37 protein-coding genes and 1 pseudogene (1 of these 38 running past the window's edge) are annotated in these 51089 nt (G+C 43.6%); 25 read left to right on the top strand and 13 right to left on the bottom strand.

The features are described from left to right. Positions 1 to 138: 138 nt before the first annotated feature. Positions 139 to 2121, bottom strand: a complete 1983-nt coding sequence (locus AB5217_RS17050) for an alpha-L-arabinofuranosidase C-terminal domain-containing protein (RefSeq protein WP_032845300.1) — start codon at positions 2119 to 2121, stop codon at positions 139 to 141. Positions 2122 to 2497: 376 nt separating this feature from the next. On the opposite strand from AB5217_RS17050, the gene AB5217_RS17045 reads away from it, so the two are divergent. The 12 genes from AB5217_RS17045 to AB5217_RS16990 all read left to right on the top strand — a co-directional run bounded on the left by AB5217_RS17045 (position 2498) and on the right by AB5217_RS16990 (position 18611). Beyond that, positions 2498 to 3637 (top strand): aldose epimerase family protein, encoded by a 1140-nt coding sequence (locus AB5217_RS17045; RefSeq protein ID WP_032845301.1) that lies wholly within the window; start codon positions 2498 to 2500, stop codon positions 3635 to 3637. Between the two features lie 25 nt (positions 3638 to 3662). Next, positions 3663 to 5357, top strand: a complete 1695-nt coding sequence (locus AB5217_RS17040; protein ID WP_032845302.1) for a sodium:solute symporter — start codon at positions 3663 to 3665, stop codon at positions 5355 to 5357. Positions 5358 to 5490: 133 nt separating this feature from the next. Beyond that, positions 5491 to 6207: an NUDIX hydrolase gene (locus AB5217_RS17035; protein ID WP_008770909.1), complete on the top strand. Its 717-nt coding sequence runs from the start codon at positions 5491 to 5493 to the stop codon at positions 6205 to 6207. A gap of 5 nt (positions 6208 to 6212) precedes the next feature. Next, a complete protein-coding gene (locus AB5217_RS17030) occupies positions 6213 to 6896 on the top strand; it encodes an L-ribulose-5-phosphate 4-epimerase (RefSeq protein ID WP_004309172.1) in 684 nt (227 codons plus the stop codon). Positions 6897 to 6937: 41 nt separating this feature from the next. Next, positions 6938 to 8467, top strand: coding sequence for an L-arabinose isomerase (gene araA, locus AB5217_RS17025; protein ID WP_032845304.1), 1530 nt, complete (start codon positions 6938 to 6940; stop codon positions 8465 to 8467). A 22-nt stretch (positions 8468 to 8489) separates the two neighbouring features. Beyond that, positions 8490 to 10085: a xylulokinase gene (locus tag AB5217_RS17020; protein ID WP_032845305.1), complete on the top strand. Its 1596-nt coding sequence runs from the start codon at positions 8490 to 8492 to the stop codon at positions 10083 to 10085. Positions 10086 to 10226: 141 nt separating this feature from the next. Beyond that, on the top strand, positions 10227 to 12629 hold the full coding sequence (locus AB5217_RS17015; protein ID WP_032845306.1) for a glycoside hydrolase family 127 protein: 2403 nt from the start codon (positions 10227 to 10229) through the stop codon (positions 12627 to 12629). Between the two features lie 20 nt (positions 12630 to 12649). Continuing rightward, complete coding sequence (locus tag AB5217_RS17010) at positions 12650 to 14194, top strand: alpha-N-arabinofuranosidase (RefSeq protein WP_032845307.1); 1545 nt, start codon at positions 12650 to 12652, stop codon at positions 14192 to 14194. 142 nt (positions 14195 to 14336) lie between these two features. Next, positions 14337 to 16346, top strand: coding sequence for a transketolase family protein (locus tag AB5217_RS17005; protein ID WP_032845308.1), 2010 nt, complete (start codon positions 14337 to 14339; stop codon positions 16344 to 16346). Then, a complete protein-coding gene (rpiB, locus tag AB5217_RS17000; protein ID WP_004297448.1) occupies positions 16346 to 16780 on the top strand; it encodes a ribose 5-phosphate isomerase B in 435 nt (144 codons plus the stop codon). Before AB5217_RS17005 ends, rpiB begins: the two co-directional genes overlap by 1 nt. Before the next feature lie 150 nt (positions 16781 to 16930). Continuing rightward, positions 16931 to 17941, top strand: a complete 1011-nt coding sequence (locus AB5217_RS16995; RefSeq protein ID WP_032845309.1) for a methylcobamide--CoM methyltransferase — start codon at positions 16931 to 16933, stop codon at positions 17939 to 17941. Beyond that, a complete protein-coding gene (locus AB5217_RS16990; RefSeq protein WP_032845311.1) occupies positions 17934 to 18611 on the top strand; it encodes a vitamin B12 dependent-methionine synthase activation domain-containing protein in 678 nt (225 codons plus the stop codon). Before AB5217_RS16995 ends, AB5217_RS16990 begins: the two co-directional genes overlap by 8 nt. 80 nt (positions 18612 to 18691) lie before the next feature. Here AB5217_RS16990 and AB5217_RS16985 read toward each other — a convergent pair whose 3' ends face one another. The 5 genes from AB5217_RS16985 to AB5217_RS16965 form a co-directional block, all read right to left on the bottom strand. Further along, positions 18692 to 20263 (bottom strand): sodium:solute symporter, encoded by a 1572-nt coding sequence (locus AB5217_RS16985; protein WP_032845312.1) that lies wholly within the window; start codon positions 20261 to 20263, stop codon positions 18692 to 18694. 133 nt (positions 20264 to 20396) lie between these two features. Continuing rightward, positions 20397 to 22202, bottom strand: coding sequence for a corrinoid protein (locus AB5217_RS16980; RefSeq protein ID WP_032854673.1), 1806 nt, complete (start codon positions 22200 to 22202; stop codon positions 20397 to 20399). Between the two features lies 1 nt (position 22203). Next, positions 22204 to 24483 carry an alpha-xylosidase gene (locus AB5217_RS16975; RefSeq protein ID WP_032845314.1) on the bottom strand — a complete coding sequence of 760 codons (2280 nt, stop codon included), beginning with the start codon at positions 24481 to 24483 and terminating at the stop codon, positions 22204 to 22206. Positions 24484 to 24635: 152 nt separating this feature from the next. After that, positions 24636 to 26513: a right-handed parallel beta-helix repeat-containing protein gene (locus tag AB5217_RS16970; RefSeq protein ID WP_032845315.1), complete on the bottom strand. Its 1878-nt coding sequence runs from the start codon at positions 26511 to 26513 to the stop codon at positions 24636 to 24638. A gap of 111 nt (positions 26514 to 26624) precedes the next feature. After that, positions 26625 to 27104, bottom strand: a complete 480-nt coding sequence (locus tag AB5217_RS16965) for a DUF456 domain-containing protein (RefSeq protein WP_032845316.1) — start codon at positions 27102 to 27104, stop codon at positions 26625 to 26627. Between the two features lie 250 nt (positions 27105 to 27354). Here AB5217_RS16965 and AB5217_RS16960 point away from each other — a divergent pair, with 250 nt between their 5' ends. Together AB5217_RS16960 and AB5217_RS16955 are read left to right on the top strand one after the other, a co-directional pair. Then, complete coding sequence (locus AB5217_RS16960) at positions 27355 to 29112, top strand: AAA family ATPase (protein ID WP_032845317.1); 1758 nt, start codon at positions 27355 to 27357, stop codon at positions 29110 to 29112. A gap of 171 nt (positions 29113 to 29283) precedes the next feature. Further along, positions 29284 to 29721 carry a DUF6078 family protein gene (locus AB5217_RS16955; RefSeq protein ID WP_008644027.1) on the top strand — a complete coding sequence of 146 codons (438 nt, stop codon included), beginning with the start codon at positions 29284 to 29286 and terminating at the stop codon, positions 29719 to 29721. 405 nt (positions 29722 to 30126) lie between these two features. Here the strand turns inward: AB5217_RS16955 and AB5217_RS16950 are convergent. Further along, positions 30127 to 30285 (bottom strand): annotated as a pseudogene (locus tag AB5217_RS16950) (DapH/DapD/GlmU-related protein); the annotation flags it as partial. Between the two features lie 170 nt (positions 30286 to 30455). Between AB5217_RS16950 and AB5217_RS16945 the strand changes: the two are divergent. The 3 genes from AB5217_RS16945 (at position 30456) to AB5217_RS16935 (ending at position 31377) form a co-directional block, all read left to right on the top strand. Next, entirely contained in the window at positions 30456 to 30683 is a 228-nt protein-coding gene (locus tag AB5217_RS16945) for a DUF3791 domain-containing protein (protein ID WP_004297431.1), read from the top strand. After that, positions 30680 to 31093: a DUF3990 domain-containing protein gene (locus AB5217_RS16940; protein WP_032843316.1), complete on the top strand. Its 414-nt coding sequence runs from the start codon at positions 30680 to 30682 to the stop codon at positions 31091 to 31093. The genes AB5217_RS16945 and AB5217_RS16940 overlap by 4 nt, the downstream gene beginning before the upstream one ends. A gap of 62 nt (positions 31094 to 31155) precedes the next feature. After that, on the top strand, positions 31156 to 31377 hold the full coding sequence (locus AB5217_RS16935) for a hypothetical protein (RefSeq protein WP_004297428.1): 222 nt from the start codon (positions 31156 to 31158) through the stop codon (positions 31375 to 31377). A 63-nt stretch (positions 31378 to 31440) separates the two neighbouring features. On the opposite strand, the gene AB5217_RS16930 is transcribed toward AB5217_RS16935, so the two are convergent. The 6 genes from AB5217_RS16930 to AB5217_RS16905 all read right to left on the bottom strand — a co-directional run bounded on the left by AB5217_RS16930 (position 31441) and on the right by AB5217_RS16905 (position 44640). Next, positions 31441 to 35811, bottom strand: coding sequence for a GH92 family glycosyl hydrolase (locus AB5217_RS16930; protein ID WP_070782587.1), 4371 nt, complete (start codon positions 35809 to 35811; stop codon positions 31441 to 31443). A gap of 122 nt (positions 35812 to 35933) precedes the next feature. Further along, entirely contained in the window at positions 35934 to 37640 is a 1707-nt protein-coding gene (locus AB5217_RS16925; RefSeq protein ID WP_032843314.1) for a DUF4979 domain-containing protein, read from the bottom strand. A gap of 31 nt (positions 37641 to 37671) precedes the next feature. Further along, entirely contained in the window at positions 37672 to 39489 is a 1818-nt protein-coding gene (locus tag AB5217_RS16920) for a RagB/SusD family nutrient uptake outer membrane protein (RefSeq protein ID WP_368112773.1), read from the bottom strand. 12 nt (positions 39490 to 39501) lie between these two features. Further along, positions 39502 to 42828: a TonB-dependent receptor gene (locus AB5217_RS16915; protein WP_032843312.1), complete on the bottom strand. Its 3327-nt coding sequence runs from the start codon at positions 42826 to 42828 to the stop codon at positions 39502 to 39504. A gap of 158 nt (positions 42829 to 42986) precedes the next feature. Next, positions 42987 to 43964 carry a FecR family protein gene (locus tag AB5217_RS16910; RefSeq protein ID WP_032843311.1) on the bottom strand — a complete coding sequence of 326 codons (978 nt, stop codon included), beginning with the start codon at positions 43962 to 43964 and terminating at the stop codon, positions 42987 to 42989. A 127-nt stretch (positions 43965 to 44091) separates the two neighbouring features. Beyond that, the gene (locus AB5217_RS16905; RefSeq protein WP_004297421.1) at positions 44092 to 44640 is read right to left on the bottom strand and encodes an RNA polymerase sigma-70 factor; all 549 of its coding nucleotides are present in this window, start codon (positions 44638 to 44640) and stop codon (positions 44092 to 44094) included. Between the two features lie 256 nt (positions 44641 to 44896). Between AB5217_RS16905 and AB5217_RS16900 the strand changes: the two genes are divergently transcribed. The 8 genes from AB5217_RS16900 to AB5217_RS16865 all read left to right on the top strand — a co-directional run. Then, positions 44897 to 45178, top strand: a complete 282-nt coding sequence (locus AB5217_RS16900; protein ID WP_004307591.1) for a tetratricopeptide repeat protein — start codon at positions 44897 to 44899, stop codon at positions 45176 to 45178. A gap of 54 nt (positions 45179 to 45232) precedes the next feature. After that, positions 45233 to 45460, top strand: coding sequence for a ferredoxin family protein (locus AB5217_RS16895; protein ID WP_004297419.1), 228 nt, complete (start codon positions 45233 to 45235; stop codon positions 45458 to 45460). A gap of 11 nt (positions 45461 to 45471) precedes the next feature. Beyond that, positions 45472 to 46554, top strand: coding sequence for a 3-methyl-2-oxobutanoate dehydrogenase subunit VorB (locus tag AB5217_RS16890; RefSeq protein WP_004297418.1), 1083 nt, complete (start codon positions 45472 to 45474; stop codon positions 46552 to 46554). 7 nt (positions 46555 to 46561) lie between these two features. Further along, positions 46562 to 46735, top strand: a complete 174-nt coding sequence (locus tag AB5217_RS16885; protein ID WP_004297417.1) for a hypothetical protein — start codon at positions 46562 to 46564, stop codon at positions 46733 to 46735. 12 nt (positions 46736 to 46747) lie between these two features. Beyond that, the gene (locus AB5217_RS16880; RefSeq protein WP_004297416.1) at positions 46748 to 47512 is read left to right on the top strand and encodes a thiamine pyrophosphate-dependent enzyme; all 765 of its coding nucleotides are present in this window, start codon (positions 46748 to 46750) and stop codon (positions 47510 to 47512) included. 20 nt (positions 47513 to 47532) lie between these two features. Beyond that, the gene (locus AB5217_RS16875) at positions 47533 to 48075 is read left to right on the top strand and encodes a 2-oxoacid:acceptor oxidoreductase family protein (protein ID WP_004297415.1); all 543 of its coding nucleotides are present in this window, start codon (positions 47533 to 47535) and stop codon (positions 48073 to 48075) included. Positions 48076 to 48195: 120 nt separating this feature from the next. Further along, positions 48196 to 50247 carry a putative porin gene (locus AB5217_RS16870; protein WP_032843310.1) on the top strand — a complete coding sequence of 684 codons (2052 nt, stop codon included), beginning with the start codon at positions 48196 to 48198 and terminating at the stop codon, positions 50245 to 50247. 17 nt (positions 50248 to 50264) lie between these two features. Then, a protein-coding gene (locus tag AB5217_RS16865; RefSeq protein ID WP_032843309.1) for a transporter substrate-binding domain-containing protein crosses the window boundary here: on the top strand, positions 50265 to 51089 show its 5' portion. The gene runs 15 nt beyond the window's last position; 825 of the gene's 840 nt are visible here — the first part of the coding sequence; the start codon lies at positions 50265 to 50267; the stop codon falls past the right edge of the window.

The raw sequence follows: 51089 nt of genomic DNA, 5'->3' as shown, positions 1-51089 counted from the left end.
GCAGCATAGCCAAAAGAAAATATAGCAGAACTGTAAAATATAAAAGAGGTTGTGCCAACGTTTTGACACAACCTCTTACTTTTTACAATTAACAAAAATCTAAAACCTATTGATCTAATAACATCTAATTAGTTCTACTTATTTCTTCGTGAATTTATATACCGCGAACGTAGTGGGTTCCAGTTCGGTAGTAAACACGTTGCCTTCAATAGATACCGGAGTTTCCTGCGGAACGATGGCAAAAGGTTGTTCAAGTGTATTATCCTTATCCAAATCAAGCGAACGAAGTTTGATACAACGGCCATTAAACAATACATCTTGTTTCTTCAATCCTTCAAAATTCAAGGTAATTGGCTGTATTGTGGCGGAAGTATTGGCAACCTTTACAATCAGTTCATTCTTATCCTTATCGTAAACAGCACTGGCAAAGAGTCCGTTCTGCCCTTCGGCTCCCGTTACATTTTTCTTATTCATGGTAAGGGGAAGCACATTTGTTCCTTTATTCTGCGCATACAGTTGTTGTACATAATAGCTAGTGGTACGCACAGAGTTCAGGTTATCGAACCAAATCATATCAGGACGCCATTGCCATCCTTCCACATGAGCGAAAAGCGGAGCATAGGTAGCCATGTGGACGATGTCAGCATTACGTTCCAATCCGGTCATGAAAGCAGCTTCGAGCAAAGCAGCATGGTAATGGTTCCATTTCTTTCCTTTTCCATGGCAGGCATATTCGCCGGCAAAGACTTTCGGACCTTTACGATCGTAGTTGTCATAGCGGGCACCTTGTGCCAGGAACCAACTTTCGGGACGATAGAAATGCTCGTCCACCAAATCGGCTTTCAGACGTTTCATTTCAGGCCACAGATAATCAAACTCTTTTCCTTCGGAATTCGGACCGGAGCTACCTACTATTTTAATTTCCGGGTGAGCTTTACGAATGGCTTTGATAAACGGTTCGAGACGTTCGGGATATTCTTTTCCCCATTGTTCGTTACCGATACCGATAAACTTCAGGTTAAACGGAGCAGGATGTCCCATATCGGCACGTACCTTTCCCCATTTGGTATTCACGTCTCCATTAGCAAACTCAATCAGGTCGAGTGCATCCTGAATATAGTTATCCAAATCACAAACGGCTACGTGAGCTTTCGGATCATTATTCTGATATTGGCAGGAAAGTCCGCAATTCAGAATCGGCAGAGGTGCCGCACCCATTTCTTCAGACAGCAGGAAATATTCGTAGAATCCCAATCCATAGCTTTGATAATAATCAGGGAAGAATCGGTGAGTAAAAGTATACTGCCAACGATTTTCATTTAAGGGACGGTTCTCTACCGGGCCAACTGATTTTTTCCAGTCGTAACGAGTCTCCAGGTCGGTACCTTCTACAATGCAACCACCGGGAAAGCGGAAGACTCCAGGATGAATATCCGCCAATGCTTGTGCCAAATCTTTACGAAGACCATTTTCGTGTCCCTTCCAAGTATCAACCGGGAAAAGAGAGACGTGCTCCAAATCTACTGTTCCTTTGGAAGTAAGAAAAATACGAAGTACGGATTTCGGATGAGTACTGCCGGGCTTCAATATTATCTGGTATTTTTTCCAGTCCTTAGAATCAATCGTAAGATTCCCTGCGACAAGCGCCTGACGTTCGCCCATTGATTGGGTATCTACAAGTTCGATTCTCAATGTTTCTTTCGTGCTTCCTTGCGGCAAACGCGCCCAAACGGAAAAGCGATATTCCTCCCCTTTCTTGACACCGATACCGAAGAAACCTTCGTTATCCAATCCGGTATGCTTATGTGCATGTCCGGGGTTAGAAAGGCGCACGTAATGCGGATTGCGTTCAAAAGGGCCATCATTCATTAAGGATACTTTTCCGTACGTTTTCCATCCCATCAGGTGTTGTGGAAATTCAAAGGAACGATTCTTCACCAGTTCGGCATAAAGTCCGCCGTCGGCAGCATAGTTGATGTCCTCAAAAAAGAGTCCGTACATAGTAGGTTGGATTTCTGCACCCAGCTTCTTCGTCTGTATCACCAACTCATTAGTTTGCGCATGAAGCGCAAGGTTAGTAGACAAGGCTAATACTGCCAATAAATTTGCGTATCTTCTCATGGTTCTCAATAAAAATTATATATAGTTAAAATGCAAAGATAATCAGATTCTCTATTTTCCCCGTACCCGATTTTATCATTAACAGGTGTATATCGGTCAAAAAGGATCAAATTCCATTCATTTGCACAATTTTCCATTCGTATCTGATATTTATAATACGAAACCAGATCAAAAAACACCTATTCACCCGCTCTATTATATGAAAAATAAACGGATGGAAAGCGTACATTTATATATATAATAAGGTGTATGGGAAATCATAAAATATACCGTTTATGCTGCATAACATACAAGAGTGTATTTGATACACCAAACAAAAGTGTTACTTTTACACCCAAAATAAGATAAATATCTCATTTACATTAAAAATAAAACCATGAAAAAACATTTTCTACTTGCAGGATTTGCCGCGCTGATGCTGGTTGCGTGCAATAACAAGCCGGCTTCCGAGCTGACCTTGTCCGGCCTTGATCCGGTAAAATTTCAAACAGAAGTGAACAATGCCAAAACAGCTCTTTACACCTTAAAGAACAAGGCAGGCATGGAAGTATGCATCACTAACTTCGGAGGACGTATCGTGTCTGTCATGGTACCCGACAAGAACGGTAAGATGCAAGATGTAGTTTTAGGTTTTGACAGCATTGCTGACTATATTAATGTACCCAGCGACTTCGGCGCTTCTATCGGACGCTATGCAAACCGTATCAACCAAGGACGTTTCGCATTGGACGGTGACACGATCCAACTGCCGCAAAACAATTTCGGCCACTGCCTGCACGGAGGTCCGAAAGGTTGGCAATACAAAGTTTATGAAGCTAATCTGATTGATCCGACAACGCTGGAACTGACACTTGTCTCACCGGACGGAGACGAAAACTTCCCGGGTAATGTAACAGCTAAAGTGACTTACAAACTGACTGAAGACAACGCTATCGACATCAAATATAGCGCAACTACCGATAAAAAGACGATCATCAATATGACCAACCACTCTTACTTCAACCTGGCCGGCGATCCGTCAAAAGCTTCAACCGACAATATATTGTATGTGAACGCAGACTACTATACCCCGGTAGACAGCACCTTTATGACTACAGGCGAAATCGCTCCGGTGAAAGACACTCCAATGGACTTCACCACTCCGAAAGCTGTAGGCAAAGAGATCGACAACTACGATTTCGTTCAACTGAAGAACGGAAAAGGATATGACCACAACTGGATACTCAACACAAAGGGAGATCTTTCGCAAGTTGCCGCAAAACTCACCTCACCTGAAAGCGGTATTACTCTGGAAGTATATACCAACGAACCGGGTGTACAGGTTTACACAGGAAACTTCCTCGACGGAACCGTAACCGGAAAGAAAGGTATCGTTTACAACCAACGTGCTTCTGTGTGTCTGGAGACACAACATTATCCTGACAGTCCTAACAAGGCAGACTGGCCTTCTGTTGTATTGGAACCGGGACAAACTTATAATAGTGAATGTATTTTCAAATTCTCTGTAGAGAAATAATATTAACTCATAAATCATATTTATTGTGGAAGCATTAGATTGGCTAGTAATCGGAGTCTTTTTTCTGGCTCTGATCGGTATTATTGTTTGGGTAGTCAGACAAAAACAAAATGACTCGGCAGATTATTTCTTGGGCGGACGCGACGCAACATGGCTTGCGATCGGTGCCTCTATTTTCGCATCCAACATCGGTTCGGAACACTTGATCGGACTGGCAGGAGCCGGTGCATCCAGTGGTATGGCTATGGCACACTGGGAAATTCAGGGATGGATGATCTTGATTCTGGGATGGGTGTTTGTACCCTTCTACACACGAAGCATGGTATATACAATGCCGGAATTTCTGGAACGCCGCTATAATCCTCAATCACGTACCATCCTGTCGGTCATCTCTTTGGTGAGTTATGTGTTAACCAAAGTAGCTGTGACTGTATATGCCGGTGGTCTTGTATTCCAACAAGTATTCGGTATCAAAGAGCTTTGGGGAATTGATTTCTTCTGGATTGCAGCTATCGGTCTGGTAGTGTTAACTGCACTTTATACGATCTTCGGTGGTATGAAATCAGTTCTTTACACTTCTGTTCTTCAAACCCCTATCCTACTGCTAGGATCATTAATAATTCTGGTACTCGGCTTCAAAGAATTAGGTGGATGGGATGAAATGATGAGAGTCTGCGGGGCTGTTACCGTCAATGATTATGGTGATACGATGACTAACCTGATTCGTAGCAATGATGATGCAAACTTCCCTTGGTTGGGCGCTTTGATCGGTTCGGCTATTATCGGTTTCTGGTACTGGTGTACCGACCAGTTCATCGTTCAACGTGTACTTTCAGGTAAAAATGAAATGGAAGCTCGTCGTGGTACCATTTTCGGTGCTTATCTGAAATTGTTACCTGTATTCCTTTTCTTGATTCCTGGTATGATCGCATTTGCATTACATCAAAAATATATCGGTGCCGGTAGCGAAGGTTTCTTGCCGATGCTGGCTAACGGAACAGCAAATGCTGATGCCGCTTTCCCGACATTAGTAGCCAAATTATTGCCTGCCGGTGTGAAAGGTTTGGTAGTATGTGGTATTCTTGCTGCTTTGATGAGTTCTCTTGCATCTCTGTTTAACTCATCAGCCATGTTGTTTACTATCGACTTCTACAAACGTTTCAGACCTGAAACTCCGGAGAAGAAACTGGTAGGTATCGGTCAGGTTGCAACGGTTGTAATCGTTATTTTAGGTATTCTCTGGATTCCTATCATGCGTAGTGTAGGCGATGTACTTTATACTTATTTGCAGGACGTTCAATCCGTACTAGCTCCTGGTATCGCTGCGGCTTTCTTACTGGGTATCTGTTGGAAACGTACTTCCGCCCAGGGTGGTATGTGGGGATTGATTGCTGGTATGGTAATCGGTTTAACTCGCCTCGGTGCAAAAGTATATTATAGCAATGCAGGTGAAGTAGCAGATTCTACATTCAAATATTTGTTCTATGATATGAACTGGTTATTCTTCTGTGGATGGATGTTCTTGTTCTGCATTATTGTAGTAATCGTAGTCAGCCTGGCAACCAAAGCTCCGACTGCAGAAAAGATTCAGGGATTAGTATTCGGTACAGCTACCAAAGAACAAAAAGCAGCTACACGTGCAAGCTGGAATCACTGGGATATTATTCATACTGTAATTATTCTGGCTATTACAGGTGCTTTCTACTGGTATTTCTGGTAAAAAATAAGCCCTTCCTTCAACCTTCTCTTTGGGAAAGGTTGAAGGAATCTAAAAATAGTCTTGCCAACGGAAAGACTGGTTTATTATAACTAAAATCACAATCTAAATGGATAAAGATAATTCACAAGAGTCAATGATAAGCTCAAACTCCCTCTCTTTTGGAAAGAACCGGGGGGAGGCTTATTATAGCTCGAATCCCACCTTTTATGTCGGCATCGACTGTATCATCTTTGGTTTCAACGAAGGGGAAATCAGCTTGCTATTGTTAAAGAGAAACTTCGAGCCGGCAATGGGTGAATGGTCACTGATGGGAGGATTTGTGCAAAACAATGAAAGTGTGGATGATGCCGCCAAACGTGTATTGCATGAGCTTACCGGATTGGAAAACGTCTACATGGAACAGGTAGGAACTTTCGGAGCAATCGACCGCGATCCGGGTGAACGGGTTATCTCCGTGGCTTACTATGCATTGATTAACATCAATGAGTATGACCGGAAACTGGTTCAGAAGCACAATGCTTACTGGGTGAATATGAACGAACTTCCCCCGCTTATCTTCGACCATCCTGAAATGGTAGAAAAAGCACGGGAACTGATGAAACAGAAAGCATCCGTAGAACCTATCGGATTCAATCTGCTTCCGAAACTCTTTACATTATCCCAATTACAAAGTTTATATGAGGCCATTTACGGTGAAACAATGGATAAACGAAACTTCCGTAAAAGAGTGGCTGAAATGGATTATATAGAAAAGACTGATAAAATTGATAAACTGGGTTCCAAACGGGGCGCTGCCTTGTATAAGTTCAACGGCAAGGCTTACCGCAAAGACCCGAAATTTAAAATATAATCATTATGCTGGAAGAACTAAAAGAAAAAGTATTTCATGCCAATCTTGAATTGGTAAAGCATGGATTAGTCATCTTTACCTGGGGCAATGTCTCTGCTATCGACCGTGAAAGCGGATTGGTAGTAATCAAACCCAGTGGTGTAAGTTATGATGATATGAAGGCCGAAGATATGGTAGTAGTGGATTTGGATGGCAAGGTCGTTGAAGGACGACTGAAGCCATCCTCGGATACTCCTACTCACGTAGTACTTTACAAAGCATTTCCGGAGATTGGCGGAGTAGTACACACTCACTCTACTTATGCGACTGCCTGGGCACAGGCGGGATGCGACATTCCGAACATCGGAACGACTCACGCGGATTATTTCCATGACGCTATTCCCTGCACGGCAGATATGACGGAAGCGGAAGTGAAAGGCGCTTACGAGCTGGAAACCGGTAATGTGATAGTGAAACGTTTTGAAGGATTGAATCCTGTACATACACCGGGAGTGTTAGTAAAAAATCACGGTCCTTTCTCTTGGGGAAAAGATGCGCATGATGCTGTACACAACGCCGTGGTAATGGAACAGGTAGCCAAAATGGCAAGTATCGCTTATGCGGTAAACCCGAATTTAACAATGAACCCGCTGCTGGTAGAAAAACATTTCAGCCGCAAGCATGGTCCGAATGCTTATTATGGACAGTAACAATTAAAAAAACAGATATTAAAAATTAAAGCAATAACATTATGAATAACGTATTTGATCAATATGAAGTATGGTTCGTAACAGGAGCACAGCTTCTGTACGGAGGTGACGCAGTAATCGCAGTAGACGCACACTCTAATGAAATGGTAAACGGACTGAATGAATCCGGTAAACTTCCTGTTAAGGTGGTATACAAAGGTACTGCCAACTCTTCTAAAGAAGTGGAAACTGTATTCAAAGCTGCCAATAACGATGAAAAATGTGTCGGCGTTATCACTTGGATGCATACTTTCTCTCCTGCTAAGATGTGGATTCATGGTCTGCAACAGTTGAAGAAACCATTGTTGCACCTGCACACACAGTTCAACAAGGAAATTCCTTGGGATACAATGGACATGGACTTCATGAACCTGAACCAGTCAGCTCACGGTGACCGCGAATTCGGACATATCTGTACCCGTATGCGCATCCGTCGTAAAGTAGTGGTAGGTTACTGGAAAGAGGAAGACACTTTGCACAAGATCGCTGTCTGGATGCGTGTTTGTGCCGGTTGGGCAGACTCACAGGATATGCTGATTATCCGTTTCGGCGACCAGATGAACAATGTAGCTGTAACCGACGGTGATAAAGTGGAAGCTGAACAACGTATGGGTTACCATGTAGATTATTGTCCGGTAAGCGAATTGATGGAATACCATAAAGAAATCAAGAATGAAGATGTAGATGCATTGGTAGCTACCTACTTCAAAGAATACGACCACGATGCTTCTTTGGAAGACAAATCGACTGAAGCTTATCAGAAAGTTTGGAATGCCGCTAAAGCAGAACTTGCCATGCGTGCTATCCTGAAAGCTAAAGGTGCTAAAGGATTTACGACCAACTTTGACGATTTGGGCGACATTGAATACAATGGTTTCGATCAGATCCCGGGTCTTGCTTCACAACGTCTGATGGCGGAAGGTTACGGATTCGGTGCTGAAGGTGACTGGAAATCGGCTGCTCTTTACCGTACGGTATGGGTGATGAATCAGGGACTTCCCAGAGGTTGTTCATTCCTGGAAGACTATACACTGAACTTCGACGGTGCCAACAGCTCTATCCTACAGTCACACATGTTGGAAATTTGCCCGCTTATCGCAGCCAACAAACCTCGCCTGGAAGTACACTTCCTCGGTATAGGTATCCGCAAAAGCCAGACAGCAAGATTGGTATTTACTTCAAAGACTGGTGCAGGATGCACGGCTACAATAGTAGATATGGGTAACCGTTTCCGTCTGATTGTGAACGATGTGGAATGTATCGAACCGAAACCGCTGCCCAAGTTGCCGGTTGCTTCTGCTCTCTGGATTCCGATGCCTAACCTCGAAGTAGGTGCAGGTGCATGGATCTTGGCTGGTGGAACTCACCACTCTTGCTTCTCTTACGACCTGACAGCAGAATATTGGGAAGATTATGCTGAAATCGCAGGTATCGAAATGGTACATATCAACAAGGATACTACGATCAGCTGCTTCAAGAAAGAACTGCGCATGAACGAAGTTTATTACATGTTGAATAAAGCGCTTTGCTAAACCTTAAAATATTGATTTCAACATGAAATTAGATGCAAAATCAACCATCGAAGCAGGCAAAGCCATTCTTGGTATTGAACTGGGGTCAACACGAATTAAAGCAGTTTTGATTGACCAGGAAAACAAGCCTATTGCTCAAGGCAGCCACACTTGGGAAAACCAGCTAGTTGACGGACTTTGGACTTATAATATTGAAGCTATCTGGTCGGGACTGCAAGATTGCTATGCTGATCTTCGCGCTAACGTAAAGAACTTATATGGCATAGAGATTGAGACGCTGGCTGCTATCGGCGTCAGCGCCATGATGCATGGTTATATGCCGTTCAACAAAAAAGAAGAAATCCTCGTGCCTTTCCGCACCTGGAGAAATACGAATACAGGTCGGGCAGCAGCAGCCTTATCAGAACTGTTTGTCTACAACATTCCGCTGCGATGGAGCATTTCTCATTTGTACCAGGCTATCCTGGACAATGAAGCGCATGTGAATGACATTGATTTCCTGACTACTCTGGCAGGTTATGTGCATTGGCAGATAACTGGCGAAAAGGTATTGGGTATCGGTGACGCATCGGGTATGCTCCCTATCGATCCGACAACCCACAACTATTCGGCTGAAATGGTGACTAAGTTCGATAAACTGATTGCTCCGAAAGAATATAGCTGGAAACTGGAAGATATTCTGCCTAAAGTATTATCGGCAGGTGAAAATGCAGGTGTCCTCACTCCGGAAGGAAGTAAAAAGCTCGATGCATCGGGTCATTTGAAAGCAGGAATACCGGTTTGTCCGCCGGAAGGAGACGCAGGTACCGGAATGGTGGCAACCAATGCTGTTAAACAACGCACAGGAAATGTATCGGCAGGTACTTCTTCATTCTCTATGATTGTATTGGAGAAAGATTTGTCGAAGCCATACGAAATGATTGACATGGTGACCACTCCTGACGGAAGTCTGGTAGCTATGGTGCATTGCAACAACTGTACTTCTGATCTCAACGCATGGGTCAACCTGTTCAAGGAATATCAGGAACTTCTGGGCATACCTGTAGATATGGATGAAATCTATAGCAAACTTTACAATATTGCGCTCACCGGTGATACCGATTGCGGAGGTTTGCTTTCATACAATTATATTTCAGGCGAGCCCGTAACAGGATTTGCTGATGGAAGACCGTTGTTTGTACGCTCGGCAAATGACAAGTTCAACCTGGCAAACTTTATGCGTACCCACTTGTATGCTTCAGTAGGAGTGCTCAAGATTGGTAACGATATCCTGTTCAACGAAGAAAAAATCAAAGTGGACAGAATTACTGGTCACGGAGGATTATTCAGAACCAAAGGAGTAGGTCAAAGAATACTTGCTGCAGCTATCAACTCGCCTATTTCTGTGATGGAAACAGCCGGCGAAGGTGGTGCCTGGGGTATTGCCCTGTTAGGTTCTTACCTCGTGAACAATGAAAAGAAACAATCTCTTGCCGATTTTCTGGATGAAAGCGTATTTGTCGGTGACGCGGGTATCGAGGTATCACCTACACCCGAAGATGTAGCCGGCTTCAATACATACATCGAAAACTATAAGGCAGGATTGCCTATCGAAGAGGCAGCAGTCAAATTTAAATAATTGACAGTCGGCAATCCATTGTTATTCATCAAAGATTGCCGATAAATCGCTGTTTATCAAGAGTCAATTCTAACTAAGTATTAACATTAATTATCTCCACCCCTCTCCTCTTTTGGAGAGAGAGATGGGGAGACTATTATCATGAAAACCACCTCGTTCATACTTGCACTTGTCCTGTCCACTTCACTGGGCAAAGCTCAAAACGCCCCACAAGTGTCTTACTTCCCTTTACAGAATGTGAAACTATTAGATAGTCCGTTTCTGCAAGCTCAACAGACTGATTTACATTACATACTTGCATTAGACCCTGATCGTCTGCTCGCTCCTTTTCTCCGCGAAGCAGGGTTACAGCCTAAAGCCCCCAGCTACACCAATTGGGAAAATACCGGATTGGACGGACATATCGGCGGACATTATTTATCCGCACTTTCCATGATGTATGCCGCCACCGGAGATACCGCAGTCTATAATCGCCTCAACTACATGCTGAATGAGTTGAACCGGGCACAACAAACTGTCGGCACAGGATTCATCGGAGGAACTCCGGGAAGCCTTCAACTTTGGAAAGATATAAAAGCAGGGAAGATCCGTGCTGGAGGTTTCGACCTTAACGGCAAATGGGTACCTCTATACAATATACATAAGACTTACGCCGGATTGCGGGATGCATATATCTATGCAGGAAGCGACCTTGCACGCCAAATGCTTATCGCTTTTACAGACTGGATGATCGATATCACTTCCGGCTTGAGTGACGAACAAATGCAGGATATGCTTCGCAGCGAACATGGCGGATTAAACGAAACGTTCGCTGACGTAGCCGAAATCACAGGCGACAAGAAGTATCTGGAACTGGCACGCCGTTTCTCTCACAACCTTATCCTCGACCCGCTTATCAAAGAGGAAGACAAATTGACGGGGATGCACGCCAACACACAGATTCCGAAAGTGATCGGCTACAAGCGAATAGCCGAACTTTCACAAGACGACAAGACTTGGAATCATGCTGCAGAATGGGATCATGCCGCCCGTTTTTTCTGGAACACGGTAGTCAATCACCGTTCTGTCTGCATCGGAGGAAATAGCGTCCGCGAACATTTCCATCCATCGGATAACTTCACGTCCATGCTGAACGACGTTCAAGGACCGGAGACCTGTAATACTTACAACATGCTCCGTCTTACCAAAATGCTTTATCAGAATTCTCACAATCCGAATCAAACAAACGAACCTGATCCCAACTACGTAAACTATTACGAACGTGCGCTTTACAATCATATCTTAGCGTCACAAGAGCCGGATAAAGGTGGATTTGTCTACTTCACTCCTATGCGTCCGGGACACTATCGTGTGTACTCACAACCGGAAACATCCATGTGGTGCTGTGTAGGTTCAGGCTTGGAGAATCATACCAAATACGGCGAATTTATCTATGCGTATCGGAAAGACACTCTTTATGTCAATCTCTTCATTCCTTCACAACTGACCTGGAAAGAGCAAGGCATTATTTTGACACAGGAAACCCGTTTCCCCGATGACGGCAAGGTAACTTTGCGAATAGATGAAGCGCCTAAGAAAAAACGTACTTTAATGATACGTATTCCGGAATGGGCGAACCAATCCAAAGGATATAGCGTCAGCATCAATGGAAAAAGAAAAATGTTCGTTATGGCAAAAGGTAACCAGTATCTTCCTCTCTCCCGCAAATGGGAAAAAGGGGATGTCATTACTTTCCACTTGCCTATGAAAGTCAGCGTGGAACAAATTCCCGACAAGAAAGATTATTATGCTTTCTTATATGGTCCGATCGTTCTTGCAGCTTCCACAGGCACTGAACATCTTGATGGTTTATATGCCGATGACAGCCGTGGCGGACATATCGCTCATGGCAAACAAATTCCTTTGCAAGAAATCCCGATATTGATAGGAAATCCTGATTCAATCTGCAAATCTCTTCAGAAAGAACAGAATAGCCGGATTACTTTCAGCTATAACGGAGAGGTGTATCCTGCACAAGGCAAAGCATTGAAACTCGTCCCGTTCTTCCGCCTGCACAATTCCCGTTATGCCGTTTATTTCCGGCAGGCAAGCGAAGAGCAGTTTAAAGCGATTCAGGAAGAGATGGCAACGGCTGAACGAAAAGCAACGGAATTAGCTAATCAAACCATTGACCTGATCTTCCCCGGCGAACAGCAGCCGGAGTCTGACCATGGCATCCAGTATGAGCAGGCAGAAACAGGGACGAATAAAGACCGGCATTTCCGACGTGCCAAAGGTTGGTTCGGCTATCAGTTGAAAGTGAAAGAAGAAGCAAGCCGCCTCCTGATTACGGTACGGAAAGATGACCGCAATAAAGTGGCTATTCTTCTGAATAACGAAAAGTTGGCTGTTCATCCGACTATCAGTGAAGCGGATAAAGACGGTTTCATAACCCTTTCATACGTTCTGCCTCAAAAATTGAATACGGGTAGTTGTCCGATACGTTTTATCCCTGACGGGACGGAATGGACCTCTGCCGTTTATGAAGTGCGTTTACTCAAATAATCATTAAACAAATACCATTTATGAAAGCAAAACTATTAGTCAGCACGGCTTTTCTAGCAGCATCCGTATCTCTTTCTGCACAAAAGAGTGCTACCATAACCGTACATGCCGACCAAGGCAAAGAAATCATACCGAAGGAAATTTACGGCCAGTTTGCCGAACACCTGGGTTCATGTATCTACGGCGGTCTTTGGGTAGGCGAAAACTCGGATATTCCCAATATCAAGGGATACCGCACAGATGTATTCAATGCACTGAAAGACTTGTCCGTTCCCGTCCTTCGCTGGCCGGGCGGATGCTTTGCCGATGAATACCACTGGATGGACGGCATTGGTCCGAAAGAGAACCGTCCGAAGATGGTGAACAACAACTGGGGCGGAACCATTGAAGATAATAGTTTCGGAACCCACGAGTTTTTGAATCTTTGCGAGATGCTGGGTTGCGAACCATACGTGAGTGGAAATGTAGGTAGCGGCACAGTGGAAGAGCTTGCTAAATGGGTGGAATATATGACTTCTGACGGAGACTCGCCTATGGCTAACCTTCGCCGTAAGAATGGTCGCGACAAAGCATGGAAATTGAAATATCTCGGCGTAGGAAATGAAAGCTGGGGGTGCGGTGGCAGCATGCGTCCGGAATATTACGCAGACTTATACCGTCGTTATTCTACTTATTGCCGCAATTATGACGGCAACCGTCTGTTCAAGATTGCCAGTGGCGCAAGTGACTATGATTACAAATGGACAGATGTATTGATGAATCGTGTAGGACACCGGATGGACGGTCTTTCTCTGCACTATTATACCGTAACCGGATGGAGTGGCAGCAAAGGATCAGCCACTCAATTCAACAAGGATGATTATTACTGGACGATGGGCAAATGTCTGGAAGTGGAAGATGTACTCAAGAAACATTGTACCATCATGGACAAATATGACAAGGACAAGAAAATCGCTCTCTTACTGGACGAATGGGGAACCTGGTGGGATGAGGAACCCGGAACCATCAAAGGACATCTGTATCAGCAAAACACGTTGCGTGATGCTTTCGTGGCTTCTTTAAGTCTTGATGTATTCCACAAATATACAGACCGCCTGAAGATGGCAAATATCGCACAGATTGTCAATGTACTTCAATCGATGATTCTGACGAAAGACAAAGAAATGGTGTTGACGCCTACTTATTATGTCTTCAAGATGTATAAAGTACACCAAGATGCCACTTATCTTCCTATCGACCTGACTTGCGAAAAGATAAGTGTACGTGATAACCGCACTGTACCGATGGTGAGCGCCACAGCTTCCAAAAATAAAGATGGGGTGATCCATATTTCTCTTTCCAATGTAGATGCTGATGAAGCGCAGGAAATCACCATCAATCTGGGTGATACGAAAGCCAAGAAAGCTACCGGAGAGATTCTGACCGCTTCCAAACTGACCGATTACAATTCTTTTGAAAAACCTAATATTGTAAAACCGGCACCTTTCAAAGAGGTAAAAATCAATAAAGGTACAATGAAGGTAAAACTTCCTGCTAAGTCCATTGTTACTTTAGAGTTACAGTAATTTTAGAGCAATTACTTATTGTATCACAAACAAGAAGACCGTAAAATTGTCGATAAAAAAGATAGCTCTTTTGGATTGTTAAATCCACATAAAGAGTTATCTTTGCGAACAATCTGACAGAAATCAATTAAATTTTAATGATATGAACGATAACAAACTTATGAATCGTGCAGCGGATAACATCCGTATTCTTGCTGCTTCAATGGTTGAGAAAGCCAATTCCGGTCACCCGGGTGGCGCCATGGGTGGTGCTGATTTTGTAAATGTACTCTTCTCTGAGTTTCTAGTATACGATCCTGAAAATCCCCGTTGGGAAGGACGTGACCGCTTCTTCCTCGACCCGGGCCACATGTCTCCGATGCTTTATTCTACGTTGGCATTGACAGGAAAATTCACGCTGGACGAGCTGAAAGAATTCCGTCAATGGGGAAGCCCTACTCCGGGACACCCTGAAGTGGATATCATGCGTGGCATCGAAAATACTTCCGGTCCGCTGGGACAAGGACACACTTTTGCAGTAGGTGCTGCTATCGCTGCCAAATTCTTGAAAGCCCGTTTCAATGAGGTGATGAATCAGACCATTTACGCTTACATCTCTGACGGTGGTATTCAGGAAGAAATCTCTCAAGGTTCCGGACGTATTGCCGGTGCACTGGGATTGGACAACCTGATTATGTTCTATGACTCCAACGATATTCAGCTTTCTACAGAAACGAAAGACGTAACCGTTGAAGATACTGCCATGAAATATGAAGCATGGGGATGGAACGTACTTAGTATCAACGGTAATGATCCTGACGAAATCCGTGCGGCAATCAAAGAAGCACAGGCTGAAAAAGAACGCCCGACGCTGATTATCGGTAAAACCGTAATGGGTAAAGGTGCACGCAAGGCAGACGGCAGCAGCTATGAAGCTAACTGCGCTACACACGGTGCTCCTCTCGGCGGCGACGCATACGTAAATACAATCAAGAATCTGGGTGGTGATCCTACTAACCCGTTCGTTATATTCCCGGAAGTAGCCGAACTGTATGCAAAAAGAGCAGAAGAACTGAAGAAGATCGTTGCTGAAAAGTATGCAAAGAAAGCTGCATGGGCGAAAGCAAACCCGGAACTGGCAGCAAAACTGGAACTCTTCTTCTCGGGCAAAGCTCCGAAAGTGGACTGGGCTGCTATCGAACAGAAAGCAGGTAGCGCTACTCGTGCTGCATCTGCAACCGTATTGGGCGCACTTGCTACACAGGTAGAAAACATGATCGTTGCTTCGGCCGACCTTTCTAACTCTGACAAGACTGACGGTTTCCTGAAAAAGACTCATTCTTTCAAGAAAGGTGATTTCAGCGGAGCATTCTTCCAGGCAGGTGTATCTGAATTGTCAATGGCTTGTATCTGTATCGGTATGTCTCTCCACGGTGGTGTGATCGCTGCTTGCGGTACATTCTTCGTATTCTCCGACTACATGAAACCTGCCGTACGTATGGCTGCTTTGATGGAACAACCGGTGAAATTTATCTGGACACACGACGCATTCCGCGTAGGTGAAGACGGTCCTACTCACGAACCGGTAGAACAGGAAGCTCAAATCCGCCTGATGGAAAAACTGAAAAATCATAAGGGACACAACTCTATGTTGGTACTTCGTCCGGCTGATGCAGAAGAGACAACCATTGCTTGGAAACTTGCTATGGAAAATATGTCTACTCCTACAGGATTGATCTTCTCTCGTCAGAATATTGCCAATTTACCGGCAGGAACTGATTACGAACAAGCAGCCAAGGGTGCTTATATCGTAGCAGGTTCCGACGAAAATCCGGATGTTATCCTGGTGGCTTCAGGTTCTGAAGTGTCTACATTGGTAGCCGGCACAGAGTTGCTTCGCAAAGAGGACGTGAAGGTACGCATTGTATCTGCTCCTTCTGAAGGTCTGTTCCGCAACCAACCGAAAGAATATCAGGAAGCTATTCTTCCGGCAGATGCGAAGATTTTCGGTATGACTGCCGGTCTGCCTGTCACTCTTCAAGGTCTGGTAGGTTGCCACGGTAAAGTTTGGGGATTGGAATCTTTCGGTTTCTCTGCTCCTTACAAAGTATTGGATGAGAAACTTGGATTTACTGCCGAGAACGTATATAACCAAGTAAAAGCAATGCTCTAATGAAAACAATCGGATTAGCATGCGACCATGCCGGTTTTGAACTGAAAGAATATGTTCGCGGCTGGCTGGAAGCAAAAGGCTGGGCTTACAAGGATTTCGGAACTAACTCTACCGCAAGCGTAGACTATCCGGATTATGCTCATCCGCTGGCTCTTGCAGTGGAATCGGGAGAATGTTATCCCGGTATCGCTATCTGCGGCAGTGGAAACGGAATCAATATGACGCTGAACAAGCACCAAGGGGTTCGTGCCGCTCTCTGCTGGAATGCAGAAATCGCACACCTGGCTCGTCAGCACAATGACGCTAATGTACTGGTTATGCCAGGACGCTTCATCAGCACTGAAGAAGCGGACATGATTTTGACAGAGTTCTTCTCTACCAAATTTGACGGCGGACGCCATCAGAACCGTATTGATAAGATTCCGGTAAAATAAAGCTCGAAGATAAATCAAATAGGTGTAAAGCTGCCCTTCAGAAAGAAGAGCAGCTTTATTTTTATACCGGTATCAGATTTTATCATATACGAGATTACAAAAGAGGGGTAACTTCGTCTTTATTACAAGACGATATTAAAAACTAAAATTATGGGTAGACTGAATATGAAAGAATGGATCAGCCAAACGATCCAAGGTAAGGAAACGATTGCAATTCCGATCATGACACATCCGGGTATCGAATTTATCGGGAAAACGGTGCATGATGCGGTAACAAACGGACAGGTTCATTATGAGGCTATCAAGGCTCTTTGTGGCAAGTACCCGGCGGCGGCCGCAACCGTCATCATGGATCTGACGGTAGAAGCGGAAGCTTTCGGGGCAGAGATTATCTTTCCGGAAAATGAGGTACCCAGTGTATCCGGTCGTTTACTGGCAGACGAGGCAGCTATTGAGAAACTGGAGATTCCGGCATTAAACAAAGGAAGAATCCCGGAATATCTTAAAGCAAATATGCTGACAGCCAGAAATGTAACAGACCGTCCGGTTTTTGCCGGTTGCATCGGTCCTTATTCGCTGGCCGGACGTTTGTATGATATGTCGGAAATCATGATGCTGATTTACATTAACCCCGATGCAGCCAATACGTTATTAAGAAAATGCAGTGACTTCATCACCCGCTATTGCATGGCATTGAAAGCAACCGGTGTGAACGGTGTAGTCATGGCTGAACCTGCTGCGGGACTGTTATCCAACGAAGATTGCCTGCAATATTCTTCTTTATTTGTGAAAGAAATAATAGAGAAGGTACAGGATGATCATTTTGCCGTAGTACTTCATAATTGCGGAAACACAGGGAATTGCACACAAGCGATGGTTTATACCGGTGCAGCCGCTTACCACTTCGGGAATAAAATCAAGATGGAGGAAGCGTTGAAAGAGGTTCCGGCCGATGCACTGGCAATGGGAAATCTGGACCCGGTGAGCCTTTTCAAGATGGCAGGCCCGGAGACTATGAAGGAAGCGACTTTGCAACTATTGGAGACTACCCGTGCATATCCTAATTTCGTATTGTCAAGTGGTTGTGATATTCCGCCACATACGTCTTCTATTAATATAGACGCATTTTATACCGCATTGGAAGAGTTCAATAATGGTTGAACAGGAACTTACTTACCAGAAACTGCAAATCCCATCGTCAGATATTTACGAGGCGATGGGATATAAAGATTCTATGCCGGATGGAATGGTTATAGAAGAAATAAATACGTTACTTGACCGTATCACTCCCCTTCTTCGTCCCCGTTTTTTCTTTTTCCTCACTGACGGACTGCTTGACACTGAAAAAGCAACACTGACTGTAAAAGATACGGTTCTCACAATCGGTAAAACCATTGCCCGCCAACTACGGGGTTCGGAAGCCTTTGCCTTTTTTACCGCCACTGCGGGAGTTGAATTTGAGGAGTTTCAACATCTGCTTCAGCAAGAGGACGACATGGTGAAAGCATATATAGCAGACTCATTGGGGAGCATCATTGCAGAAAAGGCTGCTGATTGCATGGAAAAGGAGTTGGCTGCATTTATCGAAAAGAGAGGTTGGAAGCACACTAACAGATACAGCCCCGGCTATTGCGGATGGCACGTATCGGAACAACAAAAACTATTCTCCTTATTTCCGGTCGCTTCGCCCTGTGGTATTCAGTTGACAGATTCCAGCCTGATGATTCCCATCAAATCTGTAAGTGGTATTATCGGAGTGGGTTCTCATGTGCGTAAGCTGGAATATACTTGCGGGCTGTGTACGTACGAAAATTGTTTTCGTAGAAAATAGTTTCACCACAGAGGACGCAGAGGACACAGAGTCTTTTATTATTAGATAATAATCTCTGCGTCCTCTGTGGTGAATAAAAACTAGTGGCCATTGAAGAAGATGTAAAGCCCGATCATAGTCACAATAAGTAATCCCCATAGGATAAGAACAATTCGTGCAGGTTTGTCCTCTATCTTTTCCATATTCAAGATGCCCAATTGCGGAGACTTATCCCACAGGCTGACTACTATCATGCCTATTCCGATGATAACGAATAAGTAGAAGGAAAGCAGCATAAAATGAGGCCATGCATCATATTGTTCTGCCGGAAACACCCATAAATACAAGATTCCTACTCCGATACTGAACACTGTTCCCAATGTCAGAGCCATATTAGCTGCCAGAGTAGTGGTGCGTTTCCAGAATACGCCAAAGAGAAATACAGCTGCCATCGGAGGAGCTATAAATCCCAGTACAGACTGGAAAACATTAAACAGATTCAGTCCCTTGATGCTATCGATCGCTATGGTTATTATCACAGAGATCAGTGCACCGACTACCGTAACCACTTGTCCCACTCTGATAATCTCTTTCTGCTTGGCCTGCGGTCGGATTTTCTTCACATAGATATCCATCGTGAATACCGTACTTAATGCATTCAATGCAGAGCCGACAGTACTTACCAATGCTGCTGTCAATACAGCCAATACCAAGCCGACCATTCCTGTCGGGAACAAATGAGTCACCATTGTCATATAAGCCTCATCGGGATTCTCCAATTGTGGGAATAAAGCGAGGCAGATAATGCCGGGAAGAATGTAAAGAGGTACATCTAATATTTTCAACCATCCGGTAAAGTTGGTTCCCATCTGACCTTCTTTGAGATTCTTGGCAGCAAGAACCGGTTGCACCATCGACTGATCCGTACACCAAAACCAAACTCCCATAATAGGATAACCCAGGATAATAGGTAGCCAGGGAAAAGCCGGGTCATCATTTGGATGGAAAAGATTCCAGTAATCCGCCGGAACGGCGTCCACCAGTGCTCCTACACCACCCACTTTATAGATTCCCATGATAGCCAGTGTGGCTGATACTACAATCAACAGTATCATTTGATATACATTCGTGTAGGCCACAGCTTTCAGTCCGCCGAGCATCGTGAAGAAAGCGGAGATGACAAGTAACAGCAATGCCGATTGCCACATAGGAATATCGAAGACCTGACGGATCAGGACTCCACCGGCAAATAAAGTCAATGCAAGCCATGAAATAAGAATGGTAATAATGGTATACCAGGCAAGGATGTTACGAGTAGATTGCCCGAAACGTTTTCCCATAAATTCGGGCAATGTCGTAATGCGACTACCCAAATATTGGGGAGCAAAGACAAAAGCAAGCAGACATATAAAGACAAATGCATACCAGGCATAATTCCCCGAAACAATACCGGTAGTAAATCCGGCACTTGCGGAAGCAATCAACATGGAAGGTCCGACATTCGTCCCCCACATGGAGAAGCCGATATGATACCATCTCAACGAATTCTCCGCAAGGAAAAGACTACTCCCCTTTTTTCGTTTAGAACTTGCCCATATACCAATAGTTATCAAAATAAGGAAGTAGGCAATCAGAATACTCCAATCTAATGTCTCTAAGAATTTCACATGCATAATTCAAGTATTAAATAAGTAACGTAAGTTTAAATCTAATTTTCTTTTAGGCAAGGATTACATGGATTTCACGGTTTTAATAGGCAATGTAATTAAGAGCCGTGTTGATCCGTGCAATCCGTACCTTTTTATTCTATTTTTTATTTCCAATCAGTTCTTTGGCAACTGCTACGGCTGTATTCGCATTATCACTATATCCGTCCGCACCGATTTCGTCAGCAAACCCCTGACTGACGGGTGCTCCGCCAATCATCACTTTCACCTGATTACGAATACCGGCCTCTTCTAGTGCCTGGATAACCTCTTTCATATACGTCATGGTAGTAGTCAGCAATGCGCTCATGCACAAGATGTCAGCATGGTTTTCCTTCACAGCTTCCACAAACTTGTCACAAGTCACATCAATACCAATATTAATGACTTCAAAGCCGCAACCCTCCAGCATGGAAGCCACCAGGTTTTTACCAATATCATGGAGATCTCCTTTCACTGTACCGATGACAATCTTACCGATTGTAGTGGAAGCACTTCCTGCCAATAAAGGTTTCAGTAGTTCCAAAGCCCCTTTCATGGCACGTCCTGCCATCAACAGTTGGGGAACAAAAGCCTTTCCATCCTGGAAACGTTGTCCCACTTCGCCCATTGCTTTAATCATATAATTATTGATAATCATTTGGGGTGCTATTCCTTCCGCAATGGCTTGCCGGGTGATTTCAACCGCAGGTTCCAGTTTCCCGGCAACAATGGCTTCATACAGAGGTTTCAGTTTATCCTCTTGCTGGTGTTGTTCTTCCCGTATACAAATACGTTCCTGTCCGGTAGCTGCCAAGTCGGCATCCTGTTGATGTTTATTGGTATTTACAGCGGTAGAAGAACCGGTATATTCTTCAACAATCCGCATGGCCTGCTCCACTTCCTTTTCGTTATGGAAATCCATTTCCAAATGTACACCGTCCGCGCCGATATGATCCAATAGAGGTTTTAGTTCGTCTAATGTCACCCAGCAAGCCATCACGCTCTTTCCGCCTGCCAGAATCTTCTTATACAAATCGTACCATTTGGGAGATCCTCCTTGTGGTTCGCCCACTCCGGGAGTCCATTGAATCGCATTCAATTCTTCAATTTCAAGCAAGGCAGGCAGGTGATGCATGGCTCCCACTCCATCCAGATGATAAAGGGTATAATCAATCTTCTGACATTGTTCACGAATAAAAGGTTGCACAAACCGGCGATAATCATCCTGACTAATCATGGTCGAAATATCACTTTGCAGTTTACTCATCTTTCCGGGAGCCCAGGACGAGAAATAACAGAAAGCCATCTCGTCGCCTTCACGGATGATGTCGTATAGTTCATCAAATACTTTGAAGTAGATGTCGTTGATTTGCTGCATCTGTTGTTCCAGGATTTCGGGCTGCATCACTGTGTCCAATAATACCCTATCCGTTCCTTTCAGTGCGGCCAGGACATCCAGTCCTTCCATCAGATCGGGCATACCGACAAAGTAGTGTCCGTTGGCTTTCGCTTTGCAGGCTTTCAGGAGTTCTTTATGAAGAATCCAGTTCGGGTGTTCGGGGTTAAAGACTATTTCATCGGTGAAATCCGGGTTGGGATGAATCCAAATGGTGTCTTCCCCGCCTTCAAACACTCCTCCTAAAATGGCGGCTAGAGAACCGGGCCCCAGTTGGGTATTCGCAACCGGAAGAATATCCGCTTTCAGGCTGCTGTGCGCTACGTACCAGTCCAGATATTCCGCCCTCCATTGAGGGTCGAACCACTTTTGCGACAAATCTTTTGCCGGCGCGGGAGGTACTATCTCTGCATGTGGTTGCACTCCTTCCTGGAAGTGTTCCCACATATTGAGAACGATTCCTTTATGGTTCCACCAATTTATATAACGTTGTTTTGTTTCTTCTAAATTACTCTTCCATGTTTTCATACTATACTAAATTAATTAATTTTCTACCACAATCTATCATAGTCCAAAATCCTTTATAATCATTATCTATGCGTAAAGCCATGCTCTTGCTTAAATCCATTTCATCCGTACAGTCCACGTCTTCCGGATAGATGGGGATCACGGCATTTGCACGCACATATACGGGCATTTCTTCCAATGGAACGTATACGTCTTTCAGCCAGCATGCTCCTTCCAGACGTTCTCCCGTAAAGAAGTTCACCCATTTTCCTTCGGGAAGATAGATATCCCGACGGTTCTCGCTGTTCATCACCGGAGCTACCAGGAAATCATTGCCGAAATAGTATTCATCATCCACATGCCAACAAAATTTATCTTCCGGATGATGCAGAATGAGTGCCTGCAAGAGCGGATAGCCGCTTTCTATGGCTAGTTTACTTTGTTCTACGATGTATGGAATGAGCGAATAACGCAATTTCCACCACTTTTTCACCAACGGAGCTATGGCCGGATAGTGCCAGGGTTCACGCTTGTTGGTTCCGTGATAACGGATATGCGATGTGAATACGCCGAATTGAGTCCAACGCATGTACACATCATCTGCTACTACCGAGTTCATAAAATTGGGCAATGTATGGAAGCCGGGAACATCATGGCTCCAAAAAGCAAATCCCGACAGACCGAAATGCAGACCGCCTTTCAGAGAACCTGCCATTCCATCCCAAGAGCTACAGGAATCGCCTCCCCAATGCAAAGGATAACGCTGGCATCCCGCCCATGCGGAACGTGCCCAGACAATGCCGTCACCTGTCACTTCTTTCGTAATTTCGTAAGCGGCCTTTTGATAAAGCAGGGCATACAGGTTGTTCAACAATTCCGGCTTCATGCCTTTATAGAGGGCGTCCATGTGAATGTTTTCACCGAAATCGGTTTTGATACAGGTTACTCCCATATCCAGAAGTTGTTTCAATAATCCTTTGTACCATTCGGTTGCTTTCGGGTAAGTAAAGTCGATTGTTCCGGCATAATCCAAGGCGGAGAAGTTGGAACCATCGGTCGCTTGTTGTTTGGTCAATGGGGCTATATAATCATTGGCTCTGGCTTCATCAATCTGCTCTGCATTTTCTGCAACGTATGGAAGTTGCCATAAAGAGACACGATAGCCGTTCTTTTTCAACCGCCCGATGAATCTTTTCGGATCGGGGAACCGTTCTTCATTGAATTTCCATTCGCAGAGCCAATCGGTACAGAACCAGCCCGTATCCAGATGAATTACGTCACAGGGATAGTGTTCGGCACGCATGCGGTCGCATATTTCGTCTACTTCATCGGCACTGAAATAAGTCATACGGCTCATCCAAACGCCAAAACTCCAAAGAGGAGGCATAGACGGATAGCCGGTCAGGTCACGATAACCGCGAAGAATATCTTCCATCGTATCACCGCCTATCACAAATACATCCAGCAATGCCTGGTCGCTTAGAAACTGGACGGAACGGGTGGAATGTCCGGCCAGTGAGAGCTTGCTATGGGCACATGTGTGGTAGAATGTTCCGTACATTCGGCTGGATAGATAGAAGGGGATATTCTTATAAGTACGCCGGTTATTGACTCCTTGCCCATCTTGGTTTTTCAGGAAGAAAGTCTGTCCGCTTAAGTCCATTTTAAAGAAACGTTCTCCGGTTCCGGCAAAACATTCATCGGGCTTACATTCAAAAGAAAGCGTTGCACGTTCTTTCCGACCGTCGCGTTTGCAAAAGGCAACAGGTAACGCATCGTAGCGGGGAGGCGAAAAATGATCGTAGGCTGACAAGCGGATTTCACGTTTTCCGTCAGGGTATAAAGTGATGTCAAGCGTTTCTTGAGGGTCGGGAAGCAATTCGCTCCATCGGTCTAATAGAGGCTCTTCCACATTGATAACGGCACGCTTCGTTCCGTCTTCCGTCGAAAGAATCCATTTTCCTTTTTGTTCTTTTATAAACAGGGGCACTTTCTGAATCCGGTCACTGAATTGCAGCATTTCCGACTCATCTGTCAGTACATAATCACCGAAGCCAAGAAACAGGCGGGTGATGCCGATGTTATACTGACGGATGATTAACGTATATTCCTCCTGGGGAACATCGGTATCCGCCATCATATCGTTAGCCAGCTTTTGCTTCTGAAAGGGAACTGTTACGTAAATATCTCCTTCCTTTTCATAAACAGCCGTTGGCTTGTATGCTTTCCAAAGCGACTCATTCCTTGATAACTCGGTATCGAAATCAAGGAAATCAAATAAATGGTAGTTCGTTGGTTTCATCTATTTTATTGATTAAATATCGTTTATTGATTACTATAATTATCATATTAGTTTGAATGATTACCATACTAGTCTAGTTCTAATGATTATTACACTAGTTTATTGATTGCTATACTAGTACATTAATGACTATGTTAATCCATTGATTTGTTTCAATCTTGCTTTATTCTTCCGGCTTTGTACTTAATACTGTCCGCCACTTGAGGGCCGTTATTCTTCCACACATTCTTTTTCCCGGGACGGTTCGAATCAAAACGTTCAGCGGGGCACCAGTTGTTTTCCATTGTATATCCGTCCGTAGCTTCATCCAGATAGATATAAAAAGCACGGTCATTCGTAGCGTAGGGTGCCTCGATTAAATGTTCGATCCGATTATTTCGCATGACGGAACCCGGCTGGTTGGAAAGAGTATACAGACCGCCTGCATCGTATAGCCGACGGGCAAAGTGATGTACATAGTTTGCTTCTATCCGGTTGTTGCACATTCCGCTCTCCAGCGATGTCCATCCCCAGCCTACACAAATCCCTGAATAGTTCAGATGGCAGACTTCATTATGAGAAATATCCATGTTTCTGACATATCCGGCACCGATACCTACACATCCCCAGTCTTCATTAGTCACATTACTTATGAAATTGTTTCTGATAGTAATATGGGAACATAATTCCCGTGCGTCAGCAGGAATAAAAGGGATGTGCGTCTCAAATCCTCCGTCCGGAAATGCGCCAACCAGTAAAGCCGTTCCCCCAATATCCGTAAATTGACAATCTTCGACGCTCGATGCTGTGACTGCCCATTCATAATCCAGTCCAGTGGACGATAAATGACGGAAGGTGCAATGCTTGAAATCAATATATTCGGCACCTCTTACACGTATCGCTGTTTCGGGACGGGTGATCCAGGCTTGGTTCTCCAGTTCCGCTTTTTCCGGAAGCCCCGGTTCTTGTAATTTATAGGCATCCAATAAAGGAAATCCCCCTTGCAGAGTGACGTGTCCCTGATAAGAAGGACGCATCCAGGAGGTATGCTCAAAAGTAATTCCGTCAAATTGTATATGCTTTACCGGACGGGACAATGTACCGTCTATGGTCACTAAAGTTTCCAAAGCAGGGATAATCACTTCAGCAGTTTCCATATTTTCGCCCGCCTGCGGATAATAGTAAATCGTGCCGGAAGGATATTCCTGAAACCATTCACCGGGTTGGTCCAGCAATTCCAGTGCATTGGTCAGGCAGAAGGAAGAATTTCCTTTCTCTCCTCCGATGATGGGTTGCGGCCAGGGATGCGCAAACTCCAAGCGACTTTCGGGATCATGAAAGCGAACTATAGCTTGTCCGTCTTTCACGTCCATACTTTTCACACGCAAAATAGCAATTGCCCAACGTTGATGGACAGTCATTTCGAGTTGACTGGCATTTTGTAGTCCAGTTATACTCTGTGATTCCCGGGAACTGTTCACATAAGAGGCAGGGATCGTTATCGTTTGTTCCTCCGGATTGAAGTCAATCATTCGTTCCATTCCTCCGTCAGGAAATTGCGCAGCTCTTTGAACTTTATTGCCATTCACCCACATTTGCCGGGTTTCGACTCTTCTATTTCCTATTAGGGGAACCTCTGCCGACCATATCTTCTGCCTCAACTCTTCAGGAATTGCCGGATTATCGCATCCACGCTTCCATCCTGTAACAGCAACTCCACCACTAATCACAGGGTGAGCACCATCTACCGCACAAATCACTGTTGGAGAATCGGGCGTCCCACTATCTTCCGGACGAAGAAATAAAGAATTGCGCTGGGCATAAACACCCTCTTCCAAACGAATATAAATTCCTCCAGCTACTTCCGACCGATTCAGTCTACGCCATTCACGAGCCTGTTTGATCGCCCGGTTTAGTGTATAAAACGGAGCTTCCCTTGTCCCGGGATTCTTATCATTCCCCTGCAGGGATACATAAATCTCCCCCGCAAAGAGGGAGGGAAACCACCCCAATAAAATGATAAAAGAAAGATAAGTAAAAGTCTTTTTCATGGTACTACCTCAATGTGCTACTTCAATAAAGACGAACACACATCGATTTAGTACTCTATGTAAAGGCAATAGATAGGTTATTCTTACGAATGTTTTACAACATCAAATAGGTTACCGAATAAGACCTATGATAAATTGATAACAAAAATAACCGCAGACAACGAACTTCAGTAAAGTTCCGAATATAAATCCGAGTAAAGAGCCCACACCTGATTTGAGTGCCTGCGAGAACTCTTTATTTCCTAATAGTTCACCAATCACCGCTCCAAGAAACGGACCGAGAATAATGCCCCAAGGCAAGAAAAGAAGACCGACAAGGGTTCCTATGATACATCCCCAATTACCCCATTTACTACCGCCACTATATTTACTTCCCAGCATCGGAGTGAAATAATCCAATACCTGCAAAACAGCTACAATCAATAACCATACGATGAATTGTGTCGTAGAATATTGTACCTTATCCGTGAAGTGCAGAATAACCAACCCGACATAAGCAATAGGCGCACCGGGAAGAAACGGCAGAATACAACCAGCTAACCCGGCTATCATACAAAGGGCACTAATTACAATCAAAATAATGTCCAACATAATCTATTTTTTAGTTCTGCACAAAAATACAGTATCTTTCAGTAAAAACAAGCTAACCCCGAGAATTATTTCCGCCCCTTCACAGCTGTTTCAGAATAGTTTTGCCAAGGCTGCAATTCTTAGTGTGAATGAGTTTTTCCAATACTTTTTTGAGGATGCCTCGTACCCAACAAGAACTTTTACTATCTTTGTGTCGTTAACGCTATTAATAAGCAAGTTATAATATAAGAAATCAGCAGGAGGACAGGAAATGGATCCAATGGAATATATAGTACCCAACAGAAAGCGTTTGCCTTACGGTATGATGAACTTCGCAGTCATCCGCCGCGAAGACTATTATTATGTAGACAAAACCCGTTTCATTCCTATGATAGAGCAGGCAGACCGGTTCTTTTTCTTCATCCGTCCCCGCCGCTTCGGCAAAAGCCTCACGCTGAACGTACTGCAACACTACTACGATGTGCGTACCCGCGATAAGTTCAACGACTTATTCGGCGACCTCTACATCGGAAAGCATCCCACAGCAAACCGCAACAGCTACCTGGTGCTTTACCTCAACTTTTCAGGTATCACCGGCGAACTGAACGATTATCGAAAGGGACTGGATGCACATTGCCAAATCCGCTTCGACTTCTTCTGTGAAGTCTATTCCGACCTCCTGCCACAAGGTATCAGAGAACGATTGGACGAAAAGGACGGGGCTGTCAACCAACTGGACTATTTGGTTTCGGAGTGCGAACGTGCCGGACAGAAAATGTATCTCTTCATCGACGAATACGACCACTTCACCAACGCCATCCTTTCCGATGCCGAAAGTTTGCACCGCTACACTGATGAAACGCATGGCGAAGGTTATCTGCGTGCTTTCTTCAATAAGGTGAAGGCAGGAACTTATTCCAGCATAGAGCGTTGTTTCATCACCGGTGTAAGCCCCGTAACGATGGATGACCTGACGAGTGGCTTCAACATCGGCACAAACTACTCACTTACCCCTCAATTTAACCAAATGATGGGGTTCACCGAAGAAGAAGTGCGCGAAATGCTGACTTACTATTCAACGAACAGTCCTTTCCGCCATACTGTTGACGAACTGATAGAAATAATGAAACCATGGTACGACAATTATTGCTTCGCGCAGGATTGTTACGGTGAAACTACCATGTACAACTCCAACATGGTGCTCTACTTCGTGAAGAATTACATAGATAACGGCAAAGCGCCACGAGAAATGATAGAAGATAATATACGTATCGACTATGAAAAGCTGCGTATGCTCATTCGAAAGGATAAAGAGTTTGCACACGATGCTTCCGTCATTCAAACTTTAGTGAGTCAAGGTTATATCACTGGTGAACTGAAGAAAGGTTTCCCTGCCGTCAACATCACCAATCCGGACAATTTTATAAGCCTGCTCTACTATTTCGGAATGTTAACCATTAGCGGAATAGATAAAGGCAAGACCAAACTGACCATTCCGAACCTGGTGGTTCAAGAGCAGCTCTACACTTATTTGCTGAATACCTACAACGACGCAGACTTAAATTTCAGCAGCTACGAAAAGAGCGAACTTTCAAGTCAGCTCGCCTATGATGGCAATTGGCAAGCCTATTTCAGTTACATTGCCGACTGCCTGAAACGTTATGCATCCCAGCGTGACAAGCAAAAGGGCGAATTCTTCGTTCACGGCTTCACCTTGGCCATGACTGCGCAAAACCGCTTCTACCGTCCTATCTCCGAGCAAGATACACAAGCGGGTTACGTCGATATTTTCCTCTGTCCCATGTTGGACATATATTCTGACATGAAGCACAGCTACATCGTTGAGTTGAAGTACGCCAAATATCGCGATTCTGAAAACCGTGTGGAGGAATTGCGTCAGGAAGCCATCGCCCAGGCCAACCGCTATGCCGACACGGACACGGTGAAACAAGCTATTGGCTCCACGCAACTACACAAGATTGTAGTGGTATATAAAGGTATGGAAATGCGGGTATGCGAAGAGTTATAATGAACAATCTCTTCACCCTTCACTTTTCCTTGTATTATCCTATCTATAAGCAGTTTATAGGTGAAGGGTGTTCCCTTCACCCATCCTTTCACGTTTTTTCTTTTTCAAATTGTACCTTTCCACAATAAAAGCACTACCTTTGTCAATCATGTATGTAATATACAATATAAAATGAACGACAATAAATTAAAAAACAAAACAGTCCCTTTCAACTACGCCCGCTGCTACAACGAGCAATGTCCGAAAGCTTGTAACTGCCTGCGTCGGGTGGCTGCACTTCTCACTACCGCTGACACGTCCTACATCAGCATCGTAAACCCAATGTGTATTCCGGCCACCGGCATTGACTGTCCTCACTTCCAAAACGCAGAAAAGATACATGTGGCATGGGGTATCAGCCACCTGCTGGACAACGTACCTTATAAGGACGGAACAAACATCAAGCAACAACTGATCGGGCATTTCGGAAAAACTCTTTACTATCGCTTTTATCGCGAAGAACGCTTCCTAAGCCCCGCAGATCAAAACTATATCCGCCAACTTTTTCACCGGAAAGGTATCACCGAAGAACCGGTCTTTGACAGTTACACGGATGAGTATAATTGGTAAAGCTGCGTTCTAACTAGTTTCCAGCCTGCTGAAACTTTTTGTTTCAAGCGCTAGAAACTAAAAGTTTCATACGGTGAAACGATTCGTTTCTCACCGAGAAACAAACTGTTTCACTATGGGAAACCATTCGTTTCAAAGTATGAAACAAAAAATGGAACTAGTTGAAAACAAAAGAAACCCTGATGAAAAGGCAGGTGAAGCTTAGGTCTTCACCTGCTATCACCGATGAACAAAGCGATGCAGAAGATGTTGAAGAGGTGAGAGGAATTTGAAGAGAAAAAGATAAGATATTTATTTCAACTACCTTACCTTCATTAGAGTTAGAACGCACCTTTATTAATTACAGTTTCTTCAGGTATAATTCCTATCTCATCAGGAAACAGCCATTATATTATTCGCTTGTTTCTATCTTTTGATGATTCGTGCCGGATTGCCGGCTACGATTGTCATCGCCGGAACATCTTTAGTTACCACGCTACCGGCTCCCACTACCGCTCCATAGCCAATCCTTACACCTGGAAGTATGGTCGAATTTATGCCAATCCAAACATTGTCCTCAATCACAAAAGGAATCATACGGTCGTAGAAGTCAAGTGATTATTTTTAGTGTTATAGTTAAAATTTATCTACTACACTTGCAAGTTCTCTCATTAATTTGTTTCTTTGTCTTTAAGGATTGAATAAAGCCTCATATAAGGCTAACAAATTTATTCATCACCTATAATGAAAGAATTATGAGTAACAGAGAACTATCTAACAGAATTGAATATTTTGTGGGATGTATAGGAGCTTTCGCTGAAAAATATTCCTTAAGTAACAGTCAGGCATACAAATACCTGAAGCGTTTTTCCGGCTTGGATTTCTTAGAAGAATTCTATGATATCGAACATACATTCTCCATAGAGGAAGCTGTGGATGATTTAACGAAAATCTGTCAACGAAATGGAGGAGCTTTAGCATGATTCTTTACCACGGTTCAAATATAGAAATATCCCAAATAGATATTGATAAAGGAAGAAAAGGCAAAGACTTCGGAAAAGGGTTTTATCTGAGTGAAGATATTAAACAAGCCGAAAAGATGGCAAGTTTAACGACATTCAGACAAGGAAAAGGGGTTCCTGTTATTTCTAAGTTTATGTTTGATGAATCTATTCTAAATGGTAAAAGTGATATTAAAATCAAACAGTTTGGCGGATATACCATAGAATGGGCTGAATTTATTCTATTAAATAGAAACAATAATACCAATATTCAAGCCCATGATTATGATATTGTAATAGGTCCCATTGCTGATGATACTGTAGGTCTCCAATTAAGACGATTTATTCAGGGATATATAAACATATCACAATTAGTGAATGAATTATCATAATATCCGCCCTACTATACAATATTTCTTTGGAACTCCCGCTGCAATTAATTTACTAAAAAGTTATGAATAAGGAAAAACAATTTTTAGTTGAATCTTTAGGAAAAGAACTGATAGAAATGCTTATGAGCGACTACGGATGGGATTTGCAAAAATCTATGGATGTACTGTATTCTTCTGAAACTTTCGCAAAATTAGAAGACGAACGTTCCGGCTTATATTATCAAGGAGCCATATATGTCTACAGTTTTTTAAAACAGGAAATAGAAAAGGGGACTATTGATTAAAATCAAATACTCCCCCATAATACAGACAGCCGATATGTGTGCATGAGAGCTAATCGAAAGCACTCAATATTTATCGGTCATCACAAATACTAACTCCCCTCCCTTCATAATTTCCGAATGATGTATCCGGAAATTCTCAACGGGTTCGCCATTCCACGTTACCGACTTCACATACTTATTCTCATTCGACAATCCTTTTGCTTGCATCGTGAACGTTTTATCATTCGGTAATGAAATAGTAACTTCTTCCACCTGTGGTGCTCCCAATATATATTCTCCCCCAATCGGATTTACCGGATAGAATCCCATTGCAGAGAATATATACCATGCTGACATTTGTCCGCAATCATCATTTCCGCATAATCCATCCGGTTTGGGGAGGTAAAAACGGTCAAAAATTTCACGAATGAGTTGTTGGGTTTTATAAGGTTGTCCGGCATAGTTATACAAATAAGCTACATGATGACTAGGTTCATTGCCATGTGCATATTGTCCGATAAGTCCGGTCACGTCTTGCGTAAACCCTGTATTTTCCGCGGATGATTCTAAAAAGAATAAAGAATCCAGTTTGTTAGCGAACTTCTCTTTGCCCCCGAGTAAATCGATTAATCCTTCCACGTCGTGTTGCACGTGCCAAGTATATTGCCAGGCATTTCCTTCTGTATAATCTCCGCCGGAAGTAGCGGCATGAGACAATAAGAATGTATTAAAAGGTGTACGCCATTTTCCTTTCGAATCCTTTCCCCGCATCATAGTCGTTGAGGGATCCAACAGATTCTTGTAGTAGGAAGCCCGGCGGGAGAAATAAGCATAATCTTTCTCTTTTCCTAAAGATTTCGCCATGCGGGCTACACAATAATCATCATAGGTGGACTCCAATGTACGGGAAACCGACTCTTTGGGGATGATGTCGAAAGGATAATATCCATAACGATCATAAACCTCCCAGTCCGAATGTTGATGGCTTACGGTAGAACTTCCACGAATAGCGGCATACGCCTCTTCTACGTCAAATCCTCGGAATCCTTTCAGATAGGCGTCCACGATGACAGGGATAGCATGATTGCCTATCATGCAATGTGCCTCTTTTCCCCACAATGCCCAGATAGGAAGATACCCCATCGTGCGATAGTGTTCGAGCATACTCTGTATCATTCCGTCCACCCGCTCCGGGGAGAGAATGGTGTACAAGGGATGAGTTGCACGATAGGTGTCCCAAAGAGAAAGCGTGGAATAATAAGAGCCCGTCTTCGAGGTATACACTTTATCGTCAGCACCCCGATAACGTCCGTCCGTGTCCGCCATGTCGTTGGGCTGGATAAACAGGTGATAGAGCGAAGTATAGAAATTCTTCTTCTGTTCGTCACTACCAGTCACCTTTACCCGATCAAACAAATTGTTCCATTGCCGGCAGGCCTCCATACGAATCTTGTCGAAGTCCCATCCCGGATTCTCTTTCGCTAACGCCGCTTTCGCGCCTTCCAGGCAAACGGAAGAGAGCGCTATTTTCACTTGCAACGTATCACCTTCAGCAAGGTCGAAATCAAGAATAAGTCGTTTCGCCTTCTCCCCTCCTGCCGATGAAAGCACTTCACGTACAACATACGGTTTGTCAAAAGAGATCACATAATAGTATTGTCGCTTTACCCAATTTTCTACCACTTGATGACCTGTGATGGTATGATTGTCGGGCATATCCACTTCAGCAGACAAGACATGTGTTTTCAGCCGTTCTTTATCCCAAACAATCCCGTTCTGAAGGTCTACCAATAGGCGGGCAGGAGTAGCGGAATGATAAACGTAACGATGAAAAGAGGTACGCTGCGTGGAGGTCAATTCCACATCCACAGCAGCATCCGTCAGTCGGACGGAATAGTATCCGGGAGACGCCTTTTCAGAATTTTTATCAAACTTGCTTCTATAGACTCCGTCTTTCACTTCCCCACTGAAAGGCAATAGAAGAACATCTCCCAGATCGGGACACCCCGTCCCACTCAAATGCGTCTGGGCGAAACCGATAAAGGAATCATCCGCAAAGTTATATCCGCTACAATACTTCCATTCGTCATTGCCCGTTTCGGGGCTTGCTTGAATGAAACCGAAAGGTACGCAGGCTCCGGGAAAAGTATGTCCGTTGTCGGAGGTACCAACGAATGGATCAGCATATCGAATATAATCATCATCCATATCCGTCCGGAAGAACAATGTTCCATAGCCGGGGCCATCACACCATTTGGAAGCGCCCTCTACTGACATCTTGGAGAGAACCCGGCGAGTATACGGCATGTCCAATCCCTTGCGGGTGACATAATGATTGTATACGATCTCATAGATAGGTCGAAACACTCCCCGTAATTTGTCCGAAATTGTTTGCCAGTTGCAATATCGGCCCGAAATATCAGTCCACGTAGTAAAGGGAACGGATTCTCCCAAGTTATATTTCGCTGTATATTCGTAACCGGTCAACAGACGGTTGTCAAAAGCGGCGTACATCTTCTCATCCCCCTGGTTGTAAGCGGTTTCGCAGGCTTCTGCCAAATTACCCAAGCCGAACATTACGTGGTCTTGGTCGCGACCGCTCTCTTGACACTGTCCGTTCTCGCCGATATAATTCTTAATCGTTCCGTTGTCGTGCCCGTTGTAATAGAAGTGAACTGCCTGATTGTAGAGAGCCTCATCTTCCAGAAAAATACCAAAGGCCATGTATGCTTTGGTAGCAGCAGCCCCCCAGTTTCCGTTTGTATATGGTTTCGCCTTGAAGAAGGTGTCCAATACAGGAATGAATACCGTTCGCAACATCTTCTCCCAGCCGGCAATCTCCGCCGGAGTGACTTTGGAATAGGTATGTTTAATTAGTTCTGCCGCGTTCGCCAACATACTGCCTTGTAGAGAGGCGCACAGTGGGTCGTCATTGTCGTTCGGACCTATTAATTTCAGCATGGCGCTGTAAGCATTCAATATCTCTATCGACTTGCGGGCATGGGCTTCATCTCCGGTGAGGGTCCACATCAAGGCGTTGAGATAAGCCGCCTTATGATCGTCTTCGCTAGGGCGTTTGGTATGTTTGTTCACTCCCAAACGAGCTATCACTTCAAAAGGGCCTTGCATCTGATAAGTGGACAAGGCACAAGAATCAGCTTCGAGCAATCGGTAAGAACTGTAAGCCGGCTCTATCCGATGATCTATGTAATATTTCATCCTCTCCAGGCTCTCTTTCGTATGGAGAATACCCGGATGCATGAACTTGTTCGCTTCGGACAAAGATTGTCCGGCACGTATCTTCTTCCATCTCATGAGCGCTTCAATGTAATAATAATCAGCATAGATAATAGAGGCATCTATCTCATCGTCGGCTGGATAGTGCCCGGTAGAGTGCAGCAGAAGAGCAGGATTCTTATCACGGCTTTGATACTTCTTCGTAGAAAGGTTGCGGAGCATCTTCTCTGCCAATTTATAATATTTATCTGCCCGCTCCTTATCGTCCTCCAGCGTCGACAGTTCCAACAAAGCTGAAGCGACAACCGCTGCTGCCGAAGCATCTCTGGGAGCGGTTGGGATATCGGGAGCATCGAAGTCCCAATAAGGAATCAAGTCGGCAGGCAGACGACGGATGTAGAGGTCTGCCACTTTTTCGGCAAAGCGAAGATATTCTTTGTCACGTGTTTCACGATAGACCATCGTATATCCGTAGACAGCCCACGCCTGTCCGCGCGCCCACATCGAGGCGTCGTTATATCCTTGATGAGTGATTCCTTTGATGAGTTTTCCTGTAATAGTATCGTAGACAGCTACATGATAGCAAGAACCGTCTGTACGGAAATGGTTAGCTTTCGTCACACGAGCATGCGACAAAGCGATATCATAAAGCCTCTTCCCTCCTCCATGCTTGGCAGCCCAGAAAAGAAGTTCCAGATTCATCATGTTGTCGATAATCGTGTTATGAGGCCAATTGCTTTCTTTCACTTTCCAAGGCCATGATAAGAGGGTGCCTACACGGGGGTTGTAAAGTTTTGCCAGTTCGTCCGCACTTTTCAGCAGGACATCTTTGTAATAGTTCTCTTTCGTTAGACGATAAGCATGACCGTAGCTACAAAACATTTGGAATCCCATATCGTGACTGGTTACTTTACTCGACAGAGACTCTAACAATTTTGTAAAATGAACAGCTTTTTCCTTTATCTCCGGTTCATGGCTGTATTCGTAATCATACCACAGGACTCCCGGAAAAAATCCGCTTGTCCAGTCGTGGGGACTCACCATATCCCACGATGACTTGCCGGCTTCAATAGCTCTCGGAAGTTTCGAAGAAGTTCCTATTGCTTTCAATGTTTTATGTATTTGCCGATTACAGTAAGCCAGTTCTTTTTCTTGGGCACCGGCTATACAGATAACGCATAAACTTATCCACAAAGAGAGTATTCTTTTCTTTATCATTTACCTATATTTTAATGATGTATATAATAACAAGAGGGTGTATCGAAAGTCTACAGTAACTCAAGACACACCCTCCCTTTATCCTCTTTTTACCTATTTTTTACCTTATAATTGGAAGGTGATTAGTTTTCTTCCAAATATTTAATCAGTTCCGCTTCGTTTCTAAAGGATTTCATCCATTTAACGGTATAAGGCGATACGCCGTCCGGATATTCAAGATCAGCAATCTTCAACTTGAGAGACATATTGAATGATTGATCCGTAGGTATCGGCTTACCTAACGTGTAACTTGCTCCCGTCACCAAATCCCAGTAATAAACAGTACCATACTCCTTCTCAACGGTAGAATAAGTGCCATGTCCGTGCTGGTTACCTTTATCATTTATTAAAGATCCATATTCGGGAGAGTCAAATGTTATCGCTTTCTTCGCTGGAAGACCTTCTATAACTACCGCTACAATAGGATAATTACCTACGTGGAAGGTTGACTTCCTCTCTATATCACCTCTATATTTTCCATTGCTTTGCAAAGAAGGTGTCACCACCAAATTATCTCCGTCTGCTGCAGTCGTTGCATTGGCCGTAGCGACCTTCCATTCGGTTCCTTTCGCATCAATAGCTCCTTCACTCGGCGGCATACCCGATTCTGTACGGAACAGTAGTGTCCCATATCCCGGATGATCACACCACATTGCATCCCCTTCCGGAGAGATTCTGGATATCACCTGTTGCGTATACGGCATTTCCAGACCTTTGCGAGTTACGTAATGATTGTAAGCAATCTCAAATACCGGTCGGAATTTTCCTCTATCCTCATCAGAGATATTATTCCATCTCACTCCCGTCACATCCGTGAAAGGTTCAAAAGGCACATCGTATCCGAGATTATACTTAGCTGTATACTCATACCCTTTCATAAGTCTGTTTTCCGATGCACTCCAAAGCGTCTCGTTGCCCTGATTATAAGCAATTTCGCAGGCTTCTGCCAGATGTCCTATCCCCAGCATCGTGTGGTTTTGGTCACGTCCGCTTTCCTGACACTGTCCGCTCTCCATAATATAGTTCGTCAAACTTCCGTTGTCGTGCCCCTCATAGAAAAACGTCACCGCTTCGTTATAGAAACTTTCGTCATCCAAAAAGATACCGAACGCCATAAAGGCCTTGATAGCAGCGGTTCCCCAGTTGCCGTTTGCATAAGGAGATTTGGCAAAGAAGTTTCTCAATACCGGAATAAATACGTTACGGAACATATTCTCCCAAGATTTGACATCCGTATCTGATACCGAAGGATAAGTATGTCTCATCAGTTCAGCGGCATTGGCAAGAAGAAATCCCTGCAAAGCAGCGCACAAGGGAGCGTCATTATCACTCATGTCTATCTCACGCAATGTGCCGGCATAAGCATTCAATATCTCAATCGACTTTTGAGCATGCGCTTCATTTTTGGTGATATTCCACATAAGAGCATTCAGATAGGCAGCTTTGTGATCCTCCTCGCTCTTAGTTTTGGTAGGATGAGGAGTCATATCTGGATTAAAACGAGCAATAGTTGTGAAAGGACCTTGAATTATATATGAAGCAGAGGCCAAAGAATTCTGCTGCAACAGTCTGTAACAGTCCACCGCTGGAGAAACATTCCCATTCACAAAGTTCTGCATTCGGGTAATGGAAGCTGTCGTGTGTAGAATACCGGGATGAACAAACTCCATAGAAGGTCCCACTTCCGTATAGTTGGGGTTCGGATTGGGCGGCGGAGGCGTATTATCTTCCTGACACGAAACAAACGTAAACAACAAGCATAATATCGGTAGTATATATTTCATTTTCATATGAATATCATTTTAAAGGTTCAACATTCAATTACCAACCCGGATTGTTACCCAATTCGTGACCATTGGACAAAGAGTTCAGCCACTGCAAAGGAATCGGACGCAATTTAAACTTATTCTCAAACGACTCTTGCGTCAAGGTAGTCTTGATTGTCCCACCATAGATGTTGGATACATCCCAGTTGTACTTCAATACACGTTCAGCCAGTTTGCCGGTGCGTTGCAAGTCGTTCCAGCGTGATCCTTCACCAAGGAGTTCCTTTGCTCTTTCGTCCAAAATATTATCTATCGTGACATTGGAATAACGAGAAAGCCCACCCTGCGGAGAATGTTTTTCTGCACGGGAAACAACGTAGTTAATATATTTTTCGGCATTAGCCTGATCGTTGTTATTCATCACTGCCGCTTCCGCCGCAATCAGACAAGTTTCCGCCAAACGGAAGAGATAGATATCACGCGTTCCCGAACCGAATTCGTCTTCCCTATACTCCGCGTTTCCATCTTTGAATTTCCAGATAGGAAGACAGGTACGAGAAGTTGAGTTCGTCGTCTGATAAGCGTGTTTGTAGTAATCATCATTCGCCCAATTTGTATCGTCTCCCATCGGATAGTTGAACACTTTGTATCTTACTCCATTCTTGTCCGTTTCAGCCCAATACTTATATTCAGGATCGGTAGGTACCGGGAAATAGATAATCTTATCGCCTTTGGCGAACACTCCATCTACAGGAGTAGTACACTGGAACCAGTTCTTGCCTGCATCCTTTCCGTCTGTGGAAGTACTCGCATTACCATTCAAAGGACTCATAAAGGTCACAGAAGGACGTCTGTCTTTCTGCCAGTCATACATCATATAAGCAAATTTAGTAGGAATCGCCTCCACATGCATACTCGCATTACCATAATAACTGTCTTTGCCCAATCCCAGCCATCCGCCAATAGCATAAGGCATCATATACCATTGATTCCAGATATTGGTGTTGTAGTTAGCTCCGTCAGCAAAACCGATAGGGAAAACAATTTCATCGTTTATCTCATTCGACTGACGATGAACCATCGCATAGTCGTCCAGCAACTTATGTCCGGAATTAAGATACACATCTTCCGCATCCTTGAATGCGTTTTCAAAATCCTTCGGATCGGCATACTCTTCATAACCACGTGTCAGATAAGCCAACGCACGGATATGTTTCGCAGCAGCTTTGGACATGCGTCCGTAGTTGGAACCCGTTTGACGCCAGGGAAGAACACTAATGGCTTCTTCCAAATCTGTAAAAATCTGCTGGTAGAAAGCGGCGCCATTCGAATACTCGACAGTATAGCTCGGCTCTTTAGACTCGTTGATTTTCAACGGTCCCTGTCCCCAGTTCCTCACAATCTCAAACAAATACCAGGCTCTCAACGCTTTGGCTTCAGCCACAAGCTGCGTCAACGCACTGGGTTCTATTCCATCAGGGTCGTCTGTCTTCAAAATGACACTCTTCGAACGATCGATAGCAGCATTTACATTGTTCAACGCATTGAAATAAGAACTCCACATCGCATAAATCGTACCGTTATTTGACTGATAAGTAGTGGTATACTGATTCATTGCCGCTACTTCCGTCGGATAATTCTGTGTGAAGACATCCGTACCTTGTTGTGTAAATATCTGATAAGTAGTCGTATTATAGATATTTTTCAAGTTTGAGTAGCAACCTACAATCAGACTCTCATATCCACCCTTTGTCTGATAGTATTTGTCCGCTGACTGACTGGAATGGTTCACTTCGTCCAGAAAATCAGAACAAGCAGTCATTCCAAAAGTGAATAACAGAAGCGTATACTTCAAATATCTTTTGTTTATCATAGATCTGTTTTTTTAAAATGAAATATTAACACCAAGTAAAGCATTCATAGTCATACCGTCCGTATCTCCTATGTTGGTAAGATCGGGCTGTTCGGGATCAAGACCTCTGAACTTCGTAAGAATGAAAGGATTCTGTACAGTCACATAGATGCGGGCGTTATCCAGTCCCCATTTTGACATCAGTCTCTTGTTCAAAGTATATCCCAGTGTGATATAGGAAACTTTCAGGAAGTCTGTTCTTTCATAAGCGATATTACCTCTGGAACCCATTTGTGAGGGACGTCCCATGGTATTCGAAGGATTCTCCGGCGTCCAATAATTAGTCCGCAGATTGTTGAAGTTCTGGCTGTTCCATTCTAATGCGAAGTTCTCAAAGAAACGGTCGTACTGTGTGGCTCCCGCCTGGAAATACATGTGGAATGAAAAGTCGAAATCATAGATTTTGAACATATTTGTCATACCTCCTGTCCAGTCCGGTGTTCTCTTGCCGTCAATGATATAGTCATCGTCCGTCAGCTTGCCATCATTGTTATAGTCTTTAATCTTGAAGTTACCCGGTACACAACCATATTTTGCAGCCTCTTCTTCTTCTCCCAACTGCCATACGCCAATTGTATTTTGAGTCCAGTTCGTATCTACCGGCTTACCGATGAAACGCTTGTCAGAATAGCGTCCTCTCATGCCTTGCAGATGAATGGAATAATTGCTAAGATCTTCTTCGTCAGCCAGACTTACGATTTCGTTTTTGTTGTAAGCCAGGTTGATGGTCGTATTCCAGGCAAAGTTCTTGGTCATGATATTCGCGGTATTCAACTGCAACTCAAATCCGCTGTTTCTTACGGAACCTACATTCGAAGTAACCGATGAATAACCCAAATGAACAGGAATATTGCGTTTCATCAACAGGTCATTGGTAGTACGATTGTAGTACTCAATGTTACCCGAAATCCGTTGGTTTAAGAAACCGAAATCAAGACCTACGTTATATTCTGAAGTACGCTCCCAAGTCAGCATCGGATTGGCAATGTTGGCAGGAAGATTTCCCACGGAAGTAGACGTTCCGAACGGATAATATACAGACCCCGAAATGGTACCTTCGGATGCATAAGGAGACACAGAGTTGGTATTACCCGCCTGACCATAACTGAAACGCAGTTTCAGGTTGGACAACCAATCCAGATTCTTGGCAAAGTCTTCTTCAGTGATTCTCCACGCAATAGCTGCGGAAGGGAAAAGCGCCCATTTATTTCCTTCGGACAAACGTGAAGAACCATCATAGCGCAAGCTGGCTGTAAGCAAATATCTATCCATCAGCCCATAGTTGATTCTACCTACATAAGACATCATCGTCCACTGGCTGAAATTGGAAGTCAAGCTCTCGATAGCTCCCCCATTCAGGTTATACCAAAGTGAATTGAAAGACAAGTCCTTGCTTGCACCATACAATCTGTCGTACTGATACTTTTGAGCGGAGAACACTCCGGTCGCAGTAATAGAATGAACGGACTTCTTCCAAGTATAGTTCACAATATTATCCCAAATCCAACTCAATGAATTATCTTTCGTCGCATTCGCCTTAGCACCTTTGGCAGTTCCCTGCTGTGCCTTTGTCCACACTCCGATATAATCCCCCATGGAAGTCTGTGTAAAATAGGGAGAAAATGAAGAAGTGAGCTCCAAATTCTCAATAGGTGTTATTTTAAGATAAATATTGCTTTGCAGGTTGAGGCTCTTCACTTGCGAGCGCTGGTTTTGAGAAGTAACCAACGGATTGAAAAGATTATTGCCGGAATATTTCCATATCTCCTCACCTGTCACCAAGCTATTGGGATGTTGAGTAGGACGCATACGGAACACATCACGCAACAAGTCCCAGTTACCTTTTTCACGAATACTGTGAACCGCATACATACTTCCTCCGAAAGAAACATGCTTATTAATAGTGATGTCTATTACCGAACGCAAGTTGTAGCGTGTATATTCTTGCGGCTGAATCATACCATCTTCGAAATAATAGCCGCCAGAGAAACCGTATTTCACAGCTTCCGTGCCACCAATTGCCGACAAGCTATGGTTTGTCATAAAGGCGGGACTGGACACAGCGTCCAACCAATCGAAATATTTACCTTCTTTCACCGCCTGCAATTCGGACGGGTCGGTAAAAATTTGCTCGTCTCTCTTATAAATATAGTTGGGAGCTCCGCCACGGGTAGCCTCTCTCGCCAGCTGCACATATTCGTCACCGGACATCATATCGGGCAAATTTGTATAAGATCTCACACCAATATAACCGTTATAGGAAATTTTCGGCTTACCAGTCTGTCCTCTTTTGGTCGTTACAATGATTACACCGTTTGCACCACTGGAACCATAAATAGCCGTTGCCGAAGCATCCTTCAAGACGTCAATCTTTTCAATATCGTCCGGATTGACAAAATCCAGATTACCACCGGGAACTCCGTCAATGACAATCAAAGGAGACGAAGAGGCAGTGATAGAGTTGATACCACGAATCTTTATATCGTAGCCTCCACCCGGTTTGTTATTCGAACGTGTGATGGTCACACCGGACAACTCTCCTTGCAACGCACCTGCGGAGTTCGTTTTTCCACCTCTAAGCAAAGTTGTATTGGAGACAGAAGCGACAGAACCAGTCAGGTCGGACTTCTTCACAGAGCCGTAACCTACCACCACTACTTCGTTCAATGACTTCGCATCTTCACGCAATACAACATTCAGAAAGTTTTGAGCGGATATTTTTATTTTTTGTGTCGTATAACCAAGATATGAGATTTCAACCTCATCTCCTGCTGCTACTTCCAAAGAGAAATTACCGTTCATATCCGTTATCACTCCCTTTTTTGTTCGGGGAACCATCACATTAGCCCCCACCACAGGAAGGTCTGCTTCATCTTTTACGATACCTGTTATCTTCTTTTCCGAACCGCTTGCGCGTCCGTCTTTGTTTGTAGAAGAGACGTTGGGCTTTTTAGCCAGAATGATATGACGTCCTTTAATGGTATATGACAGGTTGGTCTTACTTGCAACCGCATCCAGGACATCTTTCAAGGAACTGTTCGTTTGATTAATTGTGATTCGTTGTTGCTTGTTGATTTCGTCCGAATCATAGAAAAACAAATAGTTGGTCTGCTTTTCTACCATTCGTAACACAGTCTCAAGTTTTTCATTTTTTACTGATATCGATATTTTCTTTTCCTGCGCATACACGTTACCAACTATGCCCTGCAGAATAAATAACAACAAAACAGCAAAGGTTATTTTTGTATTTTTTATGCTTCTTTTTAGGGCAAACCCATAGAGAATAGGCTGTTTATTCATACATTTGTAAGTTTTAAGATTAAATACTATTCCGTTCGAAGGAAGTTTAATTTAGGAGATGCGTGCATCTCTCGGAGAGAAGAGGATTCGCCAAAATCTTCTTCTCTTTTTTTAAGGCTAACTACTGTTCATAATAATGTTTTATTAGATTATACGGCTCAATTAATTATCACTTGCCGATTATTAATACTATATCGAATCGGGATTGAAATATTAATTATATCCAAAATGTCTTTGATGTTTTGCCCCCGATAGAAAGTCCCGGTAAACCGGCGTTCTTTCAACTTATCAGACTGTATCCGGAAACTGACACCGTATATATTTCCCAATCGGGCTAATATACCCTCTAAATTCTCTTCATGGAAATAGTAATAACCGGAAATCCATGAGGTGTAAAGGGCAGCATCTACCTGAGCCACTTTATAAGAACCTTTGTTTTTGTGATATATATATTGTTGATTTGGAGTTAAAACGGTCGAAGTGTTTACCTTTTCACTAACCAAGCGAATGGAACCCTCCAATAATGTGGTGGTTACCACGGAATCAGACGGATAAGCGTCAACATTAAATTTCGTCCCTAAAGCTTCTATTTCTTGCCCATTCACAACCACGATAAAAGGCTTGTCTTTCTGCTTGGCTACATTAAAGAAGGCTTCTCCTTCCAGATAAACAACACGCTTTTCTTTTCCATATTGCGGATCATAGCGGAAGTTAGTCTGACTCCCCATACTAATTTCGGTGCCGTCTGGCAAAACAACTTTATCAGCTACGATTCCATCGCCACCAACATATCGGGCAACAGGTACGGAAGAAGCATCACCCAACCACCAAAAGAGAACGGAAGTAAAAGCAACAGCTATCACCGCCACCGCTGCATAAGCCTGAACTTTCCGGAAGAGAGTGTATATTTTCCTCGGAACCTGTTTCTGTTTCTTTTCCAGTAACCGCTGCCAGCTCTTATCCATATCAATATTACTTCCTTTAGACAAGCAAGCGTCATAGACCATCTTTGCCTCAAAAAAGATCTGTTTATTTTCAGGCGTTTCATTCACCCAATCATAAAACTGATTGATCTCTTTCTCATTCAACGAGCCTTTCAAAAATCCTATTATTAAATCTGAAGTCATGCTTTCCATATATAAATAGATACTATTTTCCTGTTTTTATATATGTAACGAGCAATCAGCAGGAATTACTCACCGACTTCTTTATTTTTTTTGAATTTTATTTTCCGAGACTGTAAGGAATAGAAATAAATCAGCACTAAACGAACATGAATAAATAAACGAAAGCAGTCTGAAGCTCTTTCCGTAAGAAAAGTAAGGTTCTGTATAATTGGTTTTCCACTGTCCGGGTGGATAAGTTTAATCTCTCGGCAATTTCCGCCGCTTTAAGCCCTTCCATATAAGATAACAGGAAGATTTCACGTCTCTTTTCGGGCAGTTCATTTATTTTTGCCATCACATGTGCCATTAAGTCTTTCCTCATAAACAATTCATCAGCACCGTCATAAAAACTCAACTCATCTAATTTGAGCTGGATAGCACGCTTGTCGGCAAACTCCTGTTCCAAACTAATACGACGCAAATGATCTATACAAGCATTTCGGACAGCAACAAACAATATATTTTTAACCTCTGATTCTGATAACAGAAACACTTGTTTGTCCCATATTTTAAGGAATACATCATGAACAATATCTTCCGCAAAGAAAGGAGAAATAAACTTTCCGGCAAAACGCAACAACATAGGTGCATATTGCATATACAGTTTCTGATAATTATTTATATCATTCACATGTTCATCTTTCATTTTAGTATTCTACAAGGCCAAAGTCTATTAATAATCCATTATCAGAGAAAATAGGATTCATCTTATTGTTGGCGACAAAAATAGATATATTCTTGTTATAAACAAAAAAAGATGAGAATCGTTTTTCTTTTCCCCTGACTATATATTCATAGAATATGCAATAAACTCAAAACGTTGCAAATTTCCGTCCTCATTTGCCCTGTTTACATAAATAAAAACTATCTTTGCGTTTCAGAATCCCGAAAGACGAAAAGAAATGGAGCAAATAGACAACCTAAAAGAGCTTATCAATCAGGGGGATGTGGACACAGCGATTAAGCAATTGGACCAGCTTCTCCAGGACAGTTCTGTCGAAAAAGAGAAAGATACTCTTTACTATTTACGGGGAAATGCCTACCGAAAGAAAGGAGATTGGAAGCAGGCACTGGACAACTACCAGTATGCCATCGAGATCAATCCGGACAGTCCTGCTGTTCAGGCCAGGAAGATGGCAATAGATATCCTCAACTTCTACCACAAGGATATGTTCAATCAATAAAAGAGATGTATAATCAATAACCGTACTCAAAGATAACGTAATAAAATAAAGATTATGGCAAAAATCAAAGGAGCAATCGTAGTCGACACGGAGCGTTGCAAAGGATGCAACCTGTGTGTAGTGGCGTGTCCGCTCGATGTAATCGCCCTCAATAAAGAGGTAAACATGAAAGGCTATAACTATGCCTGGCAAGTGAAGGAAGATACCTGTAACGGATGCAGCTCGTGTGCAACGGTTTGTCCGGACGGATGTATTTCAGTGTATAAAGTAAAAGTAGAATAAAAGAAAAGAATATGGCAGAAGAAGTTGTATTAATGAAAGGAAACGAAGCCATCGCCCACGCAGCTATCCGTTGCGGTGCCGACGGTTACTTCGGTTATCCTATTACTCCCCAATCGGAAGTGTTGGAAACGCTTGCCGAACTGAAACCGTGGGAAACAACCGGCATGGTAGTACTCCAGGCGGAAAGTGAAGTGGCAGCTATCAATATGGTATATGGAGGTGCAGGTAGCGGAAAGAAGGTAATGACCTCATCTTCAAGTCCGGGTGTGAGCTTGAAACAAGAGGGAATCTCTTATTTGGCCGGTGCCGAACTTCCTTGTCTGATTGTGAATGTAATGCGTGGCGGTCCCGGATTGGGAACTATCCAACCTAGCCAGGCTGACTACTTCCAGACAGTAAAAGGTGGTGGTCATGGAGACTACAAACTGATTGCCCTCGCTCCGGCATCCGTACAAGAAATGGCGGATTTCGTAGCATTAGGATTCGAACTGGCCTTCAAATACCGTAATCCGGCTATTATCCTTGCCGACGGTGTGATCGGTCAGATGATGGAAAAGGTTGTTCTTCCTGCACAAAAGCCACGCCGCACGGAAGCAGAAGTAATTGAACAATGTCCATGGGCTGCTACCGGAAAAGCAAAAGACCGCAAACCGAATATTATCACTTCCCTTGAATTGAAACCGGAAGCAATGGAAATCAACAACCTCCGTTTTCAAGCTAAATATCGTGAAATTGAAGAAAATGAAGTACGCTTCGAAGAGATCAACTGCGAAGATGCAGAGTATTTGATTATCGCTTTCGGTTCAATGGCACGTATTGGCCAGAAAGCAATGGAACTAGCTCGTGAAAAAGGAATTAAAGTAGGTATCCTTCGCCCGATTACACTGTGGCCGTTCCCAACCAAAGCAATTGCTGCATACGCTGATAAAGTAAAAGGTATGCTCGTTACGGAACTAAATGCCGGACAGATGATTGAAGATGTCCGTCTCGCTGTTAACGGTAAAGTAAAGGTAGAACATTTCGGACGTCTAGGTGGCATCGTTCCCGATCCGGATGAGATTGTAACTGCCTTGAAAGAAAAAATAATCAAATAACGAAACAATGAATCCCGATAAAATAAGAAACGTACTGAACATCCTATTTATGATATTGGCTGTTGCAGCCATCATCACCTACTTTGTAGCAAAAGATGATTTCAAAATGTTTATCTACGTATGCGGCGCGGCAATCTTTGTCAAGCTGATGGAGTTTTTTATACGGTTCACCAACAGATAAGGAGATGAAGTTATGACTAAAGAAGAAATAATCAAACCCGAGAATCTGGTTTACAAAAAACCGACTCTGATGAACGATAACGCCATGCACTACTGCCCGGGTTGCAGTCACGGTGTGGTACACAAACTCATTGCCGAAGTCATTGAGGAAATGGGTATGGAAGATAAAACTGTGGGAATCTCTCCGGTGGGATGTGCAGTGTTTGCTTACAACTATCTCGATATTGACTGGCAGGAAGCAGCACACGGACGTGCTCCTGCTGTGGCAACTGCTGTTAAACGCCTGTGGCCGGACCGTCTTGTTTTCACTTATCAGGGCGACGGTGACTTGGCTTGCATCGGTACAGCCGAAACAATCCACGCTTTGAACCGTGGTGAGAACATCACGATTATCTTTATCAATAATGCGATCTACGGTATGACAGGCGGCCAGATGGCTCCGACTACACTGGTAGGCATGAAGAGTTCGACTTGTCCTTACGGACGTGACGTTGAACTTCACGGCTATCCATTGAAGATTACTGAAATCGCAGCCCAACTGGAAGGAACTGCTTACGTAACCCGTCAGTCCGTACAATCCGTACCGGCTATCCGTAAGGCTAAGAAGGCAATCCGCAAGGCTTTTGAGAACTCCATGAACGGTAAAGGTTCCAACCTGGTAGAAATCGTTTCCACTTGTAGTTCAGGTTGGAAGATGACTCCGGAGAAGGCGAACAAATGGATGGAAGAACACATGTTCCCATTCTATCCGCTGGGTGATTTAAAAGATAAAGAATAACGCTAAAAGTCAACAGAACAATGAAAGAAGAAATAATTATAGCAGGATTCGGTGGACAAGGCGTATTGTCTATGGGTAAGATTCTGGCATATTCCGGTTTGATGGAAGGCAAAGAAGTGACTTGGATGCCGGCTTACGGTCCCGAACAACGAGGTGGAACAGCCAACGTTACAGTTATTGTAAGCGATGACAAAATATCCTCACCGATTCTTAGTAAATACGACGCTGCCATCATTCTGAATCAGCCTTCACTCGAAAAATTTGAAAGCAAAGTGAAACCCGGCGGTATCCTGATTTATGACGGTTACGGAATTATCAACCCTCCTACCCGTAAGGATATTAAGGTATATCGTATCGACGCAATGGATGCAGCCAACGAAATGAATAATGCCAAAGCATTCAACATGATCGTACTTGGCGGTTTATTGAAGCTTCGCCCCATCGTAACGTTGGAGAATGTTATCAAAGGACTTAAGAAAACCCTGCCGGAACGCCACCATCACTTGATTCCTATGAACGAGGAAGCTATCAAGAAAGGGATGGAGTTGATCCGTGAGGTTTAATAAATTAAAAATTGAGAATTGAGAATTAAGAAATAATTGCTCGCCAAGTAAAGGATGCAACATATTTTTCAATTCTCAATTCTCAATTCTCAATTAAAGTAAGTATCTTTGCCTCCAATTATGAGACGAATCTTACTATTATATATATTACTTTCCGTTATAGGTTTGACGACTGTTCACGCACAGTTCGATAATGGTCGCCAGAGAGTAGACGAAAACGGATACGACCAATACGGAAATCAGGTAGACCCTGCCATGATTCCGGACAGATTGGATAGTGCAAATGTCGAAGTACAGGGATTGCCTCCAAAGTTGTATATGTGGCGTATCAAGAACCAGTTGGGCGACCGGACTATCATCCCGGCAGATACAGCCTTTCATCATTTCCAGAATTCAAACCTGACTGAAGGACTTACCGGACATTATAATTATCTGGCCAATATGGGTTCTCCCCGTATGTCACGCATCTTCTTTGACCGCCGTGACCCGGAGCCGACTATTTTCATGGAGCCTTTCTCCAGTTTCTTCATTCGTCCTACGGAATTTAATTTCACTAACAGTAACGTACCTTATACGAATCTGACGTATCACAAAGCCGGTAATAAAGTGAATGGGGAAGAGCGTTTCAAATCTTACTTCTCTGTCAATGTAAACAAAAAACTGGCTTTCGGATTTAATGTAGACTACCTATACGGACGAGGATATTACAATAATCAGAATACGGCGTACTTTAATGCAGCAGTTTTCGGTAGCTATATCGGCGACAAATATCAGATGCAGGCTATATACAGCAATAATTACCTGAAAACAAATGAAAACGGAGGTATTGAGGACGACCGCTATATCACTGCACCGGAAGAAATGGCGCAAGGTCAAAGAGAATATGAATCAACCAATATTCCTACCGTACTAAGTGCAACGACCAACCGCAACCATGACTTTTATGTCTTCCTGACCCAACGATATAATCTCGGATTCAGTCGTGACATACCACAGGCTGAAAATGACACCACTCCCGTCAAACAGGAGTTTGTCCCCGTTACCAGTTTTATACACACCATCCAAGTGGAACGGGCACGGCATAGCTTTAATTCTAATGACGACATGCGTGAAAAAAATTATTATCAGAATACTTACTTTGATACGGATAATCCTAATGTCAGAGACAGTACCACCTACGTCGGAATCAAAAACACCATAGGTATTGCGTTACTTGAGGGATTCAATAAATATGCCAAAGCCGGATTGACTGCATTTGCTTCCTATAAAATCAGCAAGTATACACTGATGAATATGGAAGGAAATCCGTTGCCTGATAAATACAACGAAAATGAAATATTTGTTGGAGGCGAATTATCCAAACGTGAAGGGAATGTGCTTCATTACCACGCTATCGGTGAAGTGGGATTGGCAGGAAAAGCAATCGGACAATTCAATGTAAAAGGAGATATTGACCTGAACTTCCCGTTGTGGAAAGACACCGTCAGTCTTATAGCCCGTGGTGAAGTCAGCAATAAACTTGCTCCTTTCTATATGCGCCATTATCATTCCAAGCATTTCATGTGGGACGACGATATGGACAAGGAATTCCGTACCCGTATTGAAGGGGAATTGAGCATTGCACGTTGGAGAACACGTCTGAAAGCAGGAGTTGAAAATATCAAGAACTACACTTACTTCAACCAGGAAGCAAAACCGGAACAGAACAGCGGAAGTATACAGGTATTATCTGCTAGCCTTAATCAGGACTTCAAGCTAGGAATCTTCCATCTGGACAATGAGGTGACCTGGCAGAAATCCAGTGACCAGACTGTACTTCCTTTACCTGATCTCTCGCTATATCATAACTTCTATATGCAGTTCAAACTAGCGAAGAAAGTACTTAGTGTGCAATTGGGAGCCGACGTGCGTTATTTCAGCAAATACAATGCACCTGCCTATATGCCGGCCATTCAGAATTTCCACCTGCAACCGACAGACGATCAGGTACAGATAGGAGGTTATCCGATTGTGAATGTATATGCAAACTTACATTTAAAGCGTACACGTTTCTATGTAATGATGTATCACGTGAACCAGGGCATGAGCAGTCCGAATTACTTTCTGTCTCCTCACTACCCCATCAACCCACGTGTGCTGAAATTCGGTCTTTCATGGAATTTCTATGATTAACAAAAACTATACGACTTATGGTATCACGCCCCAAATTGAGACTGTTCAGATATTTAGTGCCAGTGATTATTGTATTGGCATTTATCTTCTCTTTCCGTCAATGCGGTAAGCAAGAAAAGCCTGCGGGACATCCGCGTGATTATGCTGCCATTGCCAAGGAGGGTATCATACGTGTAGCTACCGAATATAATTCCATCAGTTTTTATGTAGACAGTGACACCGTTTCCGGCTTTCATTACGAACTGATACAGGCATTCGCCCGGGACAAAGGACTCAAAGCCGAAATAACACCTATTATGAGTTTCGAAGAGCGGTTGGAAGGATTAAGCGAGGGACGTTATGATGTGATTGCTTATGGCATATTAGCCACCAGCAAGTTAAAAGACTCTCTGCTTCTCACCTCTCCCATTTTCCTCAACAAGCAAGTGCTGGTGCAACGCAAAGAGATTGGCGAGAATGATTCACTCTATATCCGTACCCAATTGGATTTAGCCCAACGAACACTTCATGTCGTAAAAGGCTCCCCCTCTATTTTGCGTATTCAGAATTTAGGCAATGAGATCGGAGATACTATCTACATCAAAGAGATTGATAAATATGGTTCCGAACAATTGATATCAATGGTAGCGCATGGAGACATCGACTATGCCGTTTGCGACGAAAGCATTGCACTGGCAGCAGCAGATTCATTGCCGCAAATAGATATTAATACAGCTATCAGCTTCACGCAGTTCTACTCATGGGCAGTCAGCAAACAATCCCCCGTCTTACTTGATAGTTTGAATACATGGCTGGATAAATTCCAAAAGGAAGAGGAATACCAAAAGATTTATAAGAAATAC

The organism is Bacteroides sp. MSSM.1001136sp1_RTP21357st2_D2_RTP21359_211015 (assembly GCF_040913205.1).
Classification (GTDB): domain Bacteria; phylum Bacteroidota; class Bacteroidia; order Bacteroidales; family Bacteroidaceae; genus Bacteroides; species Bacteroides ovatus.
This window is presented reverse-complemented; position numbering and strand designations above follow the sequence as displayed.

Excerpts from the sequence above, each read along its gene's own strand:
- AB5217_RS16935 (WP_004297428.1), top strand. The coding sequence starts at position 31,156 with ATGAATAAGGAAAAACAATTTTTAGTTGAATCTTTAGGAAAAGAACTG.
- AB5217_RS16915 (WP_032843312.1), bottom strand. The coding sequence starts at position 42,828 with ATGAATAAACAGCCTATTCTCTATGGGTTTGCCCTAAAAAGAAGCATA.
- AB5217_RS16980 (WP_032854673.1), bottom strand. The coding sequence starts at position 22,202 with ATGAAAACATGGAAGAGTAATTTAGAAGAAACAAAACAACGTTATATA.
- AB5217_RS16870 (WP_032843310.1), top strand. The coding sequence starts at position 48,196 with ATGAGACGAATCTTACTATTATATATATTACTTTCCGTTATAGGTTTG.
- rpiB (WP_004297448.1), top strand. The coding sequence starts at position 16,346 with ATGAAAACAATCGGATTAGCATGCGACCATGCCGGTTTTGAACTGAAA.
- AB5217_RS17045 (WP_032845301.1), top strand. The coding sequence starts at position 2,498 with ATGAAAAAACATTTTCTACTTGCAGGATTTGCCGCGCTGATGCTGGTT.
- AB5217_RS16895 (WP_004297419.1), top strand. The coding sequence starts at position 45,233 with ATGGCAAAAATCAAAGGAGCAATCGTAGTCGACACGGAGCGTTGCAAA.
- AB5217_RS16875 (WP_004297415.1), top strand. The coding sequence starts at position 47,533 with ATGAAAGAAGAAATAATTATAGCAGGATTCGGTGGACAAGGCGTATTG.
- AB5217_RS16900 (WP_004307591.1), top strand. The coding sequence starts at position 44,897 with ATGGAGCAAATAGACAACCTAAAAGAGCTTATCAATCAGGGGGATGTG.
- AB5217_RS16995 (WP_032845309.1), top strand. The coding sequence starts at position 16,931 with ATGGGTAGACTGAATATGAAAGAATGGATCAGCCAAACGATCCAAGGT.
- AB5217_RS16910 (WP_032843311.1), bottom strand. The coding sequence starts at position 43,964 with ATGGAAAGCATGACTTCAGATTTAATAATAGGATTTTTGAAAGGCTCG.
- AB5217_RS16975 (WP_032845314.1), bottom strand. The coding sequence starts at position 24,483 with ATGAAACCAACGAACTACCATTTATTTGATTTCCTTGATTTCGATACC.
- AB5217_RS16940 (WP_032843316.1), top strand. The coding sequence starts at position 30,680 with ATGATTCTTTACCACGGTTCAAATATAGAAATATCCCAAATAGATATT.
- AB5217_RS17015 (WP_032845306.1), top strand. The coding sequence starts at position 10,227 with ATGAAAACCACCTCGTTCATACTTGCACTTGTCCTGTCCACTTCACTG.
- AB5217_RS16925 (WP_032843314.1), bottom strand. The coding sequence starts at position 37,640 with ATGAAAATGAAATATATACTACCGATATTATGCTTGTTGTTTACGTTT.
- AB5217_RS17020 (WP_032845305.1), top strand. The coding sequence starts at position 8,490 with ATGAAATTAGATGCAAAATCAACCATCGAAGCAGGCAAAGCCATTCTT.
- AB5217_RS17005 (WP_032845308.1), top strand. The coding sequence starts at position 14,337 with ATGAACGATAACAAACTTATGAATCGTGCAGCGGATAACATCCGTATT.
- AB5217_RS16930 (WP_070782587.1), bottom strand. The coding sequence starts at position 35,811 with ATGATAAAGAAAAGAATACTCTCTTTGTGGATAAGTTTATGCGTTATC.
- AB5217_RS17010 (WP_032845307.1), top strand. The coding sequence starts at position 12,650 with ATGAAAGCAAAACTATTAGTCAGCACGGCTTTTCTAGCAGCATCCGTA.
- AB5217_RS16885 (WP_004297417.1), top strand. The coding sequence starts at position 46,562 with ATGAATCCCGATAAAATAAGAAACGTACTGAACATCCTATTTATGATA.
- AB5217_RS17035 (WP_008770909.1), top strand. The coding sequence starts at position 5,491 with ATGATAAGCTCAAACTCCCTCTCTTTTGGAAAGAACCGGGGGGAGGCT.
- araA (WP_032845304.1), top strand. The coding sequence starts at position 6,938 with ATGAATAACGTATTTGATCAATATGAAGTATGGTTCGTAACAGGAGCA.
- AB5217_RS16990 (WP_032845311.1), top strand. The coding sequence starts at position 17,934 with ATGGTTGAACAGGAACTTACTTACCAGAAACTGCAAATCCCATCGTCA.
- AB5217_RS16905 (WP_004297421.1), bottom strand. The coding sequence starts at position 44,640 with ATGAAAGATGAACATGTGAATGATATAAATAATTATCAGAAACTGTAT.
- AB5217_RS16960 (WP_032845317.1), top strand. The coding sequence starts at position 27,355 with ATGGATCCAATGGAATATATAGTACCCAACAGAAAGCGTTTGCCTTAC.
- AB5217_RS17030 (WP_004309172.1), top strand. The coding sequence starts at position 6,213 with ATGCTGGAAGAACTAAAAGAAAAAGTATTTCATGCCAATCTTGAATTG.
- AB5217_RS16985 (WP_032845312.1), bottom strand. The coding sequence starts at position 20,263 with ATGCATGTGAAATTCTTAGAGACATTAGATTGGAGTATTCTGATTGCC.
- AB5217_RS16970 (WP_032845315.1), bottom strand. The coding sequence starts at position 26,513 with ATGAAAAAGACTTTTACTTATCTTTCTTTTATCATTTTATTGGGGTGG.
- AB5217_RS16955 (WP_008644027.1), top strand. The coding sequence starts at position 29,284 with ATGAACGACAATAAATTAAAAAACAAAACAGTCCCTTTCAACTACGCC.
- AB5217_RS17050 (WP_032845300.1), bottom strand. The coding sequence starts at position 2,121 with ATGAGAAGATACGCAAATTTATTGGCAGTATTAGCCTTGTCTACTAAC.
- AB5217_RS16890 (WP_004297418.1), top strand. The coding sequence starts at position 45,472 with ATGGCAGAAGAAGTTGTATTAATGAAAGGAAACGAAGCCATCGCCCAC.
- AB5217_RS16945 (WP_004297431.1), top strand. The coding sequence starts at position 30,456 with ATGAGTAACAGAGAACTATCTAACAGAATTGAATATTTTGTGGGATGT.
- AB5217_RS16920 (WP_368112773.1), bottom strand. The coding sequence starts at position 39,489 with ATGATAAACAAAAGATATTTGAAGTATACGCTTCTGTTATTCACTTTT.
- AB5217_RS16880 (WP_004297416.1), top strand. The coding sequence starts at position 46,748 with ATGACTAAAGAAGAAATAATCAAACCCGAGAATCTGGTTTACAAAAAA.
- AB5217_RS16965 (WP_032845316.1), bottom strand. The coding sequence starts at position 27,104 with ATGTTGGACATTATTTTGATTGTAATTAGTGCCCTTTGTATGATAGCC.